We start from the raw sequence: 57671 nt of genomic DNA on the forward strand, positions 1-57671 counted from the left end.
CCGCATGTTGACCCTTGTGGCGAGAATGGAGAGTTTCACACTTTCGTATTCGATGGCCCCATATTTAAAAAACCTGTTCAATTCGAAAAAGGAGAAGTCGTTTATCGAAAATACACTTCTTCTGTAAGCAAGGAAGATTCAACCAATGACAACACTAATTATAGTGAGCATGCAAACAATCCTTTTGACAATGGCTTTTGGTACTGCGACCTGTTGTAGGGGGAACTTAACCATAAAGTAAGTGCCTAAAGAGAGTTACTTAATCCAAAACATTAACTTGGGTTACTATTTTCTATACTCAGGATAATAATTAATCGCTTGCTAAGTTGAGTCACCATTCCTATTCTAATCACTTAAATTCAAAATAAACCTGAAAAATTTATTATAAAATTTGTGTAGTTATTTGACTACACATATATTTGTAGTCAAATAACTACACGATGAATTTACGCAGAGATGTGTTTCAGGCCATTGCAGATCCCACCAGAAGAGCAATTTTGCTACTACTGGCTACTTCTCAATCTATGACGGCTGGTGCCATTGCATCAAATTTCGATACGGCCAGACCCACCGTTTCAAAACACTTGCAAATTCTTACAGAGTGCTCGTTGCTTAAGCAAGAGCAGCATGGCAGAGAGGTTTATTATCACATTAATGCCAAAAAAATGAAAGAGGTGGCAGATTTTATTGAGCCATTCCGCAACATGTGGGAAGAGCGCTTTAACAAGCTAGAAAGTATTATGAAAAAATATAAAAGCAAATAACATGGAAGCCAAAACAAAAGTCCATGCCGAAGATGGCAAACAGGAAATAGTTATTACCAGAGAATTTGATTTGCCCTTGGCTTTACTTTTCAAGGCCTATGCTGAGGCCGATATTGTTGAGCAATGGATGGGAACAAAAGTGTTGAAATTGGAAAACAAAAAACACGGCAGCTGGCAATTTGAAACCTCTGATCCCAAGGGCAATGTCGTGTTTAAAGCCAATGGTACTATCCATGATTTTATTCCCGAACGTCAGATTATCAGGACATTCCAAATGGAAAATACAGGCTTTGAAGCACAGCTTGAGTTCCTTGACTTTGAAGCGCTCACTGCCGATACCAGCAAACTGACTACGCAGATTGTATACCGATCTGTTGCATTGAGAGACCAAATGCTGAAACTACCATTCGCTCAAGGCGTCAATATGGCGCATAACCGTTTACAAGAAGTTGTTAAAAATTTAAAATAACTGATCATGAAAAAAAGAGATAAAATTATTTATTGGGTTGCCACCTTGTGGCTTGCCTTAGGCATGACCTCTACTGGTATTGTACAAGTACTTAACATGAAGGAGGAAACTGCCTTTATAACACAGCTGGGTTACCCAGAATATTTTTTAATCATACTGGGTGTTTGGAAAATTCTGGGAGTCGTGGCTATCCTTATTCCTAAATTTCCTCTCCTTAAAGAATGGGCTTATGCGGGCTTTTTCTTTGCTATGTCTGGAGCGCTCTTTTCACATTTTGCCAGCAATAGCGTCCCAGCGGAATTCTTCGGCTCGGCCTTGTTACTGGTATTGACAATAACATCCTGGTATTTCAGGCCTGCTGAAAGAAAAATTTCGCAGGCTCATACATAATTGCAAAGTGTTTTTTTGCAAGATGATCTGTATATTGAATTACAAGTATTATCAAACAGGTATGGAAAGTCTTAAAACCGAAGTAACAAAGCAAGGAATACGCATTACAAAAGTATTACCTGCTCCGCTTACCTTGGTTTGGGATGCCTGGACAAAAGCTGAGCAAATTGCAAGTTGGTGGGGCCCAGATGGCTTTACCAATACCATCCATGCCATGGAGGTAATGCCTGATGGTGAGTGGCGTTTGACTATGCATGGGCCTGATGGGAAAACATATCTGAACAGAAGTAAGTTTCTGGAAATCATTCATCAAGAAAAAATCGTATTTGAGCACTTTAATCCCAATTACATTGCCACCATTATTTTTACATCTGATGGAGGGAAAACATTGATAGATTGGTCAATGGTGTTTGAAACACCAGAACTATTTGAAACTGTAGTTAAAGTATTTAAAGCTGATGAGGGCTTGCATCAGAATGTAGAAAAGCTTGAGAAGTATTTAAAAGAAAAAAATTAGTATGAGTAAAGTAAGTAATGCAAAAAAGAAGTTGTCGAAAGAACAACGCGAAGAATTGCTTGATATTCTAAAGACTCGTTTCGATAAAAATATGAAGCGACACAAAGGTATAGAATGGGCCAAGGTAGAAGCCAAACTTGATAAAAATGCTGATAAGCTTTGGTCACTTGCTGAAATGGAAAAGACTGGTGGTGAGCCTGATGTTGTAGGCTTCGATAAAAAGAGTGGCGAATACATGTTTGTAGATTGTGCAGCTGAAAGCCCTAAAGGGCGCAGAAGTATCTGTTACGACCATGAGGCACTGGAGTCGAGGAAAGAACATAAACCAGCGAACAGTGCAGTGCAGATGGCCGAAGATATGGGTATTGCTTTACTCACTGAAGACCAGTACCGTGAGTTGCAGAAAGTTGGCCCCTTTGATGCAAAGACTTCCAGTTGGGTGAAAACGCCTGCTGATATCCGAAAACTCGGTGGTGCTCTTTTTTGTGATTTCCGTTTCGGACATGTTTTTACTTACCATAATGGTGCGGAGTCCTATTATGGAGCGAGAGCATTCCGTGGTGTTTTGCTTGTTTAGGTTTGAAGTTAGAGATCAAGGGCTGGAGGTTTGAAGCTGGATTGTGATACTATAGAAAGACAATGAATCATAACAGATTGCTTCGTTATTCTAACGTGCACACACTTCATTCCTCGCAACGCTGACTAATTTTCAAATCTTCAAATCAACGAATCAGCATATCAACGAATCAGCATATCAACTCATTAACTTATTTTTTCATCTCCTTCGCCCACATGTCTTTAAGTGTTACGGCACGGTTAAAGATAAATTTTTTGTCTGTAGAATCCGGATCGAGACAAAAGTAGCCCATGCGCAAAAACTGAAAATGCTCACCTACCTTAGCTGCTGATAATGAGGGCTCGGCAAATACGGTTTTTAATTCCAGCGAGTTCGGATTTAAATGGTTTGTAAAATCATCTTCAATCGCCCCCATATCCTCTGTTGTAAACAAGCGATCGTATAACCTTACTTCTATGGGTAAAGCTGTTTTGGCATTCACCCAATGGATAACGCCTTTCACGTGTATGCCTGAAACATCCGATCCACTTTTACTCTCCGGCACATAGGTGCAACGCAATTCGACCACCTTGCCAGTAGCATCCTTAACAACTTCTTCGCACTTAATGATGTAAGCACTCTTCAATCGCACCATCTGGCCTGGTGCCAGGCGGAAATACTTTTTAGGTGGTACTTCCATAAAATCTTCCTGCTCTATCCACAGCTCTCTGCCAAAAGGCATACTACGAACTCCACGTTCAGGTGCTTCAGGGTTATTTTCACTGGGTAATTCTTCCGTTTTGCCTTCCTCATAATTGGTGATTACCACTTTTAAAGGATCGAAAACAACCATGCGTCTGTCAGCAATTTTGTTAAGGTGATCGCGCACACAAAATTCCAATAGACTGATGTCAATCAGGTTATCGCGTTTGGCCACACCAATACGTTCGCAGAAATCCCGAATCGCCTCTGGTGTGTACCCTCTTCTACGCACACCACTTAAAGTTGGCATACGCGGATCGTCCCAACCGCTTACATGCTTATCGTTAACCAATTGCAGAAGCTTGCGCTTGCTCATCATGGTATACGTCATGTTAAGACGCGCAAATTCGTACTGACGTGAAGGATAAATCTCCAGTTTTTCAATAAACCAATTATATAACTCACGGTGCGGTACAAACTCTAGTGTACAAATGCTGTGCGTTATTTGTTCAATCGCATCACTTTGTCCGTGAGCAAAATCATACATCGGATAAATACACCATGTATCTCCTGTGCGATGATGATGTGCATGTTTAATGCGGTATAAAACAGGATCGCGCATTAACATGTTGATATGAGCCATATCAATTTTTGCACGCAACACTTTTTCACCATCCTTATACTTACCCGCTTTCATATCACTGAAAAGCTGTAAGTTTTCTTCTATACTCCTGCTTCTGAATTTACTATTTGTACCGGTTTGTGTAGGTGTACCTTTTTGGGCTGCAATTTCCTCGCTGGTGCTGTCATCTACATAAGCCAATCCCTTCTGAATAAGCTTTACTGCAAAATTGTATAACTGATCAAAATAATCAGAAGCATATAACTCTTCAGCCCAGTTAAAACCAAGCCATTTTACATCCCCTTTGATGCTTTCAACATATTCTGTTTCTTCTGTTACAGGATTCGTATCGTCAAAACGAAGGTTGGTTTTACCACCATACTTTAATGCTAAACCGAAGTTTAATGCTATACTCTTAGCATGACCTAAATGGAGGTAACCGTTGGGTTCAGGAGGAAAACGGGTAGCAATTGTGGTGTGCTTGCCATCCTTCAAATCCTTTTCTATTATTTCCTCTATAAAATTTAAGCTCTTCTCTTCTGACATAGCAGATTACCTTTAATACAAGCAGCAAAGGTAAACAGCCTGCATTACAGGAAAAAGCCCCGAAGGCCTGTATTTATTTTAATTTGAGTAGCTCCGCTTCGGCTGCAATAAAACCGAAAGCGCTGAAATAGGGTCCTTCTACCACACGATTAAAAACGTCTTTTGCCCTGGTAGTATCACCCTGAATGAGATACCAGTTGCCAACACCATAGCCTTGTGTAGCAAAAGCGAGGTCTGCACTTTCAGAACCTTCCTCAACAGCTAGAAGCAATTCTGGTGGATTTAAGCCCTTGTACATATTCAGGCGCTTCAGATAAGTTTCGTTTTCAATAATGGTAACCTTTTCCGGAACTTTATTTAAAGCAGCAGCTGCATCTTCTTTACGCTGAAGACGGTGGTAGGTCATAAACAACCAGTCGGCAGTAGCAATCAGTAAATCATCATTATCGCAATAGGTTAAGCAGGTCTCATAGGCTTTGGCTGCATCTTCATATTCCCCTTTTAAATAGTGTGCTAGTCCCAGGTGATACCATACATTAAACTGCACTGTGGAAACGGGTATATTGAGTTTATTGGGTATACCATCTTCTTCGCTTAGTACTGGTGCCCCTTCCATGAGTTTAACGGCTGTTCTGAAATCTTCAATAGCCATATCGAATTTCCGAAGGGTAATATAACGATGTCCTCTGTGCCGGTATAAACTGAAAGATTCCGGATAACGCTCAATGCCCTCCGTGAAAATCTCCATGGCTTTGTCGAAGTGCATCAGATAAGCTTCTCGTCTTCCGTACCAGATGTAATTATCTTCAGTTGGGTTATTATCGAAGTTACTTTTAGCTTCGTCACGCTCTTTTTCAAGTTTAAACTGCTGTTCAGGGCTACGTTCCGACTCAAAAAATTCACGACCGTCCAACCCAACCACTACTGGTTTGGGGGATTCTTTGCAGGCTGACAAGAGTATGGCCAGACAAAAAATACTGGGTAGGTATTTTTTCATCTTATTCTATTCCGGGTTGTTTAATTACAAAACCTGTCTTTGCTTTTTCGTCTGCTACCAGCTTACGCACATCGGCTAATAATTTTTTAGCATCGTACACAATACCATCTTTTACTGTATACTTCACACCGCCTACACGCTGCACTTTATTATCGTCCGAAAGTTTAACAGCACCGGTGCCATAAAGTACCTGTATGTTAGCCAGTGGATTCTGATCGATGATAACTAAGTCAGCCAACTTACCTACTTCAACGGAGCCTAAATCCTTATCAACTCCCAAGGCTTGGGCGCCATAGAGCGTTGCCGAGCGGATAATTTCTAAGGGATGAAAACCACATTCGCGCAACAATTCCATTTCTCTGATATACGCAAAACCGTAGGTTTGAAAAATGAAGCCAGAGTCTGAACCGGTGGTAACACGTCCTCCTCTGTTTTTATATTCATTCACGAAAGTCATCCACAACTGATAATTCTTTTTCCACTCTACCTCTTGTTCTGTCCCCCAGTTAAACCAATATGAACCATGGGCTTTTTTATTGGGTTGAAAGAAGGTCCATAGTTGAGGAATCGTATACTCTTCATGCCACTCTGCTCTTCTGGCCTTGTGTAAATCGCGACTGGCTTCATAGATATTGAAGGTAGGATCTAGTGTGAAATCTAATTTTAATAGTTGATCCATCACCTGATTCCACTTTTCAGAATAAGGAGCTGCCGCTTGCAGCCAGAGTTTACCGGCATTTTCAAAACGATGCTGCTCATTCTGATAATTGTAATCAAGGGGATAATTCTGAATAGTTTGGTTTGTAAACATGGCTTCTGGTAAACCATACCAATGCTCCATAGAAGTCAATCCTGCTTCCGCAGATTTCACCACATTCCATCGGGCTACATCCATTTGTGCATGGTGGCAGGCAGAACGTAAGCCTAAACGTTTATTCTCGCGCAGTGCAGCATCCATCACCACCGGTGAAGCACCAAAAAACTTAATGCCATCAGCACCTTTCGCTTTATTTTCATTTACCCAGGCGCGCGCTTGTTCTGCTGTAGTGATTTTCTCTTTCGAGCCCATACCAAACGCAGTATAAGCATGAATGCGTGGTGCCGTTATCAGATTTTTAGCGCTCTTTTGTTTTTGATCAAGTACCCAATCCAGACCATTGCCCGCTGAGGGATCGCGCACCGTTGTTATACCATGCCCCATCCATAACTTGAAAACATATTCAGCCATGGGCGCCTGACTTCCACCAATATGGCCGTGCATGTCTACAAAACCAGGCATGGCATACATGCCTTCACAATTCAATTCTTTACCTCCGGCTTCAAGTTTTGGTCTGCCATCCGGATTAATGGCCACACCGGGATAGCCAACAGTCTGAATTTTTGTAATTCTGTTTCCTCTTATTTCAATATCAATAGGGCCGATGGGAGGTGCACCCGTGCCGTCTATCAACGTAATACCACGAATGATCAGCTGTGTGTGGGGTCCATCACCCTCCTTTACTTCTGGCGCACGAAGTACACGATCCTGGGCAAAGGTGCCAATAGCAGTAAAGCCAAGTAGCATGATGGAAATAAACAACTTCTTCATATTTTTAGCTGTAGGTTATCTACAACAATACTACAAAACAACGTGAAATTCACCATCACATCCATAGGCTGCATTTTATACATACTGATGGCCTTTTTTGGTTGTGAGCGAGTAAAGCCTGTGCCCCCAAAACCTACTGAAGTTGATTCCTCCCTTCACGTGCCCCTCTCCTCTCTGATGATTCCCATCCGTTATCATGTTGACAGTCTGGAAGAAATCATCAATAATAAGATTGCCGGAACTTTTGTAAAACAATGGATAGTGGTGAATGAAAGCGCGGATAGTCTTTATCTTGAACTAACTAAAAAAGGCAAGATTAAAATCCGATGGATAAACAATTCATTGCACTACAGCTTCCCACTACAACTGGAAGGAAAATTTATTAAGCATGTTGGAAAAAACATTACACTCAAAAATGAAGTACCTGTGGCGTTGGAAGTTGTGCTGGACATGTCTACACATCTATCTTTTGCTAATGATTGGCGTCTAAACTCTTCAACCAAACTAAAGGAGATTACCTGGAAAAAAGAACCTGTTTTAAGAATTGCCTTTATTAATATTAATCTGCGTAAAAGGCTGGATAAATTTTTGGATGAGAACACAAGTTTGATAACCGGCATTGTTGACCGCGAGATTAGTAAAGTGATTGACACACGCGCCATCCTTCAGAAATTATGGCTCGATATTCAAAAGCCTATCATCATCAATAATATAAAGCAAGTAGTATGGCTGAAGCACAGTGCAGAAGATTTGGCAGTTAATTTATTGCAGGATGGCAAATACTTAGGCTTAGATGTACGCCTTTTAACCAATGTCAGGGTTGGGGTAGATAGTAGTGACATGCCACTAACCAATCGTACACTCCCGGCATACCAGCATTTGAGCGAGACAAAAGATAGTATAGAAATTTTTCTCTTAGCCAGTACTTCCTTTGAAACGATAAACAGAATTCTAAATGAAGAATTGAAAGGTAAAGTAATCAGTAGTAATAATTATTCAACCACTATCAAGGAAGTGAACAGTTATGCCACGGATGATGGCTTAGCTGTAAGATTAGATGTACGCGGAGATGCGGATGGCAGTATTTATATGCGTGGACTACCCAGTTATGATACTGCCAGTGCAACGCTTAGTATAAAAGGTTTTGATTTTGATGTTGATTCTGAAAATGCATTGCTGCACTCAGCTGACTGGCTTTTACATGAAGATGCACTTCGTTTTGTGGAAGAAGAATTCAGCCTAAATCTTTCACCGATGCTATCTGCATTGCCAGATGTTATTCAAAAGGCAACTGAAAAAGGTAAATCGGCTGATAAACTTGAATTATTTCTGACTTCGTTGGATGTGCAACCGCAGCAATTGTTACTCACTAAAAACAATGTTCAGCTACTTTTAAAGGCGAAAGGCAGGGCTATTATTGGTTTGCAAAAAGAGGTTTTTGCCAAAAAGAAACAAAAAACCCGTTGACCTCCCAGACATACTCCCCAAGCTGTATGCTGATTGACCAACGGGGTATTTACATGCAATTAGGCCATTGAGGCCTAACTATACAATACCTGTTTCTTGGTAATTAACTAAAGTGCTGTTTTACTTTACCAAATCTACAGCCCAAAATACGGGCGAACAATACCACTATTTACGTATTTTCTATACCCGCTAACACGGATATCCTTCATTTAAATAAGGTTATTAGCATAGGCAAATTTGATTAGCCCCACCAATGAGTTGGTACCTGTTTTTCTGAAAATATTTTTTCTGTGTGTTTCCACAGTTCTTTCACTGATAAATAATGCCTCTGCAATTTGTTTATTGCTATACTCTTTGGCAATCAACTTTACAATTTCTCTTTCTCTTTCGGTAAGCAACCTGCCCTCATCTGGGTTATCCAGATTCATGATGAGCAGCTTATTGATATCGCTACTCAGGTAAACACGACCTGCTTTTACCTCCTGGATAGCTTTTAGTAATTCATGCTGGGTGTCTTTCTTAAGCACATAAGCGTCCACCCCACTTTTTAGGATTTCTTTAGCCAGGTGAACCTCATCATGCATACTGAGCACGATAATTTTAACTGCTGGCAATACGCGCTTCACTGTGCGAATCAATGTTAGTCCATCCATTTCAGGCATACTGAAATCCGTAATCAGCATATCAAAAGTATGCTGTTTTATATATTCGAGAATACCGGAAGCCTGGTTGGTTGTATATACTACCTCCAATTCACTCTCCTTCGAAAGGATGCTCTTCACTCCGTCTATAATGATCCCGTGATCATCTACCAATGCAATGCGCATGCGCCAGTTTGACTTTTGTTGATTGTTTTGGAAAAGATAGGGAATCCTGTTGAAAAGCATGGCATTAAATTAAGGTTAATGCCAGGTGGGGAGAATCCGTGCTATTGGGTATTTAACTAAAGCGCGCACGGTATTGCCGCACGCGCTTGAGCTGTTTTCACAAAATCCAATGGTTTATTTGCTAACCAAAAGAGCGGGGTAAGGCATTGCAATTTCTTCAGCATAAAGAATTGCACCATCAAACAATGGTTGACCACTTTTACCAAGCTGCATTACTGCTAAAGCAGGTTTGTTTTCAGCAGACATAGGAATGAACACCAACCCTGTTACGTTTGGTTGTGCAGCCATCTGCGTTAATTTTTCTGCAGAAAATAAAACTGCGGTGTTTGTGCCCGCTGCAGCAACCATTTGTTGTGCAGCTACTTCTTCTATTTGAGTACCAAAATTTTGAACGTTAAAAAACGGAGGAAAGAACATTCCCGATCCATGGTTAAGTGCGAAAGTTAACTCCACCGGAGATCCGGTTGCATCAGCTCTTTTAAAAACTAAATGAAGTTGTTCATTTTCATCAATACCTTTAAAAACCAAAACCTGCTGAGTGCTCGAGGAAGCAGTTAATAGTTTTATGCTTTCCGAAGAATAAGCATCTCCTTTAAGCTCATGTTTGTCGAAAAGGTTTTTGAGTGATTGTTTTACAGCATCATCGGCTACTTGTGAAGTGGCTGTAAAAGTGATTAGCACAAAAGCTAACAGCACATTTATTTTCTTCATATAACTGGGGGTTTATTTATAAAGAAAAATAATGATTATAAATAACTAATCAAACTACGCATTTACCTCCGCACTGATTATTTCGCTTTCTTTCGGAATACTTAACATGAGTGTAGTTCCGTTTCTTCCACGCGAGGAGTCTAATTCTATGTTTCCTTTAAGCAGGTTAAGTCTTGATTGTATATTTTTCCAGCCATTCCCGCTGCCTTGATCAAGTTCTGCAACATTAAAGCCTTCACCATTATCCTCAACTGTTACACTTATCTCATCTTCATTATCCACCAGGTTGATAGCAACTTTTGTTGCTTTTGCATACTTAATAATATTGGTCACCCATTCTTGCAAAATTCTGTATAGTGAAATCTCTTTCACTTCCGTCATGCGTTCGGGAATCTGAAAGCTTGTAATCTCGACTTTAATTTTACCGGACTCATTCAGGCGATAGGCCATTTCCTGTAGTGCTGCTACTAATCCATGTTGAATCAGTGTCTGAGGCATTAGATTAAAAGCCACAGCACGCACCTCCTTGTGCATGTCTTTAAGTATGGTTTCAGCCTCCTCCACTATAGCGATGCGCTCTGCCTGAGAAGTTTCCGGACTTAGTTTATTCATAAACATACCAAGTGCTGAAATCAACTGCCCCATGCCATCGTGAAGATCCTGAGCAACACGTTTTCTTTCGTTCTCCTGCGATTGTATGGTGGCATTGATGTAGGCTTCCCTTACTTCCAGTTGTCGCTTTTTATCGGCTAGCTGTTGTTGCTTTTTATGTCTGTTGCTCGCAAGGTATAGAATAACAACGATCAGTGCTATAATGATAACAAGGGCTGCTACTACAACATATGTTTTACTAAGTTGTGCCTGCTGCTGATCAAGTTTAGTTTGTTGCAGCACCAATTGTTGTTGCTTTTTTTCCGTTTCATACTTGGTGCTCATCTCTGCAATAGCTTCTGCCTGTGACTGTTGATATAAACTGTCTTTTGTTATTGCCCAGAGGTAATAATACTTGGAAGCATTTTTATAATCTTTTAACCCCTCAAAATTTTTTGCCAGGGTCAGGTAGGTTCCGTCAAACTTAAGCAGCAAGTCATGTTTTTCTGCAAGGGCTAATGCTTCGCTCGCTGTCTTTACCCCTTGCTTATAATCACCTAATTGGTAATATAAATCTGCTATTGTAAAAAGATCTGAAACAATAAAAAATGGATTACCTATTTTTTCGCGTAGCGCTCTTGCTAATTGATATTGTTCAAGGGCTAATGCTAATTTACCTGATTCTGAATAAATTTTACCAAGAATAAAATAAGCGTTTGCTTTTAATCCATTGTCTCCACTCTTATCTGTTACACGCAGCGATTTATCGACATAGTATCTGGCTGAATCAAGATTTCCACTAACACCATAACATATAGCCAGATTATTATACGTATAGGCGGCTATCCACTCCCACTCTTCATTTTCCATCAAGGGCAAACTCTTCCGACCGAATGAAATCGCTTCTTTATACCTTTTCAGTTCAAGATTTGCCCAGGTAATGTTAGTTCTTATTCTAAAATTGGTTGCATCATCCGGATAGCGCTCTAACCAACGTAGACTCGTATAAAGATATTCAAGTGCATCTTTGGCTCTGCCTGCACTGATAAGTGTGCGCCCTAAATTGCCAACAATTTTTATTAATACTACGGTATCCCTGGCTTCTTGTCCATACGCATATCCATTCTCTAACGTGAGTATGGCACTATCGATTTTGCCCGTTAAACTATAATAACCACCCATGCTTATGGCTGCATATGCTTTTATCAAAGGTGCTGGATTTTCCTTGGCAAGCTTATCTGCCTCCTTGGCATAGAAGCTTAACTTATCAAAATTACTTCTCTGATAAAATGAAGTGAGTTGATGATACAATTTGGCTCTTTCAACTCCGGTGGTGCCAGGCAACAAAAGCTCAAGACTATCTTGTGGTTGTGCAGAAAGCACTGAGTAGAAAAACAAGCAAAGCAAAATGGGGAGGGCTCTCATAGACAGATTAGGTAGATACAATATAAGGCTTTCTTAAAAGGCAGCATATTCATTTTACCATTGAATGTGCGTTCGTTTCAGTGTATACCTAACACAAATTTCAATTTAAAGGTCATTTTAAAGGCAATTAAATCGATTTAGATAAAAATATTATACTTATATGGTATTTTTTGATGCTATTTTTATAAAATTGATTTAAAATAGTCAATTATAGGGTTATGAGTAAACCAAAAACACGCTGGATCGTTATCTTTTTAATACTTGTTGTTCTGCAACTTTTATCGGCCTTTACTTCTTCATCCACCTTTTCAGTGGATGATGCGGCCGGAATTGACAAGGCCGATACAGCCTGGATGATTGTAGCCACTGCTTTTGTACTATTTATGATCCCTGGTCTTTCATTTTTTTATGGCGGCATGGTCAGCTGGCGCAACGTTATCTCTACGATGCTTCAAAGTTTTATTGCACTGGGCGTTATCAGTCTTCTTTGGTATCTGGTCGGTTTTAGTCTTGCCTTTGGCGAGAGCTACCATGGTCTTATAGGCAATCCCTTAACTTTCTTCAGCTTTAAAAATGTAGGCCTTGCGCCTCATGCCGACTTCTCACCAACTATACCCTTTCTGATTTTTGCCTTGTTCCAACTCAAGTTTGCCATCATTACGCCTGCCTTGATCACTGGAAGTTTTGCAGAGCGTGTCAAGTTTACTTCATACCTACTTTTCATGGTGCTTTTCTCTCTTCTCATTTATTGCCCTTTGGCACACTGGACCTGGCATCCGGAGGGTTTCCTAAGAAAATGGGGCGTACTCGATTTTGCAGGTGGTACAGTAGTGCATATGTCGGCTGGCTTTGCTGCCTTGGCGGGTGCTTATGTATTGGGTAAGAGAGAAAATAAAGTACATCAACCTGCCAATATTCCTTTTATCATTTTAGGTACAGGCATGCTCTGGTTTGGATGGTTTGGCTTTAATGCTGGCTCAGCGCTGGCTGCTAATAGTTTAGCTGTGCAAGCTTTTGCCACTACTAACATGGCCTCTGCCTCTGCCATGATTACCTGGGTGTTGTTTGATGGATTAGTCGGCAGAAGAATTTCTGCAATGGGTGCCTGTATAGGGGCCGTTGTAGGTTTGGTTGCTATAACACCAGCAGCTGGTTTTGTTAGCATTGGGCAAAGTGTTTTTATCGGATTTGCAGCCGCCATGATCAGCAACCTCGCTGTTTATTATAAAAATAAAACTTCATTGGATGACACCCTCGATGTTTTCCCTTGCCATGGAGTAGGTGGCATTGTAGGCATGATTCTCACGGCTGTGTTTGCCAAAGATGTTGGTGCGCTAAGCGGTAATTATGAAACGCTTCAATATCACTTGCTCACTTTAGTAATTGTCGGTGTGTTTACCTTCGGTGGATCTTGGATCATTTTTAAAATTGTAGGCAGTATTACACGCCTGAGGGTTTCTAAAGAAGAAGAATCCATTGGACTTGATTTAAGCCAGCATGCAGAAACGATGGAGACAAGGGTTGGGTAGTTTTATAGTTGCTGGCCTCTAGCTACAAGCTGCGAGACATTAAGTGAATACTTACACATTAGGCCATACTAATAATGGCCATGCTTTCATCTCATCAATAGTTAAATAAGGATGAGGTGAATTATAAATAACTCATCGTCCCTTCGGAGACGGTGAAGGTACAAGAGTTGCTCTAGCCTTTAGTTTCTAGCTGCGAGCCTTTAGACAGTAGGTGAATACTTACACATCAGGAAATACTAATAATCGTTTCAGCTTATCAATATTTTACGTAAGTCGAGAACACTCAGCTTGCCTGATGGTTAGCTAATTTTTGTAAGTCGAGTAAAATTCTGTTCTTATCCAACCAATAATTTCTACTGAACAAACGAATAAACCGCCAACCCTTTTTCTCTAACAATAAAGGTTGATAAACATGCGCTGCTTTAGCTGACAGTGAATTTCTATAGAACTCATCATCGGTGAGCACCAGTGCTTTTCTTTGATCGAGGTGTGTAACCACCATATCAGAAAAAGGAAAAGGTGTGGTCCGCACAAATTCTGAATGCAGTTTACCACTCAAATACCACTCACGTGCATGTTCACTTTGAACATCCTCAAGGGCAATGCGCTGTTGTCTGGAGGCAACCATAGCCGCGTACTCCAAGTATTTGCGCAATAAACGTGGCCCTTCATTTTTAACTTCATCTACCCTCAGCATCTCAGGTTCAATGCTGCTAACAATAATTATTTTTTCGCGTGCACGTGTTATGGCCACATTCAATCTGTTTTCGCCACCGGCCTGACTTAAACTACCAAATTGTAGGTTCATGACTCCCTTTTTATCGGGAGCATAGGCGATGGAAAAGATGATGATGTCACGCTCATCGCCTTGAACATTCTCAATATTTTTAACCAGTAAATGCTGCGGCCAAGTTATTTTTTCTTCAGCGAATGCCTTCTCCAGCTTGTCGTAAATTAATTGTTGCTGCGTAGCATTAAATGTAATCACCGCAAGACTCTTTTCCGGCTTTGTTTTATGCAATACTAACACACGTTCAACAACAATTTCCGCCTCCGCTAAATTGGTCTGTTGCTCCCAAATACCCTTTACCGATACTACTTCAATGGCCGGCTCTTCATTAGCCAGGTCATTAAAGTCAGGAAGCATTTTTAAACGGTTTTTATAGAAGTGCTTATTAGAGAATTCAATTAAATCGTTTGACTTACTCCTGTAATGCCCTTGTAAATAAATCGAAGGCAAGTACCTTCCGGCCAGATCCAACAGCGAGGCTACTTCAGTATCAGGCAATTCGTTTTCCCAATCCCACCGTGTTTGATATAAGTCACTTGGTTGTAGTTGTTGTGCATCACCCGCTATCATTATCTGTTTACCTCGTGCGAGTGCTGGTATACCACGTTCTGCGAAACACTGCGAAGCTTCATCGAAAATAACCAGATCAAATATTTCTTGTAAAGGAAAAATAGCGGAAACCGATTCTGGTGAGGCCATCCAGCATGGCATGAGATCAAACAACTCATGATGAAAGGTGGAGATCACTTTTCTCAACGGCCATATTTTCTTTTTCTTCGTTACCTGATGTTCCAGATCACGATAAGTGATTGGATTATTTAATCTGTTAAACTCTATATGCTCATAAACACGTTCTCTCGCCCTCACCAGCAAGAGTTGCCTGGATAATTTCTGCTTTTCAGTAACAGCTTCCATCAATTCTTGTTCCATGTCTGCAAACTGCTGGGTGGATGTTAATCTTAGAACAGGATATTTCGTTTCGAGATGGCTAAGCCACTCAAGTCGCAGACTGTTCTGAAGCAAGCTTTCAAATTTTGCAACGTCCCACTCAGCCACAGTTTGCCACAGTTTTTCAATGACTGCCTTTTCATTAATCGATAAAGCGTTTTTCAACGCATCAAAGGCCACCAGATCTTCGAAATCATGCTGTAAGGAATCTTTCAGCAAAGCAGCCTGTGCTTCATCATTCAGCAAATTTCTGATTTGCGAAACTGACAGATGCCGCTCCCACTGTAGTCGTTTGGTCGGAATTTTTTGGATGATCTCTTTAAACTGGTCAAGCCACTGAAAAAATTCATAGCGTGAAATTTTAGTTGGATTCGCATAGCTCTTTAATTCCCTTATAGCATTAAAAAGCAATTTGGCGCGGATGGCATTCTTCTGACTTTCAAACCAATGCAACAATACATTTGAATCAGTGGCAGCAGGTGTACCTTTTAACCAACTTGCCGCACGCAATGCTGTTAAATGATGCTCAAGATTTAAGCGATTGTCCAGCCGGGCTTCTAAACGTTGAAAACCTTTTCGGTTGTAATCCAGGCCATTGGCGATCATGACACGCTTCAACCAAAACTTATCTTCCGAGAACCACTCCCATCGCAACAGTTGTATAAAACTTCGTTTGCGTGCTTCCATTCGTTTGTATAGCACCGCCTGAAATTTAGATAATTGATCTGCAGGAAGTGAACGCTCCACACCATCTCCGGTAAAGCAATTCATGCACAGTAATCTCAAATTATCTAACCAGAGCAAACTCGTCTCGTCATCGCGCTCGGTTAGCATATGATTAAAGAAATCATAAACCTCGTCAGCACTCAGCTGCCTGCGCATTTCATCCAGCATCCCAACAGATTCCAATATAGTCTCGGCAGTATCTACAGTCATGGGTGTACCCAAGACAGTATGCGTTTGCATTTCAAAATAATGCTTGAATTCAATAAGTTCATCAATACAATTGCCGATGGCCTTCAGATCAGGAAAGCTTAATTGTGCAAATGAGTTTCTGTTCTTCCAGGTATAGGCATCATCTTCAAAGCGATGGGCATAGCGCACATAGCGTTTCAGTGTGGATATGAATCCGGGTAATACTTTAAAATCAAAAAAAGCATACTCCTGCTTTACATTAATGCTTTCCTTTTTGGGGCTGCTGGTTAAGTACAACTCTTTAGCACTTAAACCACATTCATCATCGTGAAAAAGTGCCGTTCTATATTCTTCTAAAGCATCTGATAGTGTTTCAATGGTACGGCTTAGCTGATTGAAGGATCGCTCTACCTGTATAGCATCAATGCTCCTGTTTTGGTTCTTAAAATCCTGGATCGCATCTATCTGCGTGGCAATGGTCGTATAAATGTCTTTGCGATCGTTACGAAAATCATGAACCAGTCCAATGAAATTTTTCAATCCCAACTGACTCAAGCGTTCGTGCACCACATCCAGTGCTACTCTTTTTTGACAAACCAGAAGTACCTTTTTACCTGTGGCTATTGCATCACAAATCACATTGCTGATTAGTTGTGATTTACCTGTACCAGGAGGGCCTTGTATTACTATTGAATTACCCAGTTTAAGTTTTTGCACAGCATGCTCCTGCCATTCATCTATGGCTAAGGGTGTAAAAGTATTCTCCTCTCTTACCTGACGTTGGTTGTCCTCGAGGTTTAATTTACTGGTAAACAGGTTTTCTAGATTATTATAGTTGCCCTGTTTGATCAATGCTGTATAATCGGGAAGCAGTTGAGAGCCTGCCTGAGGAAAAATTCCCAACACGGCTTCTGAATACAATTTTAATGTGCCTTGTTGATGTGCTTCATCGAATTCACTTTTCTTATATTCTTTGAAAGTAATCAGCTCATCAATGAATAGTTCAGTATTAAAATTAAGCTCTAGTTTATCCTTTATCAACTGATACAACTGTGTTCTGAATACTGTGCTGTCGTTGTCCCAATCTTCAAAAGAATAATCGAGCAGGTCTTCGTCCAAAGTCAATTGATTGAAGTAGGCATAGGCCAGCAGAAACGATTTATTAAAAGTAATACCCGCATCCTCTCGCAGGCGCAACATCCAATCGTTATTAACTTGTGCAATACTTACCGGAAAAAATAATAAAGGACAGCGTACCAAAGTACCATCTTTAAATTTTCCTTGTACAAAAGGCCAGCCCACGTGAAGATCCGTTGAGCCCCTTTCTTCAAATAAAAAATTATCTACCCGCTGCAAACGCTTTATCCGCTCGCTCATAACATTATTGCTTTCCATGCGGCTATCAAGCACTTGACCCAGGGCAATTGACTTACCGGCTATCATGGCCTCAATAATTGAAAAGGATTTATAGCCTTTTAAAAAGCTGAATGATTGGATATCCAAAAGCTGTTCGGCATGCAATCTTGGTAAAAAGAGCGAGCGGTTGCTGCCGCTCAGGTTGGTAAGCCTGCGTAAAAAATGTTGTAGAGTGCTTGTTAATTGCATGTTCAAATCAATCCGAAAGCTAGTTGAATTATAAATATTTCTATTGTGTCTATTTTACAGTTTATAGGCCATTCTGTCTAATTAATGATTAAAATCACTGAATTCAACTGCCATATTTTCCTAAAAAAGTGATCTATTTAAGCTGGATTGTTGTTTGATGAACGAAGGTAGGAGAGAAAATTACTATGAACTTCGAGAAATTCACCATAAAAGCGCAGGAGGTTCTGCAAAAGTCCGCAGAGATCGCCCAAGCGAACCAGCAACAGGCCATAGAACCAGGGCATGTGCTGAAGGCTTTATTAGAAACGGATGAAAACGTGGCTTCGTTTCTCTTTAAGAAGCTTGATGTAAATCAAAACCTCTTAAAACCGAAGTTAGAGGAACTTGTTGCCTCTTACCCAAAGGTGGTAGGCTCACAGGCTTATTTGTCTACAGCATCAAATAATTTATTGCAACAATCTGAAAAAGAGTTGAAGGAATTCAACGATGAATTTATTGCTGTCGAGCATCTATTACTTTCATTTTTGTCTACAAAAGATAAAGCATCACAACTTTTAAAAGATGCTGGGCTGGAAAAACAAAATTTGATTAAAGCCATTAAAGAGTTGAGAGGTAATGCACGCGTAACCGATCAAAATGCGGAAGCCAAATACAAGTCGTTGGAACGTTATTCCAAAAACTTAAATGAATTAGCCAAGCTTGGCAAGATTGATCCTGTTATTGGTCGTGATGAAGAAATTCGCAGGGTACTTCAAATACTTTCACGCAGAACAAAAAACAACCCTATCCTGCTAGGTGAACCTGGTGTAGGTAAGACTGCTATTGTAGAGGGCTTGGCACAACGCATTGTGAATGGTGATGTGCCTGAAAATCTGAAAGAAAAAATATTGGTGTCGCTGGATATGGGTTTACTCGTAGCGGGTGCCAAATACAAAGGAGAGTTTGAAGAAAGGTTAAAGGCCGTTATCAAAGAAGTAACTGATGCCAACGGGCAGATTATTTTATTCATTGATGAAATACATACTTTAATTGGTGCCGGTGGTGGAGAAGGCGCCATGGATGCTGCCAACTTATTAAAACCAGCATTGGCACGTGGGGAACTTCATGCCATTGGTGCTACAACATTAAAAGAATATCAAAAGTACATTGAAAAGGATAAGGCACTGGAAAGACGCTTTCAGGCGGTGATGGTGGACGAACCATCCGTTGAAGATTCTATTTCAATTTTACGTGGTATAAAGGATAAGTATGAGTTGCACCATGGTGTGCGCATTAAAGACGATGCCGTGATTGCTGCTGTTGAACTATCCAGTCGCTATATCAGCGACCGTTTTTTGCCAGATAAAGCTATCGACCTAATGGATGAGGCCGCTTCTAAATTGCGTATTGAGATGGATTCACTCCCGGAAGAGTTGGATGAGATGAACCGCAAGATCATGCAACTTGAAATTGAGCGCGAAGCTATTCGCAGAGAAAAAGATACTGAAAAAGAGAAAATACTTAGCAGGGAAATTGCTGATTTAAGTGAACAAAGAAATACGCTTAAAGCGCAATGGGATAGTGAGAAAAATATTGTTCATGGTATTCAGAAAGAAAAAGAGAATATCGACAAGCTTAAGTTTGAAGCTGAGCAGGCAGAGAAAGCTGGCGATTATGGAAAAGTAGCCGAGATACGTTACGGAAAAATTACGGAGGCGGAAAAACGTCTGAACGAATTCCAACTCAACGTAAAATCGCTTAACGGACAATCGCTGGTAAAAGAAGAAGTAGATAGTGAAGATATTGCTGAGGTTGTAGCCAAGTGGACAGGTATACCGCTCTCTAAAATGATGCAAAGTGAAAGAGAGAAATTACTGTCGCTGGAAGATGAATTAAGTAAGCGTGTAGCTGGTCAGCAGGAAGCCATCAAGGCCTTGTCGGATGCCGTACGCAGAAGTCGCGCAGGTTTGCAAGATCCTAAGCGGCCCATCGGTTCCTTTATTTTTATGGGAACTACCGGTGTTGGTAAAACTGAACTTTCCAAAGCATTGGCTGATTATCTGTTCAACGATGAAAATGCCATGGTTCGCATCGACATGAGCGAATATCAGGAGAGACACAGCGTAAGCAGATTGATCGGAGCACCTCCTGGCTATGTGGGCTACGATGAAGGCGGTCAGTTAACAGAAGCAGTACGAAGAAAACCTTATGCTGTTATATTACTGGATGAAATTGAAAAGGCTCATCCGGATGTGTTTAATATTTTACTGCAGGTGTTAGACGATGGTCGACTGACAGATAACAAAGGAAGGGTTGCCAACTTTAAGAATACGATCATCATCATGACAACCAATATTGGTTCTCAGATTATACAGGAAAATTTCGAGAAACTTACTGAGACTAATTACTTCGATGTAGTAGAACAAACAAAAGATGAAGTAATTGCCTTACTGAGAAAATCCGTTCGTCCTGAGTTTGTAAACCGTATTGATGAGATCATCATGTTCCAGCCATTGTCTAAAAAAGACATACGCAAGGTCGTTGACATCCAGTCTGATCTGATCATAAAAAGATTGGAAGAGAATGGCGTGAAACTGGAAATATCTTCGGATGCCAGAGAACGACTGGCTGTATTAGGTTTTGATCCTCAATTTGGTGCGAGACCACTGAAGCGTGTATTTCAACGTGAAATTCTGAATGAACTGTCAAAGCAACTATTGGCAGGAAAAGTGAAGAAAGATGAAGTGATTTTTGTTGACTTGAAAGACCATACAGATTTCGTGTTTGAAAATATTCAGGCCGCTGTAGTGGTGTAATAATTAATTGCCACAGATTTCTCAGATTTACACAGAACTAAGTTTTTCCATCTGTGAATATTTGTGCAATCTGTGGCATAATTATTTCAATATAAATGCATTGAATTCCTTAAATATTACTACTTCCGCTTATCAAAAAGCCAGCTTAAGAAATCCGGTTCACGAAAGGCATAATCCCAACTATTGTGATTGACTCCTTTGTATTCTGTATAGCGAACAGCTTTATTATATTTTCTGATACGATCAGCCATTACCCTGGAGTGCTCAACCTTCACAACTGCATCAGCATCGCCATGAAATAACCACATAGGCACTCTGGCTGCACGTTTATTAAATTGTAAGGCATCGCCTCCTCCACAAATAGGCATGGCTGCCGCAAACAACTCCGGGTAGTGATGAACAATTTCAAAAGTACCCATACCTCCCATGCTTAATCCAACAACATAAATCCGCTTAGGGTCAATGGATTTTTCATTTATTAAATTTTGAATGAGTGATACAACGAGTTGAAGCGATTTGGTTAAAGGCCTGTTGTAATTAAAATCTAATTGTAAGGGCATCTGCGATCTGTCCACTTTAACAGAAGCCCAGTAATCGCTTTCAGGACATTGAGGAAAAACCACATAAGCCGGGAACTGTTTTCTGTTTTCTTCATTCAAAAAAATGGAGGCTCCATGTGTTAACTGTTTTGTATTATCAGATCCTCTTTCACCAGCACCATGTAAAAAAATAACCAAAGGCATTTTTTTTGCCTGCACATCATTTTGCGGAATTAACATCTGATACAATAAAGTGTCAGCTTTTTCGTTTATATAGATGTGGGGTTTAAATTCCCCAGGGGTTTGTGAAAAAATTTCAGTGTATATGAATGTCATCAGGAGTATAAACGGCATTTTTTTCATCTTAATGGAATTTAAAACAGAGTAAGATTGTTAAACAAAATTAACAGCTAAAGATAAAAAATTAGTCGATTGCCAGAACCACATAGGCTTCATCGTTGTTATAGTAATGGTTTAAGGATTGGTGATTCTCTCGTAACAGAGAGATGTGTTGGTAAGGAGGGTTTGGTTGGATGCCCCGGGGTGGTTCCCCGGGGTTTTTTTATTCATTCAGGCTATCTCTGTCTAAAGTTCTCCCTTCATGTAAAATATCGGTAATCTTGTGAACTACTTTATCCAGTTCCTTGGTGGAGCGATCCAGCAAATCAATGTAAGTCATTAACTCATCCATATCTTTTGTCATGCGTATTAACTCTACCAGGCCTAAAATTCTGCTGAGTGGTCCGCGTAATAGGTGAGCATTTACAAATGCATATTCTGTCAGTTTAACATTCTGTTCATTCAAGGCGGCTGTTCTTTCCTGCACCCTGGTTTCAAGCGATTCATTAATACCCTTTATTTCATCAGCATATCGGGTGAGTTGCTCGTTTTGTTTAATTATTTTTTCCCGCTGAGCTATAATTTCCTGTTCAGCTTCTTTACGCTGTGCAGAATTGATGGCCATGCATATCAAGTCAGCCACAGACTTAACAAATACCTGGTCTTCCTGATCCCACACTTTCATTTCTCCCTGTTGCTCACAACAAATCACACCCTGAAATCGCCCATTCTCAATGTAGGGTACATCCAACATAGAGTAAATACCTAATGGCTTTAAATAGGAAGTTGTAAATATTGAGGTAGCCGGATGCATGCGGGCATCGTCTGCAACGATCACCTTCTCCTCCAATATAGCCTGGAAGTAGGGGGCGTAATCAGCCTGATACAGTTTAAGACCTTGTTGTAATTCAACAGTGCCATTATTGTATTGGGCAACACATTCTATGCAGTGTTGCGCTGCATGATAATGCCATATGCTTACCCGTGAAGTCAACAATGCTTTTGCGGTAGCTGATAAAATATCCCGATAAGCCATTGCCTTATCTCCTTCTACTATCCCCCGACACGTAGCCAAGTTAATCAGCACATTAAGATAGTGCTCATTTTTCTTCCGCTGCTTATCAATAATTGCATTTTGCTCGCTCAGTGCATCCTGCGTTGCCGACAATTCTTCCATGCTTTGGCGAAGTTCTTCTTCCGCAGCGCGCAATTCTTCATTTTGTAATTCAGATTTCTCTAATGATTGGTATTGTTGTGTCTTAAAAGCATTTGAAATCAAATAGACTAATAGAATAAAACCAATAATTAAACTCGCCTGATAAAAGGAAGATGAACCAGCCGAATACGTCCATTGGGTAATCGGGGCTGGCCAGTAAAAAAATGCAGCAACACATAAAACGCAAATACTTGTCCAGACGCGCTGCCATTGCTGATCTAACATAAGCAGTGACAAAAGGGGTGTTAAACCAAGCCAGGGCAACATGGCAAAAAAGGCTGATCCTGAAAAATAGACCAGAATCGCTGTAAGTGAAAATGCCACCAAGACAAAACCATGGGCTATCCACCGCCAGTTACTTTCTTTTAGTACCCATAAAAAGTAACTGAGAACAATAAGAGAGACCGCCATGGCATACCGGGCAGCCAGGAAACCGGTGATGAAGGTAATACCAATATACGCTGCAGAAAATAAGACTGATAATAACAAGGCTATAGCAAGTAAACTTGCCCTTCGGTAACTTTCAGGAGAAAGTTTTCCAATGCGTTTAGATAAAAAAGAAGTAAATACCTCGTTGGGTAACATCAACCAGAATAAAACAGTGAATAAATTTAGTCTAAAATCAATCAGAACAAATGACCTCCCGTAATAATCTTCTGCTCATTTTTTATAAAAACCCCGAATCGGGTAAAGTCAAAACCCGATTAGCAGCCACGCTTGGAAACGAAAAGGCACTCGCTGTTTATTTAAAACTGGCAGAACACACTAAAAACATAACTGAGGGCCTGGAAGCAGATAAACTTGTTTTCTATTCGCAAACTGTAGAAATAAAGGATCAATGGCCGGACGAAATATACAAGAAGCGTGCACAATCAGGTGACGATTTAGGCGAACGCATGCTGAATGCCTTTCAGCATGGTTTTAATCATGGCTATAAGAACATCTGTATTATTGGTACGGATTGTCTTGAACTTAACCACACCATTATTGAAAAAGCCTTTCATGCTTTGGAGCAGCACGATGTAGTGCTGGGACCTGCCAAAGATGGCGGTTATTACTTATTAGGAATGAAAAAGATGTACGCTGATTTTTTCACCAATAAAAACTGGAGCACACAAACAGTTTTACACGATACCCTCCTGAATGTTTTGCAACAGCATGCATCTGTGCATTTACTGCCACTACTAAGTGATGTAGACGTAGAAGAAGATCTTAAAGGGCAATTCCTCTAGTTGCGGTTGCGCGAAACGCTAACGACAGCGCGTTTACATTTACCGCCAATCGGTGGGTTCTGTTTGGCTATTTTTATTTCTACCTGGTCAACTGAAGGTAATTGTGTGAATACTTCCTGCATGATTTTGTCCGCAACGTATTCCAGCAGCTTGGAGGGTTTCTCCATCTCGTTTTTAACGATCTGAAAAAGGGTTTCATAATTGACGGTACCCTCCAGGTCATCTAAAGATGCTCCTCTTGAAAAATCTGCTTCAACGGCAATATCAACTGTAAAATAGTTGCCCGACTCACGCTCGTGCGGGTAAACGCCATGGAAGGCATGAAACTCCAGGCCTTCCAGTGCTATTTTTCCTTTCATCCGATTTCGTCAAAAAATGATTTGAACACCGGCTTGGCGCTTGTCATAGCCACTGTGCTGTGCTCAACAACTACTTCTTTATGAATAAGTGTTTCTTTAACCTCCTGCGAAATAATATCAGGTTTGGCTTCCTGCACTGGTATAGGTGCATTTTGCTTCTTTACCTGATTGCGCACAATTTTAAGATGCTGATCTGCATCAAAGGACTTTGTCTGTGCTCTGGCTCTTTCAACGCGTTCTATAGCATCGTTAGCAATGCGTTTCATATCCGCCATCAGATCTTCGCGTGAAGTCTCCAATCGCTTATAGTTTTCTACCATCAGTTTAAGTCGATCTTCCATGTCGGCTATAATTTCTTTAGCCTTCATATCCGCCTCTTCAATCGTATCTTTTGCTTTGCTCTTGGCTTCGCTCAACATAGCTTCTGCACGCATGTTCGATTCACGCAAGTGCAAGTCTGCCGTTTGTCTTGCCTGTTCTATTACATTCGCCCCTGTATCTTCCGCTGTTTTAAGTGTCTTGTAAAGCGAGCTTTCAACTTCACGCAATTTGGCCACTTCTTTTTCTGCACCTTCAAGCTTCAGCTTCATTTCCTTTACCTCGTCAAGCGTGCGTTGCCACTCCTGCGAAAGGGTGAGCAAAAAGGCATTAACTTCATCTTTGTCGTAGCCGCGAAAATTCTTTTCGAACGACTTCTGGCGGATATCCAGTGGTGTGATTCTCATGTTTTTTTCGATTAAGTGGTAAAAAAATAGAACGGGATTTCACCGCCCTCCAACTTAGTATACAACTCCCCTTTTAAGGCGCTTGTTGTAATTTCATTCAAATATAATACTCCAAATCGATATTGTCCTATCATCGCTCGCGCTAATTACCTGATTTTCATGGCTTGACCACAATAATTTGTTCACCGAAGTGCCATGCCCGGCATGCCTCGATTTGTCAATAACCTTCAGAAGTTGCTGGCTTTCCGCATCCCAAACTTTGATGGATTTATCCATACTAGCTGTAACAAAATACCTGCCATCCGGACTTAAGGCCAGGTCGTTTATGGCAAATAAATGTGCCACCACCTCGTTTACCAGTTTATATCCACCACGCGCATCCCATACTTTTAAGCGTGCATCGCGCGAACCGCTCATCAGATAAAGGCCATCCTTTGTGTAGCGGAGTGTGAATACCGAATTAGCATGTGCCTCAAAGGCATATTTTAATGTCAGATTATGCAAGTCAAAAATCCTGATAAAATTATCACTGTAACCAACAGCCACCTCATTCAAAACACGGTTAACAACAATACTGCGTACACTTTTCTCGCTCACACGAATCTGGTCGATAATCTTGGCTGTTTTTAAGTTTACGCTGACCAAAGAACCATCGCCCGTACCCACCAGCAACAGGTTATCAATTGAGGAAATATCAAATATCGCTGCGTCCGTTAATTTTAATGAGGCTACTTCTCGTTTCTCCTGCCAATTAATGATGTGTATACCGCTGTAATTATGCCCCGCTATTAACAAATTACTGTCTTCATGCCGATGCAAGGCATATACTGACTTGGGCAGTGTGGCTATAAGCTGTCCCTCATCCGGTTTAGTCAGGTCCCACAACACAATCATCCCATCACCGGCTGCCGAGAAAAAAAGATTTGACTGGTCGCCATGAGCAAGTGTGTAAACACAATCGTTATGACCTCGAAAACTCGACAATTTTTGAACAGCAATGGGCATGGGTATTAGATAATCGTCTGTAAAATTGAGTAAACTTTAGTTCAAATGATAAACTTGCATAGTTTTTAAAAGCACAAAACTTTAGCTTTGTTACCAATGCCATTACTTAGCCTTATCAAAGATAGCCAATCTGCTGTTGCCATCTGGAAAATTGAAGAGCCGGAAGATCAGCTATCAAGTTTACTCACCGTCCATGATTCAATTCCAGAGACCATTACCCACCCGAATAAAAGAGCTGAAGCAATGGCAGGTAAGCTTACAACAGCACTTTTACTAAAAGAGTTTGGTCAGGTATATGAAGGCGTGATTAAAAATGAACATGGCAAACCTTTCCTTAAAAACTCAAATTTTCACCTGAGCCAAAGTCACTCTTTTCCGTATGTGGCGGTGATTATTTCTGCAAATCAAAATGTTGGTATAGATATTGAACAACCTAAGAAGAACCTGGCCATAGTAGCACCCCGGGTGTTTAGTCAGGCTGAACTTAAACGAACAGGTGCTGATCTTACAAGATTATGCATTTACTGGTGCGCGAAAGAGGCACTCATAAAATTATATGGAAAAAAAGATCTCAGGTTGACCGAAGAAATTAGTGTAGAGGATTTCACTTTTCAGACAAAAGGTAGTTTTACTGGTAGAATATGTAGAAAAGGGCATGAAAAATCTTATGCTTTATACTACCTTGTACATGAAGAATTTGTTTTGGTGCATAACTAAACATTCACATATGAAAAAGATCATAAGCTTATTCGTTTTTATCTCAGTTTTATCAGTTGCTCAAGCACAATCATTGAGCGATTTCTCTTTGAAGAATGTTCTAGATACCAAGGCCATTTCACTAAAAGATTTTTCGGCCTCGCCAGGGCTTGTTATCATTTTTACAAGTGTTGCCTGTCCCTTCGATGGTTACTATGGAAATAGATTGAAGCAATTACAAAATGAGTATGGTGGAAAACTTCCTATACTTTTAGTGAACTCTTACACAGAAGCTCCTGAAGCCGAAGAATGGATGCTTAAGACAGCACAGGCCAATGGGCTTACGCTTCCTTATTTAAGTGATAAAGACCAAGTGTTAATGACTCAGCTTAACGCGCAAAGAAGTCCTGAAGCTTTTGTTTTAAAGAATACGAACGGCCAGTTTACCGTTGCTTATCATGGCGCTATTGATGACAATGCGCAGGCCGAAAATGGTGTGAAGCAAAGCTATCTCAAAGATGCCATCGAGAATTTACTCAATGGTAAAAATATTATTCAGGTCAGCACCCGACCTGTCGGCTGTTATATAAGGAAGAAGTAATTTTGGCCTCATGCTACTTCAAGTCCTTAAGCTCATAATGTTAATTTAACTAGTTGCGGATGTGAACTAGTTTTCATTTTTTCCCTCACTTGCAAGCGGCTATAGTAAGGTGAAAACCAAAAACCTTGAAACTTCAAGGCTTTTAGTTACAGTAAGACCATGCTGAAACGGAATACCATAGCTCCTATTCATGGACAATTCCCCATTCTTAAGAGATGCGACTATGCCGATTTTGAAATAAAAGTATCGTCTGCTCATTTAAAAAATTAATTCTTTAGAGGTGACCTGAAAAGATATTTACTTTTTAGGTAAAATTGTGCCGGACACTAAATCAAAACTAACCGCATAAACTTTTTCCAAGCCATTGTCTTTGCTTTTGAGTACACTTATTAAGTCCTCATAAGTATTTTGCTTATCTGTATTCACCTTGGCCCTCGCACTGGTGAAAAATAAAAATTTTTCATCCGCAGAAACAAAAGGACAATAATCAATGGAAGAAGAATTGATAGGTTCTGGGAAGCGAACTGCTGGTTGCCAATTGCCATCAGCCCCCATAAGACTAATAAATAAATCAGCACTGCCAATATTCCCCACCCTGTTGTAAGCAGAGAAGATGATGAATTTTTCAGTCGGAGAAATAAAAGGATTTATTTCGAATGTAGATTCATTAATAGCGGCACTCAAAGAAACTGGTGCTATGTACTTATTATCTTCCCACTTGCTGTAATAAATATCGGAACCCTTTGTTCTTTCGTATTGAGCTGTGAAATAAATTGAGCCGTTGGCTGCCACGGTTGGATAAAATTCGTTTGAAGCAGTGTTAACTGGAGCGCCCAGATTTATTGGGTCAGACCAACCATTTTCAGTCTTATCTACATACCAAATGTCTGTGTCTTTTTTATCAGGATTCTCAGGCGTTGGTCTATTACTCACAAAGTAGAGTCGCTTACCATCTGGAGAAAGTGATGGCTCCAGATCATTGTACTGACCAGAAAATTTTGCAATTGCTGGTGCAGACCATTTACCGTTCCTCTTGGTTATTCGAACAATTGCGCTGAAAGATCTTGAATGCCCTTGCATGGTAAAGAATGCCTCCGACCAATCTTTGCTTACCGTTAAGTCACGATATGGCACATCATGAGGTAACAATTCAATAATAGAAGGAACCGATCCTATTGAAGAGAAAGGATCTTGAGCACATACAGGTTGAGATGAGATGCCCGGACTGAACATGAGTGTTACTACAAGTAATCTCAGATTCTTAGTGATTGAGAAAATGTTTTGCATCAGAATTAATTTTAAGGTTTACGTGAATAAAAATACTGCTAAAACATTTTTTGTGATATCAATCATCGATCAAATTAAATTCTCATAAGGTCAAATAATAAATTTTTTTATTAAGACCACACCGTTGTGGGCTGCCAAAAGATTAAGGATTTAAAATTAAATCAGGGTCTGATAAATAAAAGCACTAACTAAGGCAACCGCTGGTAGTGTCACTGGAAAATGATCCCTCAATGAGCGTAGCTGAATTCATCAGAATTATTCTCTCCTCTCACTTTTGTTAAGTTGGTAAAAGACATTTTTAATTTCTTGTATTGATACTACAATAGTTGATAATCAATTATTGGTTGAAGCACCTGAAGCAGAAGAATGGATGCTAAAGACAGCACAGGCCAATGGACTTACCCTTCCCTATTTAAGTGACAAGGAACTGGTGCTAATGACTCAGCTTAATGCACAGAGGAGTCCTTAAGCTTTTGTTTTAAAGAACATGAATGGTCAATTTACCATTGCCTATCATGGCGCTATTGATGACAATGCGCAGGCCGAAAATGGTGTGAAGCAAAGCTATCTCAAAGATGCCATAGAGAATTTACTCAATGGTAAAAATATTGTTTAGGTCAGCACCCGACCTGTTGGCTGTTATAGAAGAAAGAAGTGATTTCAATACTACTGGTACTCATTCAAAATTTTCATAAAATAGGGCGAGTCGTTCCACTTAATCCGTTTGTATTTTCTACTTACTTTTAAAGGTTCAGGTAAGCAGTTCCAAATTACCTCGCTCATTTTTTCTATCAGAAGTTTGCGGGTAAAAGACTCACTCACCACCAGACTGATCTCTCTGATAGGTACAGGGGGCTTAAACATTTTACAAAATCCATCTTCTAATTCATTCATCACCGATAACCACGGAACAACAGCAAAACCTAAAGAAGCACGAACAAGATTTTTTAATGTTTCTATGGAGTTGATATCGTACATGAACTGTTCATGTGCTTTTTTACTTCCTCTCGTGCAGATATCCAGCAGTTGGGCATTGTAACAATATTCATTTTGCAAAAGCAGTAATTCGAGTTTATCCTTCTCTCTCAATTGAAAAGTTTTCTCCTTAAGTCCCGGATGTTTCGGGTGCAGGTACGCTACGAAGGGTTCCTGGAACAAGGGAAATTCTTTTAAATAAGCATTACCTGTTGGTGTAGCCATGATCGCCACATCAATCCTGCCGGTATCTAATCCATGAATAAGATCCATGGTAGACGATTCCTTAATGACGAACTTCATCTTTGGCATTGCCAACTCCATTTCTCGGATAAACAATGGAACCAGATAGGGAGAAAGCGTAGGAATCACGCCTATGTTCAGAGAGCCTTGCAAATCATTCTTTTTGTTGATTACCAAATTCTTAATGGCATCAGCTTCCCTGAGTATTTTTCTGGCTTTTTCTATGATTTGTTCGCCCACAGGGGTTGTGGTGAGGGGCACATGCGATCGGTCAAAAATTTTTACACCGATTTCTTCTTCCAGGTTTTTGAGTTGAATCGTCAATCCTGGCTGGCTAACAGCACATAATTCAGCCGCCCTGGCAAAGTGCTTTTCCTGATCAAGCGTTACAATGTACCGGAGTTGTTGTAAGGTCATCTATTATAAGTATTATTTATATTAATATAAAATTATTAATTTGATTTAAAACCAGCAAGCCCCCACCTTTACATCATCGAAACGACCAAGTTCTCTCACACAAATAAAATGTTACACTAAAAATTAAATGATTATGAAATTCACACGTAAAGCAAGCGCACAATGGCAAGGAACAGGAAAAGATGGTATGGGAGCACTTACAACCGACAGCACGGTGCTAAACAAAACCCAGTATTCTTATAAAACAAGATTTGAAAACGGAGTAGGTACAAATCCGGAGGAACTGATTGGCGCGGCCCATGCAGGCTGTTTTACCATGCAATTAAGTTTTCTGCTTGATGCAGCAGGTTATACCAACAAGCAGTTAGATACCGAAGCACATGTTGTCTTCGAAGATGGCGCCATTACCCAGATTCAATTAAAGCTGGTTGGTAAGGTTGAAAATATTGATGCAGCCACTTTTCAGGAGATTGCAGAAAATGCAAAACGCGTTTGTCCTATCTCAAAAGCATTAAATGCCATGATTACACTTTCTGTTGAATTGAAGAAATAAAAGGCTGGATATGCATCTCCTACTCTTAAGTCTCAAGCAGGGATTTTTGAATAGGGAAACAAAAGACCTTCTCAAAAAAATTGAGAAGGTCTTTTGTTTTGGTTGAGGTGAGATTATTCAAACATCCGACCCCACTTCTCTTTGTCTGGATGAATAATCTCCAACTTTCAGGGACGTTGTCGCTTATAAGTTGTAAGAGTCATGCTGAATTAAGATCAATACTCTATTTAACGACCGCTTCTAAAATTCTCTTCTTTCTTTTAAACCAGAAAAAGTACCAGCTTATTCCCATAAAAATTAGTAGTGGCCACAAATAAGCTAAAGTCACCAGTATATTCATAAAACCACTCATGCCCGCGCCAAAGGCTTGTGAGAATTTTTCTGTTAGACTTGGTCCCGATTTAATTTCAACAACTTGTTGCTCGACTACCTGATAGAATTCAAGTTGAATGGTGCTGTACCTGACCTGATCATGCAAAAAATTGATTCGACTCACAGTAGCTTCTATTTCTTCATGCAATTCACCAATCTGCTGCTCGGCTTTGAGTAGTTCTTCGATGGTACCCGCTTTGTGGCGAAGAATATCTGCATACCGTTGTTCTACTTCTCGTTTTGTTCTTAACCTCGATTCCAGGTCAATAAATTCTTTTGATACATCTTCAGTATTGATTTTTCGATAATTCACAAAAACAGCTTCCTCCTCAATTGCTTTGAGCAAGTCGTCAAAATAATCACTTAGAACACGAATCGTTACATGCTCTGTAAGTATAGGGTTTTCCAACTCCAGGTTAGATGAAGCGATGTAGGCCGAATATTTCCGTACCGCTGTTTCAATTAATTCCTGACTTTTTTTAACGTTACTTACCTGAAAACGGTAATCCGCTGTCTTAATCATTTTACCCCTTCCATCTGAGTAAACATCTTTTAAAGGAGTAGCTGACAATGGATCCTGCTTAGCGTTCACCATAGTTATATCTGTTAAATCTAATTGTTTAGATTCATTCGATTTTTGGGCACAGGAAATCAGTACCACGGCCATTAGGACTATGAACATCAGTTTTTTCATAGAATTTGTTTTAAGTAAAGCCGTCTACTGAATAGCAGACGGCCTGATTATCCTACTTGGATTGAAGAGAGTCTTGAGGAAGCTCTGTAGTTAATGTGGAATCAGATTTCACAACAGTGGAATCAGCCACAGATGCTCCCTGGTCTTTCTTCGTTGATTTTAAATTGCAGGAAAAGACCGTGATCAGCACTCCAATTACCATGATCGAAAGAATTTTGTGTTTCATAGTTAATTAATTTAAGATTTTCGCCTTTATCAAAAACAGGCCATTCGGTAACCCAACAAAAAAATATTTTTACCTTGGGTTACTTTGAAGTTCAATTTTGATTAAGCTCGCAATTGTCTACTATGCCATATTTTGATGAGCCATTGGTCTCAGAATTAAGAAAAAAGAGCAACGTTGCATTAAAGCAATTATATAAAGCTCACTATCCTATGGTTTTGAATCTGGTGCTCACCAATAATGGAACTGAGCAGGAGGCTAAAGACATTTATCAGGAAGCGATAATTCATTTTTATGGAAGATTGCAACAGACTGAATTTGTGTTGACCTGCAAGATTAAGACCTATCTCTACGCGGTTAGCCGAAAGCTTTGGCTAAAAAGACTAGTAGCACGAAAAAAGGAATTACGGATTGAGGAAGAAGAACGGTTTGCAGGAATTGATGAGGCACTGGAAGATTTGGAATCCAGGGAAAAAGAATTTAAGGCAATGGAAGAATCTTTGAATCAATTGGGCGAGCCGTGCAAAAGTATTTTAGAGGATTTTTATCTGCATAGTAAGACGATGGAGGAAATAACAAACAAGTTTGGTTACACAAATACCGATAATACTAAAAATCAAAAGTATAAGTGTCTTCAACGATTAAAAAGATTTTTTTTTGACGAACGAGCAAAGCAGTTATGAGTATAGAGGAGATGGATTTACTGGATGGATATGCAGCGGGTTCTCTAAGTGAGGAGGATAAGATGCAAATTGAGGAGAGGATGAGCATCGATGCATCTTTTAGAGAAAGAGTTAAAGCACATGTATTATTTGTTCGTGCTTTCAAAGAGCATGAAGAACGAAAATCCCTTAAAAAGACTTTGGATATTCTTCATAGTGAGCTGGATATCTCTACTCCCCTGAATATTACGAAATCCAAACAAGGCTATCGCCTGCAAAGTTATTGGCCCGCCATAGCAGTAGCAGCTTCAGTGGCTTTGATATGCGTTGTTGGAGTAATTTTTATGGTCAAGTCTTACGACCAAGGGCACCAGGCTAATTATCTTGAATTGCGAAAGAATGTAGAAAAGCTCAATAAATCTCAAAATCAGATTCTTGAGAATATCAAAAAAAATAAAGCACAAGGTATTTCACCAGGTAAATATAGCGGTTCTGGATTTTTAGTATCGCCCAATGGGTATGTAGTTACTGCCTACCACGTAGTAAAGTCTGCTGATTCAATATTTATAGAGAATGAAAAATTCGGAAGGCTTAAAACAAGCCTTGTGTATGGGGATGCAGCCAATGATATTGCTTTCTTATTAATATTGGACAGCCAAATCAATAAGAATGCTGCGATGCCGGTAATTAGAAAGAAGGAAGGTAATCTTGGAGAAGCGGTTTATACATTAGGATTTCCACGAGAGGATATTGTATATGGGGAAGGCAGCATTAGTGCGGCAAGCGGTTATGAGCAAAATGAAAACTCATATCAGGTATCCATTCCATTAAATCCAGGTAATAGCGGTGGCCCCATGATTGATCAGCAAGGCGCGGTGGTTGGAATTATTAGTGGAGTTCAAACTGAGACAAGGGGAGCGGCCTTTGCCATAAAGTCAAGTGTATTGTTAGAGACAATCCAAAACATTCCCGTTGATTCACTAGCGAAGCCAATTAGTTTGTCTGGTAAAAATCAATGGGGAAGTATGACGAGAGTAAGCCAAATCAAAAAGTGGCGTGATTACGTTTTTATTGTAAAAGTTTATAACTAAAACTAAAGAGAGGAAAAGGAGGATCTTGATCTGTATGTAAAACCGAACTATTAAAGAATCAAAATGATTTTTAAATAGTAACATTGATACTACATAATAAAAAAGGCTTGAATCAAATAGATTTAAGCCTTTTTGTCGAGGTGAGATGATTCGAACATCCGACCCCCACGTCCCTAATCACGCTCGGGCGTGACGCTACCGGGCTGCGCATTAGACATGTCGTCAAGAAATCTTTTAGCGCCACGCTTTTTGATTTTTCGCTCAAGAATCATGGCATCTGAACGAGTGGGTAGCTTGGTATACCAGATAATTTTCCAGGGTTGTTCTTTAAGGGTGTGACCAGCATCTTCTCCATTATGGTCAAGAAGTCGTTTAATCAGATCATGAGTCTGTCCAGTATAATAACGCCCAGATCTTTCACTTTGAAGTATATAGACAAAGAAATCCATATAAAATGAAAACCCATTGCTGTGAAGCGCAATGGGTTTTGTCGAGGTGAGATGATTCGAACATCCGACCCCCACGTCCCTAACGTGGTGCGCTAACCGGGCTGCGCTACACCTCGAAAAAAGTGGAGAATATCGGAGTCGAACCGATGACCTCTTCCATGCCATGGAAGCGCTCTAGCCAGCTGAGCTAATCCCCCTTTTTTAACCGGACAAGCGTTTTTGCTTATTCGGGCTGCAATTATACAAACTTAGTCTCGAATCCCAAAAAGTTCCCACCAAGCCAAATTGTCTTTCTTAAAGCCATAATAGCATAGAATGTCAACTGGCGCTGTCTTTGATATCTGGTATAGAAAAAAAGACATGGATGCATTCTCTACAATGATTATTGAGGCCGTTGCCAAAACAAAGAAGGCGGTTGTTAAAATAGATGTGTACAAAAAAGATAAAAACGGTAAGCCAAAAGCTGCCGGATCAGGTTCCGGATTTATTTTTTCCACTGATGGCCTGCTCTTTACCAACAGCCATGTAATAACTGGCGCTGATAAAATAATGGTCAGCCTGTTTAACGAAAATGAAATAGAAGCCGTTCTCCTCGGGCAAGACCCAGATACAGACCTCGCCATTTTAAAGATTTCCGCACAAGATTATACAGTCGCCAGGCTCGGTGACAGCAGTACGCTGCAAATCGGACAATTTGTAATTGCTATTGGTAACCCTTACGGCTATCAACATACGGTTACAACGGGGGTTGTAAGCGCTTTAGGAAGAACATTACAAACGCAAAGTGGCCGGCTGGTAGATAATGTTATTCAGTCAGATGCCGCTTTGAATCCTGGCAATTCTGGTGGCCCGATGATTAATACGGAAGGTGAAGTAATTGGTGTGAATACAGCTATTCTGCAAGGGGCTCAGGGCCTAAGTTTTTCAGTAGACATCAATACCGCCAAAGAAATTGCCAACCAGTTAATACGCAATGGGAAAGTATTTAAAGCGTATTTAGGCATACAAATTCAGGAGGTTGAAATCAATTCTAAAATAAAAGCGCATTACAATCTTCCCAATAAAAAAGGTTTGTTTATTACCAAGATCGAAACAAACTCACCTGCTTCATTATCGCAATTACAAGAGGGTGATATCCTGGTAAACTTTAACAATCGCCAGCTTAACAATAATCAGGATTTGTTTAAAGAACTTACCCGGAAAGAGGTACTCCGCATGATTGATATAACCGTAATCAGGCACAGTGAACTACTCCATTTTAGTATCGCACCTGCTGAAAAAAAGCTCGCTTAATACTTGCCTTGTAAATCCATCATACGTTTGCCCGCCTCTTTGTTCCCCAAATCAGCAGCCTTGCGATAGTAGCCAACGGCTTCACGTAAGGTTGCCTTTTTCTTGGCAGGCGCAAACTTGATCCGATTGGCACTTTCCTCAAGGGCTTTACCTTTCAACAATAAAGTTTCTGATTCACTTAATTTCAATTTACTAACCAGGTGGTCAACTTTCATTTCTTGTTCAGCAAGCGCCTGTTGTTTCTTTTCCAGTTCAATAAAACTGTCATGCAAATCGCTCTCCTGTACCTTTACTTTTTCCGACAGTTCTTTATTTACTTTTTCAAGCGAGTAAATTTCCTGCAAGCGCAGTTCTAACTCATCTTTTAATGAGGCGATCATATCAAAATAGAAACTTTCATTGGTCTTCATTGTTTTTAATGACTGCTCCAAAGAACTTATCTTCTTCTCAGATCGCACCACATGTTCATGAATCGCCTGAAGGCGCACTGTATAATCGTCTTCTGAAGCACCTTCAACCATGCTTATTTTCAAAAGCTTACGGCTGGCATCAATAGAGTCTATCATTGATCCGACCTCCTGCAAAGTCACCATAACTTCCTTATTCAGGGTCAGTTCATTTTTCAGTGAATCATTTTCTGATTGCAAAGCCTCCAGTTCTTCTTTAGGCGTACAATTAATCAGGATAAGTGCAAGGGAAGCACAGAGAAGGATTTGAAATTTCATGAGGTTTTTTTTCAAAATTAGCAGCTGAAATTGGTAATTAATTGCTCCAACTGCAATAAGAGTTAAACATTTAAATTTTACAGATAAATAAACAGTTTTACCGATAAACAGTGATTAAAAAAAGCAGGTTATTTTTCTATCACCCGCCTTGCCTCTCGAAAACTCTTTTGATAGTAATCCGCAAATAAATTGGCTTCCACCACGCCCAAAGTACTGGATGCGTGAATAAACTTCACATTGTCTTTTGCTTTTTTTTCTGTGACCAGCCCCACATGGGTGATTTTGCGTTTTCTTTTACCTGTAGCAAAAAAAACAAGGTCACCTGGTTGTACCTCTTTAAGTTTTACTTCCTTTCCAACTTTGCTTTGTGCCTCACTGGTTCGGGGAAGCGGGTAATCTATCGCACGAAAGGCGTTTAACAATAATCCGGAGCAATCCATACCTGAGCGCGTAGTACCCCCATATTTGTATGGAACACCTGTATACATACGTGCCGTCTGTACAACCTTACCGACTTTTTCTTCGCGAACCCTGGCCTTTTTTTGCGATGCACACGATAGCAGAAAAATGCCTGATAGCAGTAATGCTTGAAGAAGAAGCTTTTGACTAAATTTAAGTCTGAAAAGTAGCTTCATATACGTTTAAAAAGTAAAGTAAATATACGCTTTCCATGGCATTTGCAGCAGTAGTTCCCGCCCTCATTCAACAATTTGAACAAATAGTAGGCCAGCCTAATATCATTATCGATGAGGAAAAACGCTACAATTATTCGCATGATGAGACAGAAGATTATTCATTTCTACCCGATGTAGTACTGAAACCAGGTAGTACTGAGGAGATCAGTGCCATTATGAAGTTATGCAATGCGCATACCATACCGGTTACACCCAGGGGTGGTGGTACAGGTTTGAGTGGTGGTGCCCTACCCATCAACAAAGGCGTAGTTATCTCCATGGAGCGTTTCAATAAAATCATCAACATTGATGAACTTAACCTGCAGGCTACAGTAGAGCCTGGTGTGATCACGGAAGTATTTCAAAACGCTGTAAAAGAAAAAGGATTATTCTATCCGCCTGATCCAGCCAGTCGTGGTACATGCTTTATTGGTGGCAACATTGCCGAAAATAGTGGCGGCCCTAAAGCTGTTAAGTATGGCGTTACCCGCGACTATGTACTGAACATGGAGGTAGTGTTACCAACCGGTGATGTGATCTGGACAGGCGCCAATGTATTGAAAAATTCTACCGGCTACAACCTTACACAGCTTATGTGTGGTAGCGAAGGTACTTTGGGTATTATTACTAAAATAGTTTTCAAGCTGCGTGGTTTTCCACAAAAATCAGTTTTGCTGTTGTTACCCTTCATTACCAATGAAGAAGCATGTAAGGCCATAGCGGAAATTTTCAGAGCTGGTGTGAGCCCGTCAGGCATGGAGTTTTTCGAACGCGAAGCGGCTATGAAAACAATTGATTATTGCGAGAAAATTTATGCTGCAAAGGTGACCACCACTTTTCCAGAAAACATGGATGCTTATCTGCTTTGCGAACTAGATGGCAATGATGAGGAAGTATTGATGCGAGATGCCGAGCGGGTAATGAACGTAGTTGAACAGTTTCAATGTGGTGAAATTCTATTTGCAGAAACGGCTGCGCAAAAAGAAGAGCTCTGGAAAATTCGGAAAAATATTTCACCGGCTGTTAACGCCTACTCACTATGTAAGTCTGATGATGTAGTGGTGCCCAGGGCTAACTTGCCTAAACTCATTAGTGGTATAAAGGAAATTGGTAAGCGTTATGGATTTAATTCAGTTTGTTACGGCCATTTAGGCGATGGTAATCTTCATGTAAATATTATGAAGGAGCAAATGACTGAAGAAAACTGGACTAAGCAAGTACCTGAGGGTATTGGTGAGATCTTTAAACTCACGGTGAGTCTGGGCGGAACTTTATCAGGTGAGCACGGTATAGGCATAGCAAAGAAACCTTATATGAACATTGCAATGCGCGAAGCAAACCTGGTAGTTATGCGTGGTATTAAAAAAGCTTTTGATCCTAATGGCATATTAAATCCCGGTAAAATATTCTAAATTAGCATAGCTTCTTATCCTATCCTGAGCCAGGTAGAAGTCAAAAGGAATTTTTATGAAAATTTTACTTTTTGTCTGCCTGTTATTGGCAGCTATCAAGGGTAGCGCTCAGGAAAATCCATCGGATACGCTCAGTATTTATCGCATTGAAACAAATGATGGTAACGAATACATCGGCACCATACGCGCACGCACCTCAGAAACGATTATATTAAAAACTGTACAACTTGGAGAAATTACTATACGCGTAGCAGACATAGTCAGGATAGAAACCATTTTAAAAGACAGAATTAAAAACAACCTATTATGGTTTGAGAATGTACAAGCCACAAGGTATTTCTTTCAACCCAATGGTTATGGTCTAAAAAAAGGAGAAGCCTATTATCAAAATATTTGGGTAGTATTTAATCAAGTGAGTTATGGTGTTACCGATCACTTCTCAGTTGGTTTTGGAACCATTCCGGTTTTTTTATTTAGCGGAAGTGCTGATGGACTCCCATTTTGGCTTACGCCAAAAGTTTCTATACCCCTTGTTGATAATCGGGTGAATGTAGGTGTGGGGGTATTTTATGCAAATGCGTTTGGCAGTGGTGAGGAAGGCCTTGGCATTGCTTATGGTTTGTCAACCTTTGGCAATAAAGACAGAAACCTTACACTGGGTATTGGTTATGGTTTCTCAGGTGGTGAGTTTGGGCAACTTCCAGCTATAACACTAAGTACGATGATACGAACAGGACAAAGAGGTTATTTTATTAGCGAAAATTATTTTATTACTTCAGCTGATGAAACCTTTGCCCTTGTATCAATTGGTGGACGTAGAATTATTAAGCGAGCAGGTCTAGATTTTGGATTATTTATTCCATACAGTTCTGACCAAACAATATTCTTCGCCCTTCCATGGCTTGGGCTTACCTTTCGTCTTGATAAAAAGAAAAACTAAATAGCTAAACCATTTTCAAACTCCTGAACATTGAAACGGGTAACTTCATGCAAGTCGTTGCTGTTGATATAAATCTGTTGTTGTCTTGATGCACTGTTACCTGAATCCAGAATTCTGTGGAGTACACTCACATACTTTTCGTAATTATATTTTTGAATATAGGGAGCTAGTTTGCTAAGCCAGTATTTCATATCCTCTTTTATGGCTATAGGTTTTTTGTTACTCTTTATGATAATCTCCCCTTGTAAGCCATAGCGAATAGCTCTCCATTTATTTTCACGCAGTACCCATCGCAAAATACTTTTGTGTTTAATATTCCATTCTTCGGTATGGTCTACAAACCAGAGAGCCAACATGTGCACAAAAGCAGCAATCGCTAAAGCTTCTTCTAAAGTAGCAGGCTCATCACAAATTCTTAACTCAATTGTACCGATGGCAGGACTGGGGCGTATATCCCACCACAAATCTTTCATACTGCCAATAGAGTTAGTGCGTATTAATGAGTTGTAAAGTTTTTGAAATTGCTTCCAGTCCTTCACCACATTGGGCATACCGCTGGTGGGCATTGATTCGTACATGGTCGGTCGTGCTGCTGCTAAACCAGTGTCCATTCTTTGCCAGAAAGGCGAACTGGCTGATAATGCCAATACATGTGGCACAAAGTGAAGTAAGAAGTTATTAAACTGAATAGCAAAATCACCTGAGGGCATGCCGACATGAATATGCATTCCATAGACAGCCATTCTACGAATCAGCCATTGATTGCGATCAGCTAAATCATTATAACGTTGTGAGGGTGTTATCATGCGTTCACGATAATCTGCTTCCGGATGTGTTCCCGTAGACGAAATTTTAAGGCCAAGTTCAGTTGCCTTGGCATATACTTGCTTTAACGAATCATGTAAATCTTTCTTCGCTGCATGTACATCCTTGCATACACCCGTAATCACCTCAAGTGTACTTTTAAAAAACTCTTTTTTCAAACTTTCTAAAGCCAATCCATCTATAATTTCATGCGCCCGAGGCGTTAATAATAAACTTTGGGCATCCAGTACCTGCAATTCTAACTCAACACCCAGCGTAAAAGGCTTTGCAGACGGATTAAATACTAAAGGTTCCTTCTTCATCATCGCTAAATAAAGTATTTTTGTTGGCTTATCCCAAAACAAATTATGTGTGGTATTACGGGCATCTTTGCTTTCAACCTGATTGGTAAAATCAACAAGATACACGTAACCAATGCCACCATGGCGCTTGAAAAACGAGGCCCGGATTTTCAGGACATCTATTTAGATGAATGGGTCGGATTAGGACATAGAAGATTATCCATTATCGATACCAGTAGTATTGCCAATCAGCCTATGTGGGATGATACACGAAGGTATTGTATCGTTTTTAACGGAGAGATTTTCAATTTTCAGGAGCTAAGACAAACGCTGCAGGCAAAAGGCATCTCTTTTCATTCTCAGTCTGATACTGAAGTGCTCTTGCAATTGTATATACAAGAAAAAGAAAATTGTTTAAATAAACTGAATGGCTTTTTTGCCTTTTGTATCTACGATAAACAAGAACAAAGTTTTTTTATTGCCCGCGATCGTTTCGGTATTAAGCCGCTTTTATATGTACATGATGAAGATAAATTCCTGTTTGCTTCTGAAATGAAAGCTGTACTGCAGTATGGCATTGACAAAGAACTTGATTACGAATCGCTTGAAACTTACCTTCAACTCAACTACATACCTGCACCAGATAGTATTTTCAAGTCTGTAAAAAAACTTTTACCTGGTCACTACCTTACGCTAAAAAAACGTGAAATCAATATCCATACATACTATACCATAAGCGATAGCGAGGATAAAACGATTTCTTTTAATCAGGCCAAGCAAAAACTGAAAGATTTACTTGAAAAATCGGTGCAACGTAGGCTGATTGCCGATGTGCCCCTGGGTTCCTTTTTAAGCGGAGGTATTGATTCTTCAGTGATTACAGGTATTGCCAGCCGACATAAAAAAAACTTACACACTTTTTCGATAGGTTTTAAAGATGAAAAGTTTTTTGACGAAACAGCCTATGCCAGTTTAGTCGCCAAACATTTCAACACTGAGCACACAGTTTTCTCATTAACCAATAATGATTTATACAAACACGTAAATAACATTCTTGATTATATAGATGAACCCTTTGCCGATTCTTCGGCCATTAATGTTTATATACTCAGTCAGGAGACAAGGAAGCATGCAACGGTAGCCCTATCGGGCGATGGAGCAGATGAATTACTAGCAGGGTACAATAAGCACGCAGCCTTCTATCGAATGATTCATCGTGGGTGGAAAGAAAATGCGTTGAATACGCTTTCTCCATTTTGGAAGATGTTACCTAAATCAAGAAACAATGTCGTAACCAACAGAATCAGGCAGTTTCAACGTTTTGCTGACGGAATGAAATTATCACCGCAGGAGCGCTATTGGCGATGGGCTGGTTTCGCATCAGAGTCTGAGGTGGAATCTTTATTATCAGACCAATCCAAAGCTTACTTATCGAAAGAAAAATACCAAAACAGAAAACAAACGCTTTTATCTCAACTGTCCGATAAAGGCAGTATGCGTGAAATCCTCTTTACGGATACTTCTTTGGTTTTACCTAACGACATGCTTACCAAAGTAGACCTAATGAGTATGGCAAATGCATTGGAGGTAAGAGTCCCCTTTCTTGATTATGAAGTAGTCAATTTTATATTCAGCCTGCCTGATGATTTTAAGATTAACCAATCCATCCGTAAACGAATATTGCAGGAAGCATACCGTGATGTATTGCCAGTGGCGCTATATAAACGTCCTAAAAAAGGATTTGAAGTTCCGCTGTTGAAATGGTTCAGACATGAGATGCGCGCATTAATTGAAAATGATCTGCTGTCAAAAAACAACATTGAAACACAAGGGATCTTTTATTATCCTGCCATTGAAAAGTTGAAGAAACAACTCTTCTCCAACAACCCCGGGGACGTCCATGCACGCATTTGGGCCTTGATTGTTTTCCAATGGTGGTATAAAAAAACAATGTCAAACTAAACTATGCACCCATTCGCTTAAGAAATATGAGAAATTTGTTAAGAGTCGAAGAATTATTTCAGTTAATTTTATGTGCCTACCTCAGTCATCAATTGCCCTACGCAGGGTGGCTGTATTGGGCTTTATTTCTAGCACCCGATATTGGCATGCTTGGGTACTTAATTAACACAAAGTTAGGCGCTATTTTGTATAATCTTTTTCATCATAAAGGAGTGGCCCTTGCATTTTATCTCGCGGGTCTTGTGCTTGCAAATCATGCTTTACAATTTACAGGCTTACTACTTTTTGGCCATAGTGCATTCGACAGAATTTTTGGTTATGGCCTAAAATATGATGACAGTTTTAAACATACACACCTGGGTTGGCTAAACGGTAATAATGACAAAAAATAAATTCACTCACCTGAATCGTAACGTTCACCGTTATCTGGGGCTTATTATCGGAGTACAGTTTTTATGCTGGACAATCGGTGGCATGTATTTCGCATTCAGCGATATGGACGAAATCCATGGAGATCATCAGCGAAAGCATGTGATGCTACATAACTACGACTCCCTACTCTCTCCATCAATAGTCTTGGCGAAAGTAAAAGAAATCTATAGTATTGATTCCCTGGAAAGTCTTAAGCTCATCTCCATTCTGGATAAACCTGTCTACCAGATAATTTATCACCATCAGCACATGGGGCACATGCAAATGACGCAACTAGCGGATGCCATAACAGGGGAACTATTACCACCCTTAACAAAAGAGCAGGGCATTGCGCTGGCTAAAGAACATTTTAATACACCGGCAGAAGTAAAATCAGTTGAGTTTTTAGAAACCCTAAATGGTCATCACGAATATCGCGAAAAGCCTCTGCCTGCATGGGCCATCACTTTTGATCATCCCAGCAACACAACCGTTTATGTAGCTGCCCATTTGGGTACCGTGCAAAGTTTTAGAAATAGCAAATGGCGTATATTTGATTTCTTGTGGATGCTGCACACCATGGATTACGAGGGCCGGGATAATTTTGGCAACATACTATTGCGTATTTTCTCTTTGTTCGGACTGGCCACTATTACCTCTGGATTTATCCTGTTCTTTACAACAAGAACAAAGCGCCTCAAAAAAAATAAGTAAAATAACAAAGCGACATGTCCTTAATCCAGGCCAATAAAATACGATTTTACTTCACTGAAGTAGAAATAAATCGACTATGGTTCTATTCATCTATTGTTAAATAAGAAAAAGTTTGATTTAATAGGTAATATGCAATCTCACCAAACGCAGCAGGCCCTGAAAACCCTATACTCTTCTTACTTAATTCACCATACACATAATTAAGAATACTGTTGCAGTTATAAATGATAGATACTTCTCTCTCAAGAACATCATTAATTTTTTTTTGAAAAGCTTCATGATAGGTTTCAATGCTTTTTGAAAAAAAATATCGTTTATCCTTAAATAGCGGTGCGTAAAAACTGACTTCCTTGGTCTCATTCAGTAAAAACTGAAAACTAACGTTTACACTTGCTCCTGCATAGTCACTAATAATGGGGAGTTTAGTATCAATCTGATTGGTTTGAATAAATTGATATAGGTTAACCAACTCGCCATTGATGAGACAATCCTTAACTTTAAAGGTATCCTCAAATACTTCAATGCAAAATTCGTCTGATGCTTCAAAAACGTTGACGATTTCAACTCTGGCAACTTTGGGTAGAAGTAATGAACAATGTAAGACTACGGCACTGTCAATCGAAGCTTCTAGGGTATCACCATTAAATGTTTTGGACAATCGACCATGTTTAAATTCTTCCAGGTCAGTTCCCGCCACCAACCCCATTAACGGATTTTTATATAAGTCCGGATAATTTTTGACGTTTAACGCAAAAGAAAAGTGAATTGGTCGAAGTGCTGGTAAAATAAGGAAGCTAAATCCATTTTCGAAGCCAGTAGAGGTAATCGTAGCCAATAATGCTTCATCCAAAGTTAATATCCTGAAGTCATTAATTGATTCTGTAAGGTCCGTAACAAAAAGTTTACGCTTATCCATTCTGCCGCCTTCCTTTCTTAGATAAAAATATGGTATAGTACCGCCAATCCAATTACCTCGGGGTAATTTTTCCAACAATTTCTCTTCACCTGAAATTACCAAAACTCTACCTCCCTGAATCAATTCAATGGTAGTTCTGACATCTAATAGTTTATTCTCTTGAATCCTTGCGCTCATTTTACCATTTTTTAAAAATAACTTCAAAGTCATTTTGAACTGCACAAGCATACTTTGAACATAGATCATACAATTCATCAATAGCCTGTCTTTTGCTTATTCTACTTGTAGCAATTTTTTGACAGAGTTGTGCGTTGCTGATTTGAATAACAAAATTTCTGAATTTGTAGCCTGACTTTAGTGTAACAAGCAATTCCCATTCCTTACGTTCTTTCGGAGGGATATTTATCTTTGTTAGATTCATAAACAATTAATTCAAATACTTATATTTATCAACCGGCTTCTTTCATTAAAGAGCCGAGAGTGACTGCGTTGCTAATTGTTGAGGATGTCTTTAATGAAAAACTGAATTCACTGCCTTGACCTGGCTCTGAAACAACCCATATTCTTCCACTATTCATTTCAACAAACTCTTTACAAAGCATAAGCCCTAAACCAGTACCTTCTTCCCTGGCAGTACCAACCTTACTCTTGTTATCCTGCTTGCTAAATAATATTTTTGCCTCTTCTTCACTCATCCCGACTCCCTTATCTATTACAGAAACAACAATTTCATTGTTGCCGGTAAGTTGAGATTTGACAATGATACATCCCTCTTCAAATGAAAATTTAATGGCATTCATAATGAGATTCCTTAAAACCAATCGTGTCATATCTAAGTCAGATTTCACAAAATGTTCGGGATCTGTCTGATTCAAAATTTGAACTCTCTTTTTTTCCGCTACCGAATCCAGAAGTGATATGCAATCATTAACTATTTCTTTCATGTTAATGGAGATTGGTCTAGCATTAAAACCCTCCATTTGACTTCTAGTCCAATACAGTAGATTCTCCATTAAATTATAAGTAACATCAACCTTTACTTTTATTCCCCTGGTTAAAAATCTGAACTCATCAGGACTGATATTAGCAGATTTGTTGATTAACTCAAGTACTCCCTTGAGTGATTGTAGTGGCGCTCGCAAGTCATGTGAAATAATAATAAACAATCTGTCTTTAAGTGAATTAAGTCTGGTTAAATCAGTATTCTTCTTAACTATTTCGGTTGATTGTTTTTCTATCTGATGATTCTTGTTCCACAATTCTGTGTTGAGACTACTCAGCTGTTGCTGAACCTTAAAGTCACTTAAAACAATCTTACAGCGGTAGTAAATGTAAAATTGGGACATCAGTCCTATAGTAAATAAAAGGAAAGAGCCATTCGCCAAAACCTCCATCCACGATAAAGAGGAAAATAGTGTAATGGATATGGCGAAAAAGGAAACATTAAAAACCAGTAATAGTACCGAGTTTATTGGCCTCCAAAATAGAAATAGTGCACTCGCGATATAACCCGTTGAAGAGTTGATTGCATAAATTGAAAACGTGTGCACATCTTCCACCTGACTTAGCATCCACATGAGTGAATTGATTACCAATTGTGTAGGAATGTGTGCCAGTATTTCCGGCTTCAGCTTAGCATAATTGTCATACAACAGTAAAATAATCAAAAGCAGTACAATAGAAAACCTTACTATTAAAAATTCTCTCCAATTAGCCACCTGTAGAAAATCAAGTAATCCAAATGATGGATAGATAAAAATCGCGCACCAGATCATAATTCTGTGCGAGCGCCTTGCCTTATCTAACAAGTGTTTACCTAACAATTCGTCACTAATTTGGATCATGTGTTAATCTTGGTGGGGATAATACTAAATCAATGAGACTAAGCTGTCCTACTTAGTCTCATAAAATTTACTATTAAGCTTTTACTGCTGGTGCTTTGGTCATGACCTCCGCTAAAGTCATATATAACGTAGTCCATGCTTGTTTAACTTCATCAGTCCATTTTTTTCCTAACCCTTGTTCCAGCGTCCATAGCAATGCCGCTGCAACATTTGAATAATATTCGTCTTTTACACCATAATGCTTATGTCTGGTGCCCAACGCACGGACATCATCAATAATTTCATCGATATTTCTTAGCTTACTCACTGCAAATGTGATTAATGAAATCAACTTCCTTTCTTGATCTCGCATATCCCCTTTAAATAATGGCTTCAATTCCGGACTTTCCTTAAAAAGTCGGTTGTAAAAAAGCTGGCCCGCTTCCTCTGTGTTGGTGATCACATAATCCCATGATTCTTCGATAAGTTCAATTTGCTTCGGTGTCATAATTAATTTAGTTAGTTGTTAGTTGTTGTAGATTTAGTCTTGTTTTTAATCTGTTAATAATTAGCTCATAAGATTTTTTCTGAGTTTCAAGTTTTGATTCCAACAAATTCTTCTCTTCTTCCCGGATTCTTGCGATTTCACTGCCTTTTTCTTTATTAAGCGCTTCTTCCATTTCGAAAAGCCGAATTTTCAATTCATCTTCACTTCGTGCCAATTGTTCTTGTAAGGCAGTCATTTCCTCAAGGTTTTGCCTCATCTGTTCCTCTTTTGATTGCAAGCTTTTAGTTTGTTGCTGGGTCATTGCTAACACTTCGTCAAGTTTTTTCTTCTCATTTCCTGCCCGTATTAGTGATGCAAGATTTTCAGCTATCTTTTTAATGAAATCGATATGCTTCTGTTTCATTTCCATAAATGATGCCAGTTCAATTACTCCTACAACTACATCATTAATTATTAATGGTGCGATGAAAACATTTCTTGGTGTTGCCTCTCCTAAACCAGAAGTAATTTGAACATAATCTGATGGTATTTTTCTTAAATAGATAAAGTCCTTATCCATGATTGCTTGTCCGGCCAACCCCTCTCCTAACAACTGCTTCCTGTTTAAATACTTTTTCCGATCATATGCATAACAGGCAATCATTTCAATGTAGGGGTCTTGCAATTCATCTTTTAAAATGAAAACGGCACCCTGATTTGCTCCAACATACTTGATTAACTCAGCAAGGCATCTGTCAATTAAAGTTTCGAAGGAGTTATTCTCTTTGTTTCTGATCAATTCCAAAAAAAAAGATAACCCAGTATTAAACCAAGCTCTCTCTTGCTCTTCTTCCTTAACACGATTCAGATAATCAATCATGAGCTGTAAAGAATTAGCAAGTTTTGATTGCCTTGTCTTATCAGACATGCTAATATTCATATTTCCATGCTCTATCTGGTAAATAGCCTCTGTCACCTCTTCAATTAATTTTTCCTGCTCGGATAAACTCGTAGTGATTCTATCCCAATCTTTTTTGTTAACCAACTTCCAAGACATGTTGCGGGGCTTTATAAACAGTTGCATAAAATTACAACTTGATTATATGAGCGTATATGGATAAAAGTCCATATAACATTAATAATAGATCAGGGTGTGTCTTTTTTTGCCTTTTAGAAAATATGGCAAAAGGAAATGCAATGAAAACGCTTCTTTTCAATTAGCGTCATGAATAATAATACTAAGCATCCATAGTATTATTCTCAAAGGAAATCAGAAATTCTGTTCCTTCGTTAAGTTTACTCGAACAAATAAGTTTGCCCCCCGCCTTTGTCAGGTATTCCTTTGATAGAGACAAGCCAATACCATTCCCTTGCTCACCTTCCGTACCTGGTTGACTGATTACTTTTTGGGAATTAGTCAAAAATTTCATAAACTCATCATCCATACCTACTCCATAATCCCTCACCCCGATGGTCACATTCTTCTCTGAATTCTTGACATAAATATTTACATGCCCACCTGTATGTGAGAATTTAATAGCATTTGCCAAAATATTACGAAGAACCATATTGAGAACATGCTTATCCCAGCAAATAGTTTGTGAGTTGACCGAGTAATTAAACTGAATTGCTTTCTTCTCTGATGCTGACTTAAAAAGCTGAACATTATTTTCAATCAGTGTTTTTAAATCAAAAAAATCTTTGTTAACAGACGAGCCACTGAGCTGAATTTTAGACCAGTGAAGAATATTATCAATTAATGAGGATGTTTTGTTTAACTCGTCTTCTATGTTAGTGGTTAATTCTTTAAACTCTTTCGCTTCCAAAAAACCTTTATTAAAAAGCATTAAAACGCCCTTCAAAGAATTAATGGGTGCCTTTACATCATGAGAAATGATTGATAAGAGTTTATCCTTTACAAGACTGGTTTCAATCAATTCCTTTGATCGCTCATTTACTTTCTGTTCAAGTTCTATATTAACAGAGCTTAAGACTTTAAATGATTTTGCATAATGCTGAGCAAGCAAATAAACCTGAAACCCCAGAAAAATAAGGAGTCCAATTTCCACGGAGTAAAAAAAGTCAAATCCTGAACCTATACTAATTTTCTTAATTGTATTGTTGAAAAAAATCTCAAGCAAAAAGAAAGGTGTTGAAGCAAATAATCCATAAAAAATTATCACAGCTTCATTATTGCCTGCTTTTCTTGCTCTTATAACAGTAAAAAAAGAATAAACAATACCGGCTAAAATAACCAAATGCGCTACGTCCAGTAGTCTTCCATATACGTACTGGGGAGTTAATATCACAACAAGTAGCAAAGCGAGCGAACAAATAATGATAATCAGTGCAGGAAGTTTTTTAGCTACTTTTTCATACAAATGATAAACGTATAATGCACCTAGCGCACCCAGAATATAAACACCACCAAATTCAATTTTTTTCCAAAGTTCAGTAGGAATGCTCGGAAAGAGATCTGGCAAAAGAAAAGAACCTCCATGAACGATCATACTTCGTAAGGAGATTATCAGGCAAATCAGTGACAACCAAAGGTAGGGTTTACCTTTAGGGTACAACACAAATAATATAAATTGGTAAGTAAAAATTGCAAATAGAATTCCTGCAAAAAAATTGAGTATCCCCTTACTTTGATTTTGCTTCCCCAAGAGTGCCACAGTATTACCTATTGTTGGGACTTTCACTATGCCTCCGCTAAAATATGAGAAGTTTGCTACCTGAATTGTAATATCAATATGAGTCGTATCGGGCAAATGAATAATACTATTTTGTAACCTTGATTCATAATAATCAGCACTTGCAGCAATTTCACCCACTGCTCCACACAGCTTACCATTTATCCAAATTTTATAGGCTGAATTAACTACCGGTAAACTGATAGCTAATGGCTGTAAGGCATCACTCAGTACCAAGCTTAACTGGTAAGTAGCATAACCGGTGACAGGATGCATCTTATTTTTGGACCATGATCCGGGCACGGTAATAGTAATGTCTGTGGGTGATGGCTTATAAGAGGGTTTTTTAAATTCACCCCAATAGAACTTCCAATTACCTCTTAATTCTACAACATCTTTTGTAAAATCAATGTTTCTTAAGTCAGCCTTACCATCTGTTACCTGGCCAAAAAGCGCCTGCGTATAGAGCAACCCAATAAAGAAAAATACGATGAAGATTCTTTTTAGCTTTTGACTAAAGAAATCTTCATCATGAGTTATTTGTGGTTTGTCAACTAGCAATACTATATTGATCAATGGCTTGTCTTTTCTGAAGGAAGCTTTCTTTCAATGCTTTTGGTGTAATACCAAATTTAGTCTTAAAAGATTGGATAAAATGAGATATATTTTCAAAACCTACTTCGTAACCAACCTCAGATATTGACCGATCACTGAATTCCAGTAAGGCTTTGGCTTCATTAAGCCGTTTTTCCTGAATCCATCTTTTAGGAGAGCACTTGTAAGCTTCATCAAATTTTCGCTTAAAAGTAGAGACGCTAAAGCCGGCAAGGCTTGCCAATTGTTCAACAGAAAGATTTTCTTTATAATATTTATTAATAACCGAGTCCAGAAATGACCTTTTGGGAATAAGATAGGGGGAGACAAAACGATCAAAATTGGTTTTTGCCTTCAGATTAAGCAGCCACAATAATTCAAGCAATTTAGATTCAAAAAGAATCTCACTTGACTCAAGTGTTGGTAGTTTTGAATAAAGATCCAGACTGGAGAGCAGAATATTGGATTCTCGGCAGGATGGCATAGTAAAACTATTGAGTGGCTCATAAAACTGCCTGTTACCTAACGGAGAATACTTAATAGTGGAAAGCATTCTTTGAAGGCACTGGACATTAATTCTTATTAAAAGACAGCTTTGGTTATGTCCGACTCCGGTTATCCTTGGCACGCTCATGTGACTAAACACAAGACTGGATTCGGGAATCAGACTTGAGATTTGATCTTCGTCTTCCCCTCTTTGCTTAATTCCAAAGACAACCAGGATACCGATTTCGGTAGCTGCTAAATCAATGAGGAAGTGTCTTGAGAATGAAAAACGCTCGAAAGTGAAACAATTTGATAGGCTCTTATGGCCACCTTTTGTCAATTTTAGTTTAGCATCCATAGGGTTTCTTTTTTTCTCAAAGGATGCTCTTTGAAGCTCAAAAGTAAAGAAAACTGAGACTACAAAGCGGCTACTGAACTTTTTAAGCAGTATGCAAAAGGTTTACAAATGAAATTTTGTCATAATTTCTAATGTCAATTTAATGTTTTGTCATTTTGACATATCAAGAAATACAATTTGGTATTGATATTCTAACTCTCGTTCCATTTTCCGGACTAGATTCAATATATATGTGTCCACCCAACCTATCCACCATACTTTTAGTAACGAATAACCCAAGTCCAGAGCTCGTGCCATCAGTATTTAGCTTAAAAAACACATCAAATACATTATTGAGATAGTTTTGATCTATACCCTTACCATTATCTTCTATCACAACCAAAAAGTTCAGTTCATTTACTAAATAGTTAATCTTAAGAAATGGGTTAGGCGCATTTGCATGATGATATTTAAATGCGTTTATGATCACATTAGCAAGCACAACTTTTAATCTAGCCATATCTGTATAAACCAAATCATTTTCCAGTTCATTATGAATCACCTCAATCCGGGGATATTCATCTTTAAGAGGTTCCAGAATGCGGCCAATCAATGTGTTCAGGCTTATCTCCTGCACTTTAATAGCATATACATTATTATACGCAACATCGCTCAAATCCTTTAAAACTTGATCTAAATGAGAGACTCTGTTTTCTATCAATTTTGCATACTCCAATAATTCATGGATAGTCCCTGTCTTATCTGATTTAATTAGATTTGTTAAACCCAGAATAGTAGTAAGCGGAGCGCGAATATCGTGAGATGCCCGATATAAAAAATTATCAAGCTCAGCTTTTAACTTTTGCAATTCAATTACTTGCCGCCAATTTTCTGAAATATCCTTAATGACCCCCTCTATATAACCATCCTCACTGAAAAGTACACATGTAATCGAGGCAAATACATTTAAATGGTCGTGCTTTACTTTAAATGTGAAGTTATCAACTTGACCGCTATTCTTCAATTTTCCAATGAACTCATTAAAAATTGTTTCATCCGCAAAAATACCTCTCAAGCCATTACTTTCTCCATTTTGCCCAAGTATTTCTAATGCTTTAGAATTTAGCTTTAGAAAACTTAAATCAGCGCAAGTGGCTTTGAACACACCTACATATGGATTGTTAAACAAATTGGAATATTCATCTTGAATAATGCGTGTTCTAAGTTTATATAGCGCATTATGAGTAGCATCAGAAAGTGTAATTCTAAATCCACTCAACTCATCATCGACATTGTAAATTGCTGTAAACTTGGTTTTAGCAAGAAACTTATCGCCATGTTTTTTAATTTTAAAATCGGTAGTGACATATTCCTTATTTTTTGAGGCCTTTAACAAATCTTCCTCCACTTTAAACAGTTCTGCATCTTGTTTTTGATAAATCATGGCTATTGATCTACCAATCACCTCCCACTCTTCGTAACCCGTTATGGTTACTGCTTCAAGGTTGCTACTAACTATCTTTCCACAAGGATCCACCAGAAATTCTTCGTGGCCATTGAGAATACTAATAAGTGATTTTAATCTCTCCTTATTGTTAAGTTCCATATTGAAACTATCACTATTTGGATCGTCAAAAATTGGTGCTAGCATATAGAGTATTCGGCTAAAATTTATCAACACAATGTTTATAGGCACCCAGCATAAATAGCTGATAAAATCAAGTGCTGTTTGCCGTTAGTTTAAAGTAATCAGCAATAAAGTAACCTCAAATAATTGAAAAAAAATTAGAAATGGGCTTTTGGGAACATGAATAGAACAGTTTAAAACATTGAAAAAATGTTATTTGAATTGCTACTATAGAAAATGTGTGATTCGATAATGTTCAGTTTACTATTCACCATTAAAAATGCTCATGAAGAAGCTAATAGGCACATTATTACTGCTGCAGTTAAGTGTAATCTTATTTGCACAGTCATCGTTATCTATCAAGAGAATTGATGAATTAATCAAAGTTGGCTATGCTATTAAGACAAAAAACATAGATAGTGTATTGCTTTTAGCAAATTTAACCTTGCATCAAAGTCAACTACTACAGTATAAACTAGGAATAACTAAAGCCAAGACACTGGCTTCCTTTTATTATTTAGATAAATACAAGTACGATACTGCCAAATTTTTACTCAACGAATCGTTGCAATTCTTTACACAATTTTCCAAGTATCAAAATTCATTAGATCATGGCATGGTCTTTCTACACCTTGGTTACATTGCTGTAAAAGAATATGAATTTGAACTTGCTACACGCTATGCCAACAATGCATTGAATATATTCAAAATGCAAGAACAGATAGAATACGTTCCTCCGGCATTGATTCTGCTAGGCGGTATTGAATCAAGCCTGGGAAATTATGCGAAAGGACTAGCTTACTATTCAAATGCGTTACGCCTCAAAATTGATCATGCATATCCTGAGGAGAAATGTATTTCTGATTTCAGTAACATCGGAGCCATCTACATGAAAATCGGGCAACATGGAAAAGCTATTCAATACTTACGCAAAGCCCTGAAATTATCTACACAATATAATCATATAGAACGACAGCTTATTAACTTAATTAACCTGGGAAGCTCTTATTCATTTCTGAAAAATTATGATAGTTCATTATACTTCTATGGAGAGTGCATACGTATCTCTAATTTGCACGATAAAGTTGATAAAAAGCAAATCGCTTTATACAATATGGCTAATCTTTATTCCAAGCAAGACCAATATAAAAAATCGAATGAAGTAATAAAAGAAATACTAGTTGCTAAGCCTGGAATCGATGTTCATAGAAATGCACAAATTCTTCTGGCTAAGAATCTCTTTTATTTGGGTAAAATAGACAGTTCTCTTATTATAGCACGTAAACTCTATAAGACCTTTTACAAGTATTCCCGTAATAAGGAATCTACCGCTGAGCTCACCAATGTTCTCGCGATGGCCTATCAAAAGAAGAAAAAGTATGATTCCGCCTTGTTCTATTTAAATTTATCCCATTTAATAAACGATTCAATTTATAATCAGCAAAATCAATCAACGCTAAGTATACTATATGCAGAGTTAGAAAATCTTGAAAAAGAAAAAGAAATTGAAATTCTACAAAAAGAAAGACTAGTCCAAAAAGAAAACCAAGCTGGGATACTCATAATCCTGATTTCATCCACACTGATTATTGTTTTAATCTCTGTAAGCATCATTCTAGTATTTAGAAATAAAGAAAAAAATGAAAAGATAAAAAGTACAGAATTAAAAAGGCTATTAGAAAAGAAGAAGCGGGATCTTCATCAACAAACTCTTAAAATTATTTACATGAATAATGGTTTGATTGAAATTGAGAATAACCTAAGAAGGCTTCAAATACAAATTGAAAACAATCGGTCAAAAGACATTGAGATCATACTGGAAACCATACGAAATAGTCAAAACCTGGAGACTGAGTGGGAAAATTTTATGGCCTACTTTGATCAGGTTTATGATCAATTTACCCAAAAGGTAGACAATCGATTCCCAAATTTATCAACTTCAGAAAAACGACTTATTTTGCTGATAAAAATGGAGTTGAAAAACAGAGAGATTGCTTCCATACTAAACATCGATGCTGCTAGCGTTAAAATGGCTAAATACAGATTAAAGAAAAAACTGCAGTTACCTGAGGAAATTGATGTGCAGCTGTATCTGTACAATTTTAATTAAACACTTAACAAAGGATTACTATTTAGTTGAAAAAAAAATCTGATTTGTTATATTTGATCAAGACCAGCTTTACCATGACTTTAGCAAAAAAAAGCCCAATTTGGCTATTGTCCTCCCTACTTCTACTCTCATTAGTAACCAATGGTCAATCGCCATCCAAAGTGGACATAGACAAATGGTATGAACTTGCAATTCAGCTTACAAATAAAAATATTGACAGCTCATTTCTATTAGCCAATAAAATCGATGAAGCTTCACATAGAATCAACTTTGAAGAGGGCCAAATTAAAGCCAAAATAGTTTCCGGATATTACTATTGGGAAAAATTCAAGCTTGATACTGCTAAATACCTATTAAGTGAGAGTCTCCAATATTTCGAAGAAAATGCTACTCAAAAAGGCACACTAGACCATGGCCGCGTTTGGTTCTATCTGGGACTCATTTCAATGAGATTACAAGACCTGCAAAACGCTAAACTATGTGGTAGCAATGCACTTACTATCTTCAGAGAAATTAATAATAGTAAGTATGTAGGTAACGCACTTAATTTTCTTGGCGTTGTGCAGATGAGTCTTACAAACTATTCCTCATCACTAGATTATTATACTCAGGCCTATAAAATAAAATTAGATGGAGGAGAACCAATAGAGAGTTGTTTATCTGAGATATCAAACATATCCACAGTTTATTCCAATATGGGGTTATATGACGATGCCCTTAAATATGCGAGGCAGGCGTATACAATTGCCACTAAAATAAATGATGCTAATATTATTTTAAGTTCACTAAATAAAATTGGTGCAATAATTTCAAACAAGGGTAATGTAGACAGTGCTCTTTTTTATTTTAATAAAGCAAAACAAAAATCGCTTGAGGTTGGAAATACGAGTATGGCTTATGTTTCTGATTTCAATATCGCCAATACCTATTCAAATAATAATAGATACAAACAAGCAAATAATATTATTCGTCATTTACTATCAGATACACATAGCCAAAGGGGTGGTATGTATGATGGAACAAGGGCGCTCTTGAGCAAAAACTATTTTCGCTCAGGAAATTATGATAGTGCTATACTTATTGGCCGGCCGTTATATCATGAAATTGCGAAAAGAGGTACTAAACAAATGGCCATTAATGTCACAGAAATACTTTGGAAATCATTTCAGAAAAAAGGCAAATATGATTCCGCATTTAAATATCTTGATAAACACTTTACTTTAAAAGATTCCGTCTACAATATAGAAAACCAAAGAAAACTCAGCTCTTTGTATGCCGAAATGGAAAGCATGGAGAAACAGAATGAAATTAAAATTCTTGAAAAAGAAAAACAATTACAAGCAATTGAAAGCAGGAATTTAATAATCATTATAATATCAGGGGCAGCTGTCACTATACTCATCACAATTAGTATTATTCTTGCATACAGAAATCGTGAAAAAAGGCAGAAAATAAAAAACTTACAACTCCAAGATGATATAGAGAAAAAGAAAAACGATTTACATCAGCAGGCGCTTCGTATTATATATATTAATAATGGACTAGCAGAAATTGAAAGTTCTCTTAAAAAATTAAAATTAAATGTAGTTGATAATAAAACCCATGACATTCAACAACTTTTAAACACCATTCATGTGAATAAATCCCTAGAAAAAGAGTGGGAGAATTTTAATGAATACTTTGGAAGTGTTCATGGCGCATTTTTTGAAAAAATAAATATAAGATTCCCTGACTTATCAACTTCTGAAAAAAGATTGGCTTCATTAATTAAAATGAACCTGACTAATCGGGAAATAGCCTCTATCCTTAATATAGAGAATGCAAGTGTGAAAATGGCTAAATACAGATTAAAGAAAAAGCTAAACCTCGAAGAAGAAGTTGACATTCTGTCCTTTCTACAGACCTTAAATTAAACTAGAAAATTATTTTTTAGAATTTAACCAATCGGTCGCCTCTTTCACAGAAGAAAATAAATGAATCTCAATACCATTCAACTCCTCCATGGCAGTTTGGACAGACAAAATGGCAAATATATTATATGGAAGTACAAGTGCTTCATAAAGTAATCCTGCGGATTTTGCTTCAGGTATAATATATTTTAGAATATAATCCTTCATAAAACTGAAATCACCCTCAATCCTGGTAAGGTCAGCAAGCCATCGTCTTGATTTGTTTCTTTTAATATTACTAAGTACGTGATCAAGGCCTGAAACAAAATTTTCCCTACTTTCAAAATCGCCAACCCATTCGTCCACCGTTGCACAAAGTATTGAATCATAATAAACTGTTACATACTCCTTACCTCTTGAGTTCGTCAATGAAACTATATCACTCTTCATATTAAACTATTTAAATGTAATCCAGATAATAGCATTTCTAATAACTTGAGAAAAAGGATTATCTAAACTAAAACTAGCACGGCTTTCACCTGCCTGAAAGCTTGCCACTCTACCAATTTTATCATCGCCATTCTTATTAAACAATTTCACATATCCTTCTGTATGGGCTTGTGTGCCCGACAAATTATTTGAGTACAGTGGGGTTATTTCATTCACATGATTCCCAAATACAGCATCTGGCACAAAACGCTTATTAATATAAACTTCATCATATATATTAATGACAGGATAAAGTGATAGGCTTTTATTTGCAACGTTTAATATCGGGTTGTCCGTTCCATCAAAAGAAACTTCCTGTACAAGTAGGGTTGGTAGGTGATACGTAGAAATAAAATGGCCATAGTTTGTGGAGTACATTTGATAATTGTCGCGTTGCGCAGACCAGTTTTGCTCTTCAGATGTCGCTCCAAAAAGTTGCGTTGTCAAAATGTGCTTATTTAAGCCAGTGGAAACATCATCTACATCGTTGT

53 protein-coding genes and 2 tRNA genes (2 of these 55 cut by a window edge) are annotated in these 57671 nt (G+C 38.7%); 24 read left to right on the forward strand and 31 right to left on the reverse strand.

Going from position 1 to position 57671, the window contains the following annotated elements; genetic code table 11:
• From ACO1XM_RS06900 to ACO1XM_RS06925, 6 genes are all read left to right on the forward strand, one after another.
• Positions 1-219, forward strand: the end of a protein-coding gene (locus tag ACO1XM_RS06900; RefSeq protein WP_486227218.1) for a Dph6-related ATP pyrophosphatase. 522 nt of this gene lie to the left of the window's left edge; only the last 219 of its 741 coding nucleotides appear in the window; its start codon lies beyond the left edge, outside the window; its stop codon occupies positions 217-219.
• A 221-nt stretch (positions 220-440) separates the two neighbouring features.
• The gene (locus tag ACO1XM_RS06905) at positions 441-764 is read left to right on the forward strand and encodes an ArsR/SmtB family transcription factor (RefSeq protein ID WP_486227220.1); all 324 of its coding nucleotides are present in this window, start codon (positions 441-443) and stop codon (positions 762-764) included.
• A 1-nt stretch (position 765) separates the two neighbouring features.
• The gene (locus tag ACO1XM_RS06910) at positions 766-1233 is read left to right on the forward strand and encodes an SRPBCC family protein (protein WP_486227222.1); all 468 of its coding nucleotides are present in this window, start codon (positions 766-768) and stop codon (positions 1231-1233) included.
• 6 nt (positions 1234-1239) lie between these two features.
• Positions 1240-1623, forward strand: coding sequence for a DoxX family protein (locus tag ACO1XM_RS06915; RefSeq protein ID WP_486227224.1), 384 nt, complete (start codon positions 1240-1242; stop codon positions 1621-1623).
• 61 nt (positions 1624-1684) lie between these two features.
• The gene (locus ACO1XM_RS06920) at positions 1685-2140 is read left to right on the forward strand and encodes an SRPBCC domain-containing protein (protein WP_486227226.1); all 456 of its coding nucleotides are present in this window, start codon (positions 1685-1687) and stop codon (positions 2138-2140) included.
• Between the two features lies 1 nt (position 2141).
• Positions 2142-2717, forward strand: a complete 576-nt coding sequence (locus tag ACO1XM_RS06925; protein ID WP_486227228.1) for a DUF4256 domain-containing protein — start codon at positions 2142-2144, stop codon at positions 2715-2717.
• Between the two features lie 190 nt (positions 2718-2907).
• Here the strand turns inward: ACO1XM_RS06925 and ACO1XM_RS06930 are convergent, their stop codons facing one another.
• From ACO1XM_RS06930 to ACO1XM_RS06940, 3 genes are all read right to left on the reverse strand, one after another.
• Positions 2908-4566: a glutamine--tRNA ligase/YqeY domain fusion protein gene (locus ACO1XM_RS06930; protein ID WP_486227230.1), complete on the reverse strand. Its 1659-nt coding sequence runs from the start codon at positions 4564-4566 to the stop codon at positions 2908-2910.
• A 73-nt stretch (positions 4567-4639) separates the two neighbouring features.
• The gene (locus ACO1XM_RS06935; RefSeq protein ID WP_486227232.1) at positions 4640-5563 is read right to left on the reverse strand and encodes a tetratricopeptide repeat protein; all 924 of its coding nucleotides are present in this window, start codon (positions 5561-5563) and stop codon (positions 4640-4642) included.
• 1 nt (position 5564) lies between these two features.
• A complete protein-coding gene (locus tag ACO1XM_RS06940; RefSeq protein ID WP_486227234.1) occupies positions 5565-7151 on the reverse strand; it encodes an amidohydrolase family protein in 1587 nt (528 codons plus the stop codon).
• A 42-nt stretch (positions 7152-7193) separates the two neighbouring features.
• Between ACO1XM_RS06940 and ACO1XM_RS06945 the strand changes: the two genes are divergently transcribed.
• Positions 7194-8618 (forward strand): DUF4403 family protein, encoded by a 1425-nt coding sequence (locus tag ACO1XM_RS06945; protein ID WP_486227236.1) that lies wholly within the window; start codon positions 7194-7196, stop codon positions 8616-8618.
• A 209-nt stretch (positions 8619-8827) separates the two neighbouring features.
• Here the strand turns inward: ACO1XM_RS06945 and ACO1XM_RS06950 are convergent, their stop codons facing one another.
• From ACO1XM_RS06950 to ACO1XM_RS06960, 3 genes are all read right to left on the reverse strand, one after another.
• Positions 8828-9505, reverse strand: a complete 678-nt coding sequence (locus ACO1XM_RS06950) for a response regulator (RefSeq protein ID WP_486227238.1) — start codon at positions 9503-9505, stop codon at positions 8828-8830.
• 114 nt (positions 9506-9619) lie between these two features.
• Positions 9620-10216, reverse strand: coding sequence for a hypothetical protein (locus ACO1XM_RS06955; RefSeq protein WP_486227240.1), 597 nt, complete (start codon positions 10214-10216; stop codon positions 9620-9622).
• A gap of 54 nt (positions 10217-10270) precedes the next feature.
• Positions 10271-12232: a tetratricopeptide repeat-containing sensor histidine kinase gene (locus tag ACO1XM_RS06960; RefSeq protein WP_486227242.1), complete on the reverse strand. Its 1962-nt coding sequence runs from the start codon at positions 12230-12232 to the stop codon at positions 10271-10273.
• 218 nt (positions 12233-12450) lie between these two features.
• Here ACO1XM_RS06960 and ACO1XM_RS06965 point away from each other — a divergent pair, with 218 nt between their 5' ends.
• A complete protein-coding gene (locus tag ACO1XM_RS06965; RefSeq protein ID WP_486227244.1) occupies positions 12451-13761 on the forward strand; it encodes an ammonium transporter in 1311 nt (436 codons plus the stop codon).
• Positions 13762-14044: 283 nt separating this feature from the next.
• On the opposite strand, the gene ACO1XM_RS06970 is transcribed toward ACO1XM_RS06965, so the two are convergent.
• Positions 14045-18019 carry an AAA domain-containing protein gene (locus tag ACO1XM_RS06970; protein ID WP_486227246.1) on the reverse strand — a complete coding sequence of 1325 codons (3975 nt, stop codon included), beginning with the start codon at positions 18017-18019 and terminating at the stop codon, positions 14045-14047.
• Positions 18020-18204: 185 nt separating this feature from the next.
• Here ACO1XM_RS06970 and clpB point away from each other — a divergent pair, with 185 nt between their 5' ends.
• A complete protein-coding gene (gene clpB / locus ACO1XM_RS06975; protein WP_486227248.1) occupies positions 18205-20814 on the forward strand; it encodes an ATP-dependent chaperone ClpB in 2610 nt (869 codons plus the stop codon).
• Between the two features lie 119 nt (positions 20815-20933).
• Here clpB and ACO1XM_RS06980 read toward each other — a convergent pair whose 3' ends face one another.
• Positions 20934-21716: a carboxylesterase family protein gene (locus ACO1XM_RS06980; RefSeq protein WP_486227250.1), complete on the reverse strand. Its 783-nt coding sequence runs from the start codon at positions 21714-21716 to the stop codon at positions 20934-20936.
• Positions 21717-21915: 199 nt separating this feature from the next.
• Complete coding sequence (locus tag ACO1XM_RS06985; RefSeq protein WP_486227251.1) at positions 21916-23493, reverse strand: GAF domain-containing protein; 1578 nt, start codon at positions 23491-23493, stop codon at positions 21916-21918.
• A gap of 50 nt (positions 23494-23543) precedes the next feature.
• Here ACO1XM_RS06985 and ACO1XM_RS06990 point away from each other — a divergent pair, with 50 nt between their 5' ends.
• Positions 23544-24140, forward strand: coding sequence for a TIGR04282 family arsenosugar biosynthesis glycosyltransferase (locus ACO1XM_RS06990; RefSeq protein ID WP_486227253.1), 597 nt, complete (start codon positions 23544-23546; stop codon positions 24138-24140).
• Here the strand turns inward: ACO1XM_RS06990 and folB are convergent.
• From folB to ACO1XM_RS07005, 3 genes are all read right to left on the reverse strand, one after another.
• A complete protein-coding gene (gene folB, locus ACO1XM_RS06995) occupies positions 24137-24499 on the reverse strand; it encodes a dihydroneopterin aldolase (protein ID WP_486227255.1) in 363 nt (120 codons plus the stop codon). The two genes, ACO1XM_RS06990 and folB, sit on opposite strands and share 4 nt — an antisense overlap.
• A complete protein-coding gene (locus tag ACO1XM_RS07000; RefSeq protein ID WP_486227258.1) occupies positions 24496-25224 on the reverse strand; it encodes a DivIVA domain-containing protein in 729 nt (242 codons plus the stop codon). Before ACO1XM_RS07000 ends, folB begins: the two co-directional genes overlap by 4 nt.
• Positions 25225-25317: 93 nt before the next feature.
• On the reverse strand, positions 25318-26229 hold the full coding sequence (locus tag ACO1XM_RS07005; protein ID WP_486227260.1) for a WD40 repeat domain-containing protein: 912 nt from the start codon (positions 26227-26229) through the stop codon (positions 25318-25320).
• Between the two features lie 96 nt (positions 26230-26325).
• Here ACO1XM_RS07005 and ACO1XM_RS07010 point away from each other — a divergent pair, with 96 nt between their 5' ends.
• Positions 26326-26946, forward strand: coding sequence for a 4'-phosphopantetheinyl transferase family protein (locus ACO1XM_RS07010; RefSeq protein ID WP_486227262.1), 621 nt, complete (start codon positions 26326-26328; stop codon positions 26944-26946).
• 10 nt (positions 26947-26956) lie between these two features.
• On the forward strand, positions 26957-27526 hold the full coding sequence (locus ACO1XM_RS07015) for a redoxin domain-containing protein (RefSeq protein WP_486227264.1): 570 nt from the start codon (positions 26957-26959) through the stop codon (positions 27524-27526).
• A gap of 297 nt (positions 27527-27823) precedes the next feature.
• On the opposite strand, the gene ACO1XM_RS07020 is transcribed toward ACO1XM_RS07015, so the two are convergent.
• A complete protein-coding gene (locus ACO1XM_RS07020) occupies positions 27824-28813 on the reverse strand; it encodes a TolB family protein (RefSeq protein WP_486227266.1) in 990 nt (329 codons plus the stop codon).
• Positions 28814-29300: 487 nt separating this feature from the next.
• On the opposite strand from ACO1XM_RS07020, the gene ACO1XM_RS07025 reads away from it, so the two are divergent.
• A complete protein-coding gene (locus tag ACO1XM_RS07025) occupies positions 29301-29429 on the forward strand; it encodes a hypothetical protein (protein ID WP_486227268.1) in 129 nt (42 codons plus the stop codon).
• A 50-nt stretch (positions 29430-29479) separates the two neighbouring features.
• Here the strand turns inward: ACO1XM_RS07025 and ACO1XM_RS07030 are convergent, their stop codons facing one another.
• Positions 29480-30448 carry a LysR family transcriptional regulator gene (locus ACO1XM_RS07030; RefSeq protein WP_486227270.1) on the reverse strand — a complete coding sequence of 323 codons (969 nt, stop codon included), beginning with the start codon at positions 30446-30448 and terminating at the stop codon, positions 29480-29482.
• Between the two features lie 133 nt (positions 30449-30581).
• On the opposite strand from ACO1XM_RS07030, the gene ACO1XM_RS07035 reads away from it, so the two are divergent.
• Complete coding sequence (locus ACO1XM_RS07035; protein ID WP_486227272.1) at positions 30582-31001, forward strand: OsmC family protein; 420 nt, start codon at positions 30582-30584, stop codon at positions 30999-31001.
• Between the two features lie 223 nt (positions 31002-31224).
• On the opposite strand, the gene ACO1XM_RS07040 is transcribed toward ACO1XM_RS07035, so the two are convergent.
• Positions 31225-32067, reverse strand: coding sequence for a DUF4349 domain-containing protein (locus tag ACO1XM_RS07040; RefSeq protein ID WP_486227274.1), 843 nt, complete (start codon positions 32065-32067; stop codon positions 31225-31227).
• Between the two features lie 348 nt (positions 32068-32415).
• Between ACO1XM_RS07040 and ACO1XM_RS07045 the strand changes: the two genes are divergently transcribed.
• Together ACO1XM_RS07045 and ACO1XM_RS07050 are read left to right on the forward strand one after the other, a co-directional pair.
• On the forward strand, positions 32416-32973 hold the full coding sequence (locus tag ACO1XM_RS07045; RefSeq protein WP_486227276.1) for an RNA polymerase sigma factor: 558 nt from the start codon (positions 32416-32418) through the stop codon (positions 32971-32973).
• Positions 32970-34043, forward strand: coding sequence for a S1C family serine protease (locus tag ACO1XM_RS07050; protein ID WP_486227278.1), 1074 nt, complete (start codon positions 32970-32972; stop codon positions 34041-34043). The genes ACO1XM_RS07045 and ACO1XM_RS07050 overlap by 4 nt, the downstream gene beginning before the upstream one ends.
• 173 nt (positions 34044-34216) lie before the next feature.
• Here ACO1XM_RS07050 and ACO1XM_RS07055 read toward each other — a convergent pair whose 3' ends face one another.
• From ACO1XM_RS07055 to ACO1XM_RS07065, 3 genes are all read right to left on the reverse strand, one after another.
• Complete coding sequence (locus ACO1XM_RS07055; RefSeq protein WP_486227280.1) at positions 34217-34492, reverse strand: GIY-YIG nuclease family protein; 276 nt, start codon at positions 34490-34492, stop codon at positions 34217-34219.
• 41 nt (positions 34493-34533) lie between these two features.
• Positions 34534-34608, reverse strand: a tRNA-Pro gene (locus tag ACO1XM_RS07060).
• Between the two features lie 7 nt (positions 34609-34615).
• Positions 34616-34689 (reverse strand) — tRNA-Ala (locus ACO1XM_RS07065).
• A gap of 118 nt (positions 34690-34807) precedes the next feature.
• Between ACO1XM_RS07065 and ACO1XM_RS07070 the strand changes: the two genes are divergently transcribed.
• The gene (locus tag ACO1XM_RS07070; protein WP_486227282.1) at positions 34808-35785 is read left to right on the forward strand and encodes a S1C family serine protease; all 978 of its coding nucleotides are present in this window, start codon (positions 34808-34810) and stop codon (positions 35783-35785) included.
• Here the strand turns inward: ACO1XM_RS07070 and ACO1XM_RS07075 are convergent.
• The gene (locus tag ACO1XM_RS07075; RefSeq protein ID WP_486227284.1) at positions 35782-36510 is read right to left on the reverse strand and encodes a hypothetical protein; all 729 of its coding nucleotides are present in this window, start codon (positions 36508-36510) and stop codon (positions 35782-35784) included. The genes ACO1XM_RS07070 and ACO1XM_RS07075 overlap by 4 nt on opposite strands.
• Before the next feature lie 128 nt (positions 36511-36638).
• Entirely contained in the window at positions 36639-37145 is a 507-nt protein-coding gene (locus ACO1XM_RS07080; RefSeq protein ID WP_486227286.1) for a C40 family peptidase, read from the reverse strand.
• Between the two features lie 35 nt (positions 37146-37180).
• Here ACO1XM_RS07080 and ACO1XM_RS07085 point away from each other — a divergent pair, with 35 nt between their 5' ends.
• Positions 37181-38596 carry an FAD-binding oxidoreductase gene (locus ACO1XM_RS07085; RefSeq protein WP_486227288.1) on the forward strand — a complete coding sequence of 472 codons (1416 nt, stop codon included), beginning with the start codon at positions 37181-37183 and terminating at the stop codon, positions 38594-38596.
• A gap of 55 nt (positions 38597-38651) precedes the next feature.
• The gene (locus ACO1XM_RS07090) at positions 38652-39536 is read left to right on the forward strand and encodes a hypothetical protein (protein ID WP_486227290.1); all 885 of its coding nucleotides are present in this window, start codon (positions 38652-38654) and stop codon (positions 39534-39536) included.
• Here ACO1XM_RS07090 and ACO1XM_RS07095 read toward each other — a convergent pair.
• Positions 39533-40666, reverse strand: coding sequence for a carboxylate-amine ligase (locus ACO1XM_RS07095; RefSeq protein WP_486227292.1), 1134 nt, complete (start codon positions 40664-40666; stop codon positions 39533-39535). The genes ACO1XM_RS07090 and ACO1XM_RS07095 overlap by 4 nt on opposite strands.
• A gap of 42 nt (positions 40667-40708) precedes the next feature.
• On the opposite strand from ACO1XM_RS07095, the gene asnB reads away from it, so the two are divergent.
• The 3 genes from asnB to ACO1XM_RS07110 are packed head-to-tail and all read left to right on the forward strand — an operon-like array spanning position 40709 to position 43729.
• On the forward strand, positions 40709-42604 hold the full coding sequence (asnB, locus tag ACO1XM_RS07100; RefSeq protein ID WP_486227294.1) for an asparagine synthase (glutamine-hydrolyzing): 1896 nt from the start codon (positions 40709-40711) through the stop codon (positions 42602-42604).
• 26 nt (positions 42605-42630) lie between these two features.
• Entirely contained in the window at positions 42631-42996 is a 366-nt protein-coding gene (locus tag ACO1XM_RS07105) for a DUF4260 domain-containing protein (protein ID WP_486227296.1), read from the forward strand.
• On the forward strand, positions 42983-43729 hold the full coding sequence (locus ACO1XM_RS07110) for a hypothetical protein (RefSeq protein WP_486227298.1): 747 nt from the start codon (positions 42983-42985) through the stop codon (positions 43727-43729). The genes ACO1XM_RS07105 and ACO1XM_RS07110 overlap by 14 nt, the downstream gene beginning before the upstream one ends.
• A gap of 82 nt (positions 43730-43811) precedes the next feature.
• Here ACO1XM_RS07110 and ACO1XM_RS07115 read toward each other — a convergent pair whose 3' ends face one another.
• The 8 genes from ACO1XM_RS07115 to ACO1XM_RS07150 form a co-directional block, all read right to left on the reverse strand.
• Complete coding sequence (locus tag ACO1XM_RS07115; protein WP_486227300.1) at positions 43812-44822, reverse strand: DUF6976 family protein; 1011 nt, start codon at positions 44820-44822, stop codon at positions 43812-43814.
• 1 nt (position 44823) lies between these two features.
• Positions 44824-45066, reverse strand: a complete 243-nt coding sequence (locus tag ACO1XM_RS07120; RefSeq protein WP_486227302.1) for a hypothetical protein — start codon at positions 45064-45066, stop codon at positions 44824-44826.
• Between the two features lie 28 nt (positions 45067-45094).
• A complete protein-coding gene (locus ACO1XM_RS07125) occupies positions 45095-46489 on the reverse strand; it encodes a sensor histidine kinase (RefSeq protein WP_486227304.1) in 1395 nt (464 codons plus the stop codon).
• Between the two features lie 73 nt (positions 46490-46562).
• Complete coding sequence (locus ACO1XM_RS07130; protein WP_486227306.1) at positions 46563-46976, reverse strand: globin family protein; 414 nt, start codon at positions 46974-46976, stop codon at positions 46563-46565.
• Between the two features lie 7 nt (positions 46977-46983).
• Positions 46984-48012 (reverse strand): GAF domain-containing protein, encoded by a 1029-nt coding sequence (locus tag ACO1XM_RS07135; RefSeq protein WP_486227308.1) that lies wholly within the window; start codon positions 48010-48012, stop codon positions 46984-46986.
• Between the two features lie 181 nt (positions 48013-48193).
• Positions 48194-50224 (reverse strand): sensor histidine kinase, encoded by a 2031-nt coding sequence (locus ACO1XM_RS07140; RefSeq protein WP_486227310.1) that lies wholly within the window; start codon positions 50222-50224, stop codon positions 48194-48196.
• Positions 50199-51086: a helix-turn-helix domain-containing protein gene (locus ACO1XM_RS07145; RefSeq protein WP_486227312.1), complete on the reverse strand. Its 888-nt coding sequence runs from the start codon at positions 51084-51086 to the stop codon at positions 50199-50201. Before ACO1XM_RS07145 ends, ACO1XM_RS07140 begins: the two co-directional genes overlap by 26 nt.
• Before the next feature lie 163 nt (positions 51087-51249).
• Positions 51250-52716 carry a sensor histidine kinase gene (locus tag ACO1XM_RS07150; protein ID WP_486227314.1) on the reverse strand — a complete coding sequence of 489 codons (1467 nt, stop codon included), beginning with the start codon at positions 52714-52716 and terminating at the stop codon, positions 51250-51252.
• A 262-nt stretch (positions 52717-52978) separates the two neighbouring features.
• On the opposite strand from ACO1XM_RS07150, the gene ACO1XM_RS07155 reads away from it, so the two are divergent.
• The gene (locus tag ACO1XM_RS07155) at positions 52979-54802 is read left to right on the forward strand and encodes a tetratricopeptide repeat protein (protein WP_486227317.1); all 1824 of its coding nucleotides are present in this window, start codon (positions 52979-52981) and stop codon (positions 54800-54802) included.
• 74 nt (positions 54803-54876) lie between these two features.
• The gene (locus ACO1XM_RS07160) at positions 54877-56715 is read left to right on the forward strand and encodes a tetratricopeptide repeat protein (protein WP_486227319.1); all 1839 of its coding nucleotides are present in this window, start codon (positions 54877-54879) and stop codon (positions 56713-56715) included.
• A gap of 9 nt (positions 56716-56724) precedes the next feature.
• Here ACO1XM_RS07160 and ACO1XM_RS07165 read toward each other — a convergent pair whose 3' ends face one another.
• Together ACO1XM_RS07165 and ACO1XM_RS07170 are read right to left on the reverse strand one after the other, a co-directional pair.
• Positions 56725-57141 carry a hypothetical protein gene (locus tag ACO1XM_RS07165; protein WP_486227321.1) on the reverse strand — a complete coding sequence of 139 codons (417 nt, stop codon included), beginning with the start codon at positions 57139-57141 and terminating at the stop codon, positions 56725-56727.
• A gap of 6 nt (positions 57142-57147) precedes the next feature.
• On the reverse strand, positions 57148-57671 hold the 3' end of the coding sequence (locus ACO1XM_RS07170) for a hypothetical protein (protein ID WP_486227323.1). The gene runs 1177 nt beyond the window's last position; only the last 524 of its 1701 coding nucleotides appear in the window; its start codon lies beyond the right edge, outside the window; its stop codon occupies positions 57148-57150.

The sequence above is a fragment of the Chryseotalea sp. genome (assembly GCF_057350905.1).

Excerpts from the sequence above, each read along its gene's own strand:
- ACO1XM_RS06905 (WP_486227220.1), top strand. The coding sequence starts at position 441 with ATGAATTTACGCAGAGATGTGTTTCAGGCCATTGCAGATCCCACCAGA.
- ACO1XM_RS06910 (WP_486227222.1), top strand. The coding sequence starts at position 766 with ATGGAAGCCAAAACAAAAGTCCATGCCGAAGATGGCAAACAGGAAATA.
- ACO1XM_RS06915 (WP_486227224.1), top strand. The coding sequence starts at position 1,240 with ATGAAAAAAAGAGATAAAATTATTTATTGGGTTGCCACCTTGTGGCTT.
- ACO1XM_RS06920 (WP_486227226.1), top strand. The coding sequence starts at position 1,685 with ATGGAAAGTCTTAAAACCGAAGTAACAAAGCAAGGAATACGCATTACA.
- ACO1XM_RS06925 (WP_486227228.1), top strand. The coding sequence starts at position 2,142 with ATGAGTAAAGTAAGTAATGCAAAAAAGAAGTTGTCGAAAGAACAACGC.
- ACO1XM_RS06930 (WP_486227230.1), bottom strand. The coding sequence starts at position 4,566 with ATGTCAGAAGAGAAGAGCTTAAATTTTATAGAGGAAATAATAGAAAAG.
- ACO1XM_RS06935 (WP_486227232.1), bottom strand. The coding sequence starts at position 5,563 with ATGAAAAAATACCTACCCAGTATTTTTTGTCTGGCCATACTCTTGTCA.
- ACO1XM_RS06940 (WP_486227234.1), bottom strand. The coding sequence starts at position 7,151 with ATGAAGAAGTTGTTTATTTCCATCATGCTACTTGGCTTTACTGCTATT.
- ACO1XM_RS06950 (WP_486227238.1), bottom strand. The coding sequence starts at position 9,505 with ATGCTTTTCAACAGGATTCCCTATCTTTTCCAAAACAATCAACAAAAG.
- ACO1XM_RS06955 (WP_486227240.1), bottom strand. The coding sequence starts at position 10,216 with ATGAAGAAAATAAATGTGCTGTTAGCTTTTGTGCTAATCACTTTTACA.
- ACO1XM_RS06960 (WP_486227242.1), bottom strand. The coding sequence starts at position 12,232 with ATGAGAGCCCTCCCCATTTTGCTTTGCTTGTTTTTCTACTCAGTGCTT.
- ACO1XM_RS06965 (WP_486227244.1), top strand. The coding sequence starts at position 12,451 with ATGAGTAAACCAAAAACACGCTGGATCGTTATCTTTTTAATACTTGTT.
- ACO1XM_RS06970 (WP_486227246.1), bottom strand. The coding sequence starts at position 18,019 with ATGCAATTAACAAGCACTCTACAACATTTTTTACGCAGGCTTACCAAC.
- clpB (WP_486227248.1), top strand. The coding sequence starts at position 18,205 with ATGAACTTCGAGAAATTCACCATAAAAGCGCAGGAGGTTCTGCAAAAG.
- ACO1XM_RS06980 (WP_486227250.1), bottom strand. The coding sequence starts at position 21,716 with ATGAAAAAAATGCCGTTTATACTCCTGATGACATTCATATACACTGAA.
- ACO1XM_RS06985 (WP_486227251.1), bottom strand. The coding sequence starts at position 23,493 with ATGTTACCCAACGAGGTATTTACTTCTTTTTTATCTAAACGCATTGGA.
- ACO1XM_RS06990 (WP_486227253.1), top strand. The coding sequence starts at position 23,544 with ATGACCTCCCGTAATAATCTTCTGCTCATTTTTTATAAAAACCCCGAA.
- folB (WP_486227255.1), bottom strand. The coding sequence starts at position 24,499 with ATGAAAGGAAAAATAGCACTGGAAGGCCTGGAGTTTCATGCCTTCCAT.
- ACO1XM_RS07000 (WP_486227258.1), bottom strand. The coding sequence starts at position 25,224 with ATGAGAATCACACCACTGGATATCCGCCAGAAGTCGTTCGAAAAGAAT.
- ACO1XM_RS07005 (WP_486227260.1), bottom strand. The coding sequence starts at position 26,229 with ATGCCCATTGCTGTTCAAAAATTGTCGAGTTTTCGAGGTCATAACGAT.
- ACO1XM_RS07010 (WP_486227262.1), top strand. The coding sequence starts at position 26,326 with ATGCCATTACTTAGCCTTATCAAAGATAGCCAATCTGCTGTTGCCATC.
- ACO1XM_RS07015 (WP_486227264.1), top strand. The coding sequence starts at position 26,957 with ATGAAAAAGATCATAAGCTTATTCGTTTTTATCTCAGTTTTATCAGTT.
- ACO1XM_RS07020 (WP_486227266.1), bottom strand. The coding sequence starts at position 28,813 with ATGCAAAACATTTTCTCAATCACTAAGAATCTGAGATTACTTGTAGTA.
- ACO1XM_RS07025 (WP_486227268.1), top strand. The coding sequence starts at position 29,301 with ATGAATGGTCAATTTACCATTGCCTATCATGGCGCTATTGATGACAAT.
- ACO1XM_RS07030 (WP_486227270.1), bottom strand. The coding sequence starts at position 30,448 with ATGACCTTACAACAACTCCGGTACATTGTAACGCTTGATCAGGAAAAG.
- ACO1XM_RS07035 (WP_486227272.1), top strand. The coding sequence starts at position 30,582 with ATGAAATTCACACGTAAAGCAAGCGCACAATGGCAAGGAACAGGAAAA.
- ACO1XM_RS07040 (WP_486227274.1), bottom strand. The coding sequence starts at position 32,067 with ATGAAAAAACTGATGTTCATAGTCCTAATGGCCGTGGTACTGATTTCC.
- ACO1XM_RS07045 (WP_486227276.1), top strand. The coding sequence starts at position 32,416 with ATGCCATATTTTGATGAGCCATTGGTCTCAGAATTAAGAAAAAAGAGC.
- ACO1XM_RS07050 (WP_486227278.1), top strand. The coding sequence starts at position 32,970 with ATGAGTATAGAGGAGATGGATTTACTGGATGGATATGCAGCGGGTTCT.
- ACO1XM_RS07055 (WP_486227280.1), bottom strand. The coding sequence starts at position 34,492 with ATGGATTTCTTTGTCTATATACTTCAAAGTGAAAGATCTGGGCGTTAT.
- ACO1XM_RS07070 (WP_486227282.1), top strand. The coding sequence starts at position 34,808 with ATGTCAACTGGCGCTGTCTTTGATATCTGGTATAGAAAAAAAGACATG.
- ACO1XM_RS07075 (WP_486227284.1), bottom strand. The coding sequence starts at position 36,510 with ATGAAATTTCAAATCCTTCTCTGTGCTTCCCTTGCACTTATCCTGATT.
- ACO1XM_RS07080 (WP_486227286.1), bottom strand. The coding sequence starts at position 37,145 with ATGAAGCTACTTTTCAGACTTAAATTTAGTCAAAAGCTTCTTCTTCAA.
- ACO1XM_RS07085 (WP_486227288.1), top strand. The coding sequence starts at position 37,181 with ATGGCATTTGCAGCAGTAGTTCCCGCCCTCATTCAACAATTTGAACAA.
- ACO1XM_RS07090 (WP_486227290.1), top strand. The coding sequence starts at position 38,652 with ATGAAAATTTTACTTTTTGTCTGCCTGTTATTGGCAGCTATCAAGGGT.
- ACO1XM_RS07095 (WP_486227292.1), bottom strand. The coding sequence starts at position 40,666 with ATGATGAAGAAGGAACCTTTAGTATTTAATCCGTCTGCAAAGCCTTTT.
- asnB (WP_486227294.1), top strand. The coding sequence starts at position 40,709 with ATGTGTGGTATTACGGGCATCTTTGCTTTCAACCTGATTGGTAAAATC.
- ACO1XM_RS07105 (WP_486227296.1), top strand. The coding sequence starts at position 42,631 with ATGAGAAATTTGTTAAGAGTCGAAGAATTATTTCAGTTAATTTTATGT.
- ACO1XM_RS07110 (WP_486227298.1), top strand. The coding sequence starts at position 42,983 with ATGACAAAAAATAAATTCACTCACCTGAATCGTAACGTTCACCGTTAT.
- ACO1XM_RS07115 (WP_486227300.1), bottom strand. The coding sequence starts at position 44,822 with ATGAGCGCAAGGATTCAAGAGAATAAACTATTAGATGTCAGAACTACC.
- ACO1XM_RS07120 (WP_486227302.1), bottom strand. The coding sequence starts at position 45,066 with ATGAATCTAACAAAGATAAATATCCCTCCGAAAGAACGTAAGGAATGG.
- ACO1XM_RS07125 (WP_486227304.1), bottom strand. The coding sequence starts at position 46,489 with ATGATCCAAATTAGTGACGAATTGTTAGGTAAACACTTGTTAGATAAG.
- ACO1XM_RS07130 (WP_486227306.1), bottom strand. The coding sequence starts at position 46,976 with ATGACACCGAAGCAAATTGAACTTATCGAAGAATCATGGGATTATGTG.
- ACO1XM_RS07135 (WP_486227308.1), bottom strand. The coding sequence starts at position 48,012 with ATGTCTTGGAAGTTGGTTAACAAAAAAGATTGGGATAGAATCACTACG.
- ACO1XM_RS07145 (WP_486227312.1), bottom strand. The coding sequence starts at position 51,086 with ATGGATGCTAAACTAAAATTGACAAAAGGTGGCCATAAGAGCCTATCA.
- ACO1XM_RS07150 (WP_486227314.1), bottom strand. The coding sequence starts at position 52,716 with ATGCTAGCACCAATTTTTGACGATCCAAATAGTGATAGTTTCAATATG.
- ACO1XM_RS07155 (WP_486227317.1), top strand. The coding sequence starts at position 52,979 with ATGAAGAAGCTAATAGGCACATTATTACTGCTGCAGTTAAGTGTAATC.
- ACO1XM_RS07160 (WP_486227319.1), top strand. The coding sequence starts at position 54,877 with ATGACTTTAGCAAAAAAAAGCCCAATTTGGCTATTGTCCTCCCTACTT.
- ACO1XM_RS07165 (WP_486227321.1), bottom strand. The coding sequence starts at position 57,141 with ATGAAGAGTGATATAGTTTCATTGACGAACTCAAGAGGTAAGGAGTAT.